At 70.4% G+C, this 55,972-nt stretch carries 55 protein-coding genes and 1 tRNA gene (2 of these 56 only partly in view); 24 read left to right on the top strand and 32 right to left on the bottom strand.

Going from position 1 to position 55,972, the window contains the following annotated elements; genetic code table 11:
* The 5 genes in view from ACW62_RS04945 to def are tightly spaced (at most 3 nt apart) and all read left to right on the top strand, a layout consistent with a single transcriptional unit that may run on beyond the window.
* Positions 1–481: the 3' end of a cysteine desulfurase gene (locus ACW62_RS04945; protein ID WP_053202955.1), read on the top strand. 785 nt of this gene lie to the left of the window's left edge; the window shows 481 of its 1,266 coding nt (coding positions 786–1,266); its start codon lies off the left edge, out of view; it ends in the stop codon at positions 479–481.
* Complete coding sequence (gene sufU, locus ACW62_RS04940; protein ID WP_053202954.1) at positions 478–939, top strand: Fe-S cluster assembly sulfur transfer protein SufU; 462 nt, start codon at positions 478–480, stop codon at positions 937–939. Before ACW62_RS04945 ends, sufU begins: the two co-directional genes overlap by 4 nt.
* On the top strand, positions 936–1,253 hold the full coding sequence (locus ACW62_RS04935) for a metal-sulfur cluster assembly factor (protein WP_053202953.1): 318 nt from the start codon (positions 936–938) through the stop codon (positions 1,251–1,253). The genes sufU and ACW62_RS04935 overlap by 4 nt, the downstream gene beginning before the upstream one ends.
* Entirely contained in the window at positions 1,250–1,885 is a 636-nt protein-coding gene (locus ACW62_RS04930) for an HAD family hydrolase (RefSeq protein ID WP_053202952.1), read from the top strand. The genes ACW62_RS04935 and ACW62_RS04930 overlap by 4 nt, the downstream gene beginning before the upstream one ends.
* A 3-nt stretch (positions 1,886–1,888) precedes the next feature.
* A complete protein-coding gene (def, locus tag ACW62_RS04925) occupies positions 1,889–2,434 on the top strand; it encodes a peptide deformylase (RefSeq protein ID WP_053202951.1) in 546 nt (181 codons plus the stop codon).
* A 21-nt stretch (positions 2,435–2,455) separates the two neighbouring features.
* On the opposite strand, the gene ACW62_RS04920 is transcribed toward def, so the two are convergent.
* A complete protein-coding gene (locus ACW62_RS04920; protein WP_053202950.1) occupies positions 2,456–2,875 on the bottom strand; it encodes an SRPBCC family protein in 420 nt (139 codons plus the stop codon).
* 132 nt (positions 2,876–3,007) lie between these two features.
* On the opposite strand from ACW62_RS04920, the gene ACW62_RS04915 reads away from it, so the two are divergent.
* Genes ACW62_RS04915 through ACW62_RS04895 form a run of 5 tightly spaced genes read left to right on the top strand, consistent with a single transcriptional unit; the run spans position 3,008 to position 6,693 of the window.
* Positions 3,008–3,376, top strand: a complete 369-nt coding sequence (locus tag ACW62_RS04915; protein WP_053202949.1) for a GntR family transcriptional regulator — start codon at positions 3,008–3,010, stop codon at positions 3,374–3,376.
* On the top strand, positions 3,373–4,251 hold the full coding sequence (locus ACW62_RS04910; RefSeq protein WP_053202948.1) for an ATP-binding cassette domain-containing protein: 879 nt from the start codon (positions 3,373–3,375) through the stop codon (positions 4,249–4,251). The genes ACW62_RS04915 and ACW62_RS04910 overlap by 4 nt, the downstream gene beginning before the upstream one ends.
* Positions 4,248–4,985, top strand: coding sequence for a hypothetical protein (locus ACW62_RS04905; protein ID WP_053202947.1), 738 nt, complete (start codon positions 4,248–4,250; stop codon positions 4,983–4,985). The genes ACW62_RS04910 and ACW62_RS04905 overlap by 4 nt, the downstream gene beginning before the upstream one ends.
* Before the next feature lie 27 nt (positions 4,986–5,012).
* Positions 5,013–5,933, top strand: coding sequence for an ABC transporter ATP-binding protein (locus tag ACW62_RS04900; RefSeq protein ID WP_053202946.1), 921 nt, complete (start codon positions 5,013–5,015; stop codon positions 5,931–5,933).
* 28 nt (positions 5,934–5,961) lie between these two features.
* A complete protein-coding gene (locus tag ACW62_RS04895) occupies positions 5,962–6,693 on the top strand; it encodes an ABC transporter permease (RefSeq protein ID WP_053202945.1) in 732 nt (243 codons plus the stop codon).
* Positions 6,694–6,697: 4 nt separating this feature from the next.
* Here ACW62_RS04895 and yczR read toward each other — a convergent pair whose 3' ends face one another.
* Complete coding sequence (yczR, locus tag ACW62_RS04890; protein ID WP_053202944.1) at positions 6,698–8,125, bottom strand: MocR-like transcription factor YczR; 1,428 nt, start codon at positions 8,123–8,125, stop codon at positions 6,698–6,700.
* 305 nt (positions 8,126–8,430) lie between these two features.
* Between yczR and ACW62_RS04880 the strand changes: the two genes are divergently transcribed.
* Positions 8,431–8,507, top strand: a tRNA-Pro gene (locus ACW62_RS04880).
* Between the two features lie 25 nt (positions 8,508–8,532).
* Here the strand turns inward: ACW62_RS04880 and ACW62_RS04875 are convergent.
* From ACW62_RS04875 to ACW62_RS04855, 8 genes are all read right to left on the bottom strand, one after another.
* Complete coding sequence (locus ACW62_RS04875; protein ID WP_053202942.1) at positions 8,533–9,771, bottom strand: tyrosine-type recombinase/integrase; 1,239 nt, start codon at positions 9,769–9,771, stop codon at positions 8,533–8,535.
* Complete coding sequence (locus ACW62_RS32920; RefSeq protein ID WP_083459229.1) at positions 9,768–9,968, bottom strand: helix-turn-helix domain-containing protein; 201 nt, start codon at positions 9,966–9,968, stop codon at positions 9,768–9,770. The genes ACW62_RS04875 and ACW62_RS32920 overlap by 4 nt, the downstream gene beginning before the upstream one ends.
* Positions 9,969–9,995: 27 nt before the next feature.
* The gene (locus ACW62_RS04870) at positions 9,996–11,420 is read right to left on the bottom strand and encodes a replication initiator (RefSeq protein ID WP_053202941.1); all 1,425 of its coding nucleotides are present in this window, start codon (positions 11,418–11,420) and stop codon (positions 9,996–9,998) included.
* Positions 11,417–12,901, bottom strand: a complete 1,485-nt coding sequence (locus ACW62_RS04865; protein ID WP_053202940.1) for an FtsK/SpoIIIE domain-containing protein — start codon at positions 12,899–12,901, stop codon at positions 11,417–11,419. Before ACW62_RS04865 ends, ACW62_RS04870 begins: the two co-directional genes overlap by 4 nt.
* Positions 12,898–13,068 carry a hypothetical protein gene (locus tag ACW62_RS33785; RefSeq protein WP_157574397.1) on the bottom strand — a complete coding sequence of 57 codons (171 nt, stop codon included), beginning with the start codon at positions 13,066–13,068 and terminating at the stop codon, positions 12,898–12,900. Before ACW62_RS33785 ends, ACW62_RS04865 begins: the two co-directional genes overlap by 4 nt.
* On the bottom strand, positions 13,065–13,229 hold the full coding sequence (locus ACW62_RS33780; protein WP_157574395.1) for a hypothetical protein: 165 nt from the start codon (positions 13,227–13,229) through the stop codon (positions 13,065–13,067). The genes ACW62_RS33785 and ACW62_RS33780 overlap by 4 nt, the downstream gene beginning before the upstream one ends.
* An 86-nt stretch (positions 13,230–13,315) precedes the next feature.
* Positions 13,316–13,840, bottom strand: coding sequence for a hypothetical protein (locus ACW62_RS04860; protein ID WP_053202939.1), 525 nt, complete (start codon positions 13,838–13,840; stop codon positions 13,316–13,318).
* A 2-nt stretch (positions 13,841–13,842) separates the two neighbouring features.
* Entirely contained in the window at positions 13,843–14,247 is a 405-nt protein-coding gene (locus ACW62_RS04855) for a hypothetical protein (RefSeq protein WP_157574393.1), read from the bottom strand.
* Positions 14,248–14,426: 179 nt separating this feature from the next.
* Here ACW62_RS04855 and ACW62_RS04850 point away from each other — a divergent pair, with 179 nt between their 5' ends.
* The 3 genes from ACW62_RS04850 to ACW62_RS04840 all read left to right on the top strand — a co-directional run bounded on the left by ACW62_RS04850 (position 14,427) and on the right by ACW62_RS04840 (position 16,651).
* Positions 14,427–14,756, top strand: a complete 330-nt coding sequence (locus ACW62_RS04850; RefSeq protein ID WP_083459228.1) for a winged helix-turn-helix domain-containing protein — start codon at positions 14,427–14,429, stop codon at positions 14,754–14,756.
* Between the two features lie 126 nt (positions 14,757–14,882).
* Positions 14,883–16,097, top strand: coding sequence for a helix-turn-helix domain-containing protein (locus ACW62_RS04845; protein WP_053202937.1), 1,215 nt, complete (start codon positions 14,883–14,885; stop codon positions 16,095–16,097).
* Positions 16,094–16,651 (top strand): flavoprotein, encoded by a 558-nt coding sequence (locus ACW62_RS04840; RefSeq protein ID WP_053202936.1) that lies wholly within the window; start codon positions 16,094–16,096, stop codon positions 16,649–16,651. Before ACW62_RS04845 ends, ACW62_RS04840 begins: the two co-directional genes overlap by 4 nt.
* A gap of 956 nt (positions 16,652–17,607) precedes the next feature.
* Here ACW62_RS04840 and ACW62_RS33775 read toward each other — a convergent pair.
* The 5 genes from ACW62_RS33775 to ACW62_RS04825 form a co-directional block, all read right to left on the bottom strand.
* Positions 17,608–18,780 (bottom strand): trypsin-like serine protease, encoded by a 1,173-nt coding sequence (locus ACW62_RS33775; RefSeq protein ID WP_157574391.1) that lies wholly within the window; start codon positions 18,778–18,780, stop codon positions 17,608–17,610.
* Positions 18,781–19,517: 737 nt separating this feature from the next.
* The gene (locus tag ACW62_RS32915; protein ID WP_083459296.1) at positions 19,518–19,799 is read right to left on the bottom strand and encodes a hypothetical protein; all 282 of its coding nucleotides are present in this window, start codon (positions 19,797–19,799) and stop codon (positions 19,518–19,520) included.
* 5 nt (positions 19,800–19,804) lie between these two features.
* Positions 19,805–20,038, bottom strand: a complete 234-nt coding sequence (locus tag ACW62_RS04835) for a hypothetical protein (RefSeq protein ID WP_053202935.1) — start codon at positions 20,036–20,038, stop codon at positions 19,805–19,807.
* Between the two features lie 129 nt (positions 20,039–20,167).
* Positions 20,168–20,485, bottom strand: coding sequence for a hypothetical protein (locus tag ACW62_RS04830; RefSeq protein WP_157574389.1), 318 nt, complete (start codon positions 20,483–20,485; stop codon positions 20,168–20,170).
* Positions 20,482–21,033, bottom strand: coding sequence for a hypothetical protein (locus ACW62_RS04825; protein ID WP_053202933.1), 552 nt, complete (start codon positions 21,031–21,033; stop codon positions 20,482–20,484). The genes ACW62_RS04830 and ACW62_RS04825 overlap by 4 nt, the downstream gene beginning before the upstream one ends.
* A 387-nt stretch (positions 21,034–21,420) precedes the next feature.
* Here ACW62_RS04825 and ACW62_RS04820 point away from each other — a divergent pair, with 387 nt between their 5' ends.
* Both ACW62_RS04820 and ACW62_RS04815 read left to right on the top strand, forming a co-directional pair.
* A complete protein-coding gene (locus ACW62_RS04820; RefSeq protein WP_240477233.1) occupies positions 21,421–21,681 on the top strand; it encodes a helix-turn-helix transcriptional regulator in 261 nt (86 codons plus the stop codon).
* Positions 21,682–21,852: 171 nt separating this feature from the next.
* Positions 21,853–22,866: a tyrosine-type recombinase/integrase gene (locus ACW62_RS04815; protein WP_205629141.1), complete on the top strand. Its 1,014-nt coding sequence runs from the start codon at positions 21,853–21,855 to the stop codon at positions 22,864–22,866.
* 221 nt (positions 22,867–23,087) lie between these two features.
* On the opposite strand, the gene ACW62_RS04810 is transcribed toward ACW62_RS04815, so the two are convergent.
* The 4 genes from ACW62_RS04810 to ACW62_RS04795 form a co-directional block, all read right to left on the bottom strand.
* A complete protein-coding gene (locus ACW62_RS04810) occupies positions 23,088–23,837 on the bottom strand; it encodes an ABC transporter ATP-binding protein (RefSeq protein WP_053202931.1) in 750 nt (249 codons plus the stop codon).
* Position 23,838: 1 nt separating this feature from the next.
* Entirely contained in the window at positions 23,839–25,800 is a 1,962-nt protein-coding gene (locus tag ACW62_RS04805; protein WP_205629140.1) for a dipeptide/oligopeptide/nickel ABC transporter permease/ATP-binding protein, read from the bottom strand.
* 1 nt (position 25,801) lies between these two features.
* A complete protein-coding gene (locus tag ACW62_RS04800; RefSeq protein ID WP_205629139.1) occupies positions 25,802–26,734 on the bottom strand; it encodes an ABC transporter permease in 933 nt (310 codons plus the stop codon).
* 68 nt (positions 26,735–26,802) lie between these two features.
* On the bottom strand, positions 26,803–28,515 hold the full coding sequence (locus tag ACW62_RS04795) for an ABC transporter substrate-binding protein (protein ID WP_157574387.1): 1,713 nt from the start codon (positions 28,513–28,515) through the stop codon (positions 26,803–26,805).
* A 123-nt stretch (positions 28,516–28,638) separates the two neighbouring features.
* On the opposite strand from ACW62_RS04795, the gene ACW62_RS04790 reads away from it, so the two are divergent.
* Positions 28,639–30,285, top strand: a complete 1,647-nt coding sequence (locus ACW62_RS04790) for a DUF885 domain-containing protein (RefSeq protein ID WP_053202929.1) — start codon at positions 28,639–28,641, stop codon at positions 30,283–30,285.
* 4 nt (positions 30,286–30,289) lie between these two features.
* Here ACW62_RS04790 and ACW62_RS04785 read toward each other — a convergent pair whose 3' ends face one another.
* The 11 genes from ACW62_RS04785 to ACW62_RS04735 form a co-directional block, all read right to left on the bottom strand.
* Positions 30,290–31,543 carry an amidase gene (locus ACW62_RS04785; protein WP_053202928.1) on the bottom strand — a complete coding sequence of 418 codons (1,254 nt, stop codon included), beginning with the start codon at positions 31,541–31,543 and terminating at the stop codon, positions 30,290–30,292.
* A complete protein-coding gene (locus ACW62_RS04780) occupies positions 31,540–32,763 on the bottom strand; it encodes a CaiB/BaiF CoA transferase family protein (RefSeq protein ID WP_053202927.1) in 1,224 nt (407 codons plus the stop codon). Before ACW62_RS04780 ends, ACW62_RS04785 begins: the two co-directional genes overlap by 4 nt.
* On the bottom strand, positions 32,747–33,988 hold the full coding sequence (locus tag ACW62_RS04775) for a methylaspartate ammonia-lyase (RefSeq protein WP_053202926.1): 1,242 nt from the start codon (positions 33,986–33,988) through the stop codon (positions 32,747–32,749). The genes ACW62_RS04780 and ACW62_RS04775 overlap by 17 nt, the downstream gene beginning before the upstream one ends.
* On the bottom strand, positions 33,988–35,955 hold the full coding sequence (locus ACW62_RS04770) for a S9 family peptidase (protein WP_083459222.1): 1,968 nt from the start codon (positions 35,953–35,955) through the stop codon (positions 33,988–33,990). Before ACW62_RS04770 ends, ACW62_RS04775 begins: the two co-directional genes overlap by 1 nt.
* 83 nt (positions 35,956–36,038) lie before the next feature.
* The gene (locus ACW62_RS04765) at positions 36,039–37,697 is read right to left on the bottom strand and encodes a PucR family transcriptional regulator (RefSeq protein WP_083459220.1); all 1,659 of its coding nucleotides are present in this window, start codon (positions 37,695–37,697) and stop codon (positions 36,039–36,041) included.
* 88 nt (positions 37,698–37,785) lie between these two features.
* Positions 37,786–38,904: an o-succinylbenzoate synthase gene (menC, locus tag ACW62_RS04760; protein WP_053202924.1), complete on the bottom strand. Its 1,119-nt coding sequence runs from the start codon at positions 38,902–38,904 to the stop codon at positions 37,786–37,788.
* 5 nt (positions 38,905–38,909) lie between these two features.
* Complete coding sequence (locus ACW62_RS04755) at positions 38,910–40,556, bottom strand: serine hydrolase domain-containing protein (RefSeq protein WP_053202923.1); 1,647 nt, start codon at positions 40,554–40,556, stop codon at positions 38,910–38,912.
* Positions 40,540–41,745 (bottom strand): diaminopropionate ammonia-lyase, encoded by a 1,206-nt coding sequence (locus ACW62_RS04750; RefSeq protein WP_053202922.1) that lies wholly within the window; start codon positions 41,743–41,745, stop codon positions 40,540–40,542. The genes ACW62_RS04755 and ACW62_RS04750 overlap by 17 nt, the downstream gene beginning before the upstream one ends.
* A gap of 1 nt (position 41,746) precedes the next feature.
* Positions 41,747–42,589, bottom strand: a complete 843-nt coding sequence (locus ACW62_RS04745) for an HpcH/HpaI aldolase/citrate lyase family protein (RefSeq protein ID WP_053202921.1) — start codon at positions 42,587–42,589, stop codon at positions 41,747–41,749.
* Positions 42,586–43,569, bottom strand: coding sequence for a MaoC family dehydratase (locus tag ACW62_RS04740; protein ID WP_053202920.1), 984 nt, complete (start codon positions 43,567–43,569; stop codon positions 42,586–42,588). The genes ACW62_RS04745 and ACW62_RS04740 overlap by 4 nt, the downstream gene beginning before the upstream one ends.
* Positions 43,566–45,041, bottom strand: a complete 1,476-nt coding sequence (locus ACW62_RS04735) for a leucyl aminopeptidase family protein (RefSeq protein ID WP_169791992.1) — start codon at positions 45,039–45,041, stop codon at positions 43,566–43,568. Before ACW62_RS04735 ends, ACW62_RS04740 begins: the two co-directional genes overlap by 4 nt.
* A 183-nt stretch (positions 45,042–45,224) precedes the next feature.
* On the opposite strand from ACW62_RS04735, the gene ACW62_RS04730 reads away from it, so the two are divergent.
* Genes ACW62_RS04730 through ACW62_RS04715 form a run of 4 tightly spaced genes read left to right on the top strand, consistent with a single transcriptional unit; the run spans position 45,225 to position 50,136 of the window.
* A complete protein-coding gene (locus ACW62_RS04730) occupies positions 45,225–46,421 on the top strand; it encodes a M20/M25/M40 family metallo-hydrolase (protein WP_205629138.1) in 1,197 nt (398 codons plus the stop codon).
* A complete protein-coding gene (locus tag ACW62_RS04725) occupies positions 46,418–47,281 on the top strand; it encodes a GNAT family N-acetyltransferase (RefSeq protein WP_083459218.1) in 864 nt (287 codons plus the stop codon). The genes ACW62_RS04730 and ACW62_RS04725 overlap by 4 nt, the downstream gene beginning before the upstream one ends.
* The gene (locus ACW62_RS04720) at positions 47,278–48,597 is read left to right on the top strand and encodes a M20/M25/M40 family metallo-hydrolase (RefSeq protein WP_053202917.1); all 1,320 of its coding nucleotides are present in this window, start codon (positions 47,278–47,280) and stop codon (positions 48,595–48,597) included. Before ACW62_RS04725 ends, ACW62_RS04720 begins: the two co-directional genes overlap by 4 nt.
* A gap of 12 nt (positions 48,598–48,609) precedes the next feature.
* On the top strand, positions 48,610–50,136 hold the full coding sequence (locus ACW62_RS04715; protein ID WP_083459216.1) for a M20 family metallopeptidase: 1,527 nt from the start codon (positions 48,610–48,612) through the stop codon (positions 50,134–50,136).
* A 347-nt stretch (positions 50,137–50,483) separates the two neighbouring features.
* On the opposite strand, the gene ACW62_RS04710 is transcribed toward ACW62_RS04715, so the two are convergent.
* Positions 50,484–51,149, bottom strand: a complete 666-nt coding sequence (locus ACW62_RS04710) for an RraA family protein (protein WP_053202916.1) — start codon at positions 51,147–51,149, stop codon at positions 50,484–50,486.
* 86 nt (positions 51,150–51,235) lie between these two features.
* Between ACW62_RS04710 and ACW62_RS04705 the strand changes: the two genes are divergently transcribed.
* From ACW62_RS04705 to ACW62_RS04695, 3 genes are all read left to right on the top strand, one after another.
* The gene (locus tag ACW62_RS04705; RefSeq protein ID WP_053202915.1) at positions 51,236–51,991 is read left to right on the top strand and encodes a FadR/GntR family transcriptional regulator; all 756 of its coding nucleotides are present in this window, start codon (positions 51,236–51,238) and stop codon (positions 51,989–51,991) included.
* An 847-nt stretch (positions 51,992–52,838) separates the two neighbouring features.
* Positions 52,839–53,807, top strand: coding sequence for an aldose 1-epimerase (locus ACW62_RS04700; protein ID WP_053202914.1), 969 nt, complete (start codon positions 52,839–52,841; stop codon positions 53,805–53,807).
* Between the two features lie 106 nt (positions 53,808–53,913).
* Positions 53,914–55,572, top strand: coding sequence for a glycoside hydrolase family protein (locus tag ACW62_RS04695; protein ID WP_157574383.1), 1,659 nt, complete (start codon positions 53,914–53,916; stop codon positions 55,570–55,572).
* Between the two features lie 103 nt (positions 55,573–55,675).
* Here the strand turns inward: ACW62_RS04695 and ACW62_RS04690 are convergent, their stop codons facing one another.
* A protein-coding gene (locus ACW62_RS04690; RefSeq protein WP_205629137.1) for an amidohydrolase/deacetylase family metallohydrolase crosses the window boundary here: on the bottom strand, positions 55,676–55,972 show its final stretch. The gene runs 954 nt beyond the window's last position; only the last 297 of its 1,251 coding nucleotides appear in the window; the start codon falls outside the window, past its right edge; it ends in the stop codon at positions 55,676–55,678.

Here is a 55,972-nt window from a genome sequence, read left to right as displayed (position 1 = left end):
CCTCGGCGGCGGCGAGATGATCGAGACCGTCGAGATGACGGGCTCCACGTTCGCTCCCATCCCGCACAAGTTCGAGGCCGGCACGCCGCCGATCGCGCAGGCCATCGGCCTGGGCGCGGCGGTCGACTACCTCACCGGCATCGGCCTGGACCGCATCCACGCGCACGAGCAGGCGCTGACGGCGTACGCGCTGGAGAAGCTCAACGCCGTCGACGGCGTCCGGATCATCGGGCCGAACTCGACCGAGTCCCGCGGCGGCACCGTCTCGTTCGTCGTCGACGGCATCCACCCGCACGACGTCGGCCAACTGCTCGACGAGCGGGGGGTCGCCGTGCGCGTCGGGCACCACTGCGCGCGGCCGGTCTGCGTCCGGTACGGAATACCCGCGACCACCCGAGCGTCGTTCTACCTGTACACCACGTTCGACGAGATCGACGCGCTCGCCGCCGGTCTCGACCAGGTGAAGAGGTTCTTCGGGTGAGCGACAGCCTGTACCAGGAGATCATCCTGGACCACTACAAGCACCCGCACGGGCGCGGCCTGCGCGAGCCGTTCGGCGGCGAGGCGCACCACGTCAACCCCACGTGCGGCGACGAGATCACCATCCGGGTCGCGCTCGACGGCTCGACCATCACCGACGTCTCGTACGACGGCCAGGGCTGCTCGATCAGCCAGGCGTCGGCGAGCGTCCTGCACGAACTGCTCACCGGCCGCACCGTCGACGACGCGTTCGCCGTCGAGCGGACGTTCGTCGAGCTGATGCAGGGCAAGGGGCAGATCGAGCCCGACGAGGACGTGCTCGGCGACGGCATCGCCTTCGCCGGCGTCGCCAAGTACCCGGCCCGGGTCAAGTGCGCGCTGCTGAGCTGGATGGCTTTCAAGGACGCGACGGCGCGGGCCATGGCCGGCCCCGTCACCGTTGAGGAGGATGCACGATGACCACCACCGTCGACCTCGAGGACCTCAGGGAGGCCCTCCGCGACGTCGTCGACCCCGAGCTGGGCATCAACGTCGTCGACCTCGGCCTGATCTACGGCGTCAGCGTCGACGAGCAGAACGTCGCCACCGTCGACATGACGCTCACCAGCGCCGCTTGCCCGCTCACCGACCTCATCGAGGAGCAGGCCAACGCCGCCGTCGACGGGCTCGTCGCCGAGCTGCGCATCAACTGGGTGTGGATGCCGCCGTGGGGGCCCGACAAGATCACCGACGAGGGGCGGGAGCAGCTGCGCGCGCTCGGCTTCAACGTATGAGCGCGCCGCGGACGGTCGTGTTCGACCTCGGGGGAGTGCTGGTCGACTGGGACCCCCGCTACCTGTACCGCACGCTGCTGCCGTCCGACGCCGAGGTGGAGCGGTTTCTCACCGAGGTCACGACGCCGGAGTGGAACACCGCGCAGGACGCCGGCCGGTCGTGGGCCGACGCGGTGGCGGAGCTGTCCGCGCGGCACCCTGAGCACGCGGAGCTGATCGCGGCCTACGACAGCCGCTGGATCGAGACCATCGGCGGGCACATCGACGGCACCGTCGACCTGCTGCGCGAGCTGCGCTCCGGTGGCTCCGTCGGGCTGTATGCCCTGACCAACTGGTCGGCGGAGAAGTTCCCGCTGGCGTTGGAACGGTTCGAGTTCCTGTCGTGGTTCGAGGGCATCGTGGTGTCCGGCGCGGAGCGGCTGGTCAAGCCGGACCCGCGGCTGTACCAGGTGCTGCTGGACCGCTACGGCCTGGACGCGGCGTCGTCGGTGTACATCGACGACAACCCGTCCAACGTCGACGCCGCCGCGGAGCTCGGCATGATCAGCCTGCACTTCACCGGCCCGGACCGGCTGCGCGACGAGCTGTCGCAGCTCGGCCTGGTCGCTTCCGATCGTTCGTCCGAGGAGTAACAGATGGCCGTCCGTCCGATCCGGCTGTTCGGCGACCCGGTGTTGCGCACCCAGGCCGAGCCGGTGGTCGACTTCGACCGCGAGCTCCAGCAGCTGGTCACCGACCTCGTCGACACCATGCAGGCCGCGCCCGGCGCCGGCCTCGCCGCCCCGCAGATCGGCGTCTCCCTGCGTGTCTTCAGCTACGACGTCGACGACGTCGTAGGTCACCTGATCAACCCGACGCTGGAGCTGTCCGAGGAGGAGCAGTTCGGCCCCGAGGGCTGCCTCTCCCTGCCCGGCCTCGAGTACGACTGCCGCCGCGCCCTCCGCGTCGTCGCGCACGGCTTCAACATGTACGGCGACCCGGTCGCCATCGAGGGCTCGGAGCGGCTGGCGCGCGCCATCCAGCACGAGACCGACCACCTCGACGGCGTCCTGTTCATCGACAAGCTGGACCGCGAGGCCCGCAAGGCCGCGATGAAGGTCATCCGCGAGGCCGACTGGGCGGGCGAGCAGGCGCCGGTCATCCGCGACTCGCCGCACGCCACCTTCGGCCGCGCCATCTGACGACGTCCCCCGCCCGGCGCGTCAGGCGGCGCTGAAGTCGTACGCCACCAGCCGGGCCAGGCAATCGTTCCAGCCCTGGGCGTGGTTCGCGCTCCCGCCGGGGTCGGTGAACCGCTCGTGCGTGACGACGACGTCCGTGCCGCCGTCCGCGCCGGCCAGGAACTCGACCGTCACCAGCGTCTCCGCGTCCTCGCCGTCCCACCGCCAGGTGTGCACGAGCCGGCCGGGCGCCTCGACGGCCGCGAACTCGCCGCTGACCGCCGTGCCTGCCGCGGCCGACGCGATGCGGAACAGCCCGCCGGGCCGCAGGTCGACGCGGCACGCCGTCGCGAACGAGGCGGGCCAATACCAGCGGGCCAGCTCGTCAGCGTCGGTCCATGCCCGCCACACTCGCGCGGGCTCGGCCGGGACGTGCCGCTTGAGCTGCAGCGTCAGGGGCATCACGACGGGTTCTCCTTCAGGCAACCGGTGAGCGCTGGAGCTCGCCAGTCAACCATCACGTTGCGTTCGTTGGTTCTGCGGTGCTACGGTTCATTAGTCAAGTAAAGAACCTAAGAACCGGAGGGGGTGCGCATGTTCGACGACCGGAGCCCGATCTACCACCAGATCGCGGAGTCCATCAAGAACGACATCCTCAGCGGCGAGTTGGGAGCTGACGAGCAGGTGATGTCCACCAACCAGTACGCGGCCTACTACCGCATCAACCCGGCAACGGCCGCCAAGGGGTTCCAACAACTGGTGGACGAAGGCGTCCTCTACAAGCGGCGGGGGATCGGCATGTTCGTCAGCGCCGACGCCCACGACGCGCTGCTGGCCCAGCGGCGCGAGCGTTTCTTCGCCGACATCGTCGAGCCGATGGTCGCCGAGGCCCGGGTCATCGGCATCCCGCTCGACGACATCGTCGCCCACATCCAGACGCTGAAGGGTCGTGAGTCGGCATGACGTTCGGCATCGACATCCAGAACCTGACCGTCCGCTACCCGGGCGTCACGGCGGTCGACGACCTCACGCTGAAGCTCGAGGGCGGCAAGATCTACGGGCTGCTCGGCCGCAACGGGTCGGGCAAGACCACGCTGCTGTCGCAGATCGCGGCGTTCCGCCGGGTCACAGAGGGCGGCATCCTCGTCGACGGCCGGGTGCCGTTCGAGAACGAGGAACTGACGCAGGAGATCTGCCTGGTCCGCGAGAGCGGCGACACCGTCGTCGAGGGCGAGAGCGTCAAGGGCATCCTGCGCCGGGGCCGGCGGTTCCGGCCACGCTGGGACGACGACTTCGCGCAGCGGCTGATCGACCTGTTCCAGGTGCCGGTGAACCGCGGCGTCACCAAGTTGTCGCGCGGGCAGCGCTCGGCGCTCGGCATCACCGCCGGCCTCGCCTCACGGGCGCCGCTGACCATGCTGGACGAGTCCTACCTCGGCCTCGACGCGCCGTCGCGGTACGCGTTCTACGACGTGCTGCTCGAGGACTACATGGAGCACCCGCGCACGATCATCCTGTCGACGCACCTCATCGAGGAGGTGTCGCGGCTGTTCGAGCAGGTCGTGATCATCGACCGCGGCCGGCTGGTCGCCCATGACGACACCGAGACGCTGCGCATGCGCGGCGCCGCGGTCGTCGGCCCGGCTGCCGCCGTCGACGACTTCACCACCGGCATGACGGTCCTCGGCGAGCAGCGGCTCGGCGGGACGAAGTCGGTCACGGTCTACGGCGAGATCCCCGCCGACGCGCGCGCCGTCGCCGCCGACTGGGGGCTGGAGCTGTCGCCCGTCGCGCTGCAGGACCTGTTCGTCCACCTCACGAAGGGAGACCCGGCATGAGCGCCGCGCTCACCTACCGCCGCGCCCGGTCCTCGTTCCTGGACCTCTCGACCGGCCTCGCCAGGGGCTTCGTACTGTTCATCGCGATCGTCGCGGTCGTCTTCCTGGCCGTCGCGGTGGTCGTCCAGCTGACCGGCGGCACCGACGACGGCCAGAGCATCTGGGAGAACTCCCAGTATGCGACGCGGTACTTCCCGCTCTCGATGGGCATCATGATCACCGCGGCCTACCTGCCGGTGGCCATCGCGTCCGGCGTCACGCGGCGCAGCTTCGGGTGGGCCGGCTCCGCCGTCGTCATCGCGATGGCGCTCGTCATGGCGCTGCTCGAGGCCGCCGGCTACCTCGTCGAGTACGGCCTCTACCGGGCCGCCGACACGACGCCGACGTTCACGACGCCGCACCTGTTCGACCACGGCTACCAGGTCTGGCTGGTCATCCCCGAGGTCTGGATCGTCGTCGCGGCCAACGTGGCCGGCGGCTGGCTGATCGGCTCGGCCTACTACAAGTGGGGCTGGTTCTGGCCGACGGTTTCGCTGCCGCTCCTGCTGCTGCCGCTGCTGGCCGTCGAGGCGATCATGTCGGTCGGCTGGGCCGGCGCGGCCATGGACGCGCTCGGCGCCGGCCGGCTGCCCGACGGCGTCGCGGTGCTCGCCGCGGTCGCCGTCCTGGCCCTGACGCTCGCGGGCATCCAGCACTTCGTCCGCACCATCGACCTCCGGCCGCAGAAGGCCTGACCCCGACTCTTCGGAGAGGACACCCCCATGGCGATCATCGAAGTGAAGAACCTGCACAAGGTCTACGGCTCCACCGTTGCCGTCGACGACGTCTCGTTCGAGGTCGAGGAGGGCGAGATCTTCGGGATCCTCGGCCCCAACGGCGCCGGCAAGACCACCACCGTCGAGTGCATCGAGGGACTGCGGCGGCCCGACGGCGGCAGCGTCAGCGTGCTGGGCCTCGACCCCGTCCGCGACCGGATGGACGTGCGCCGGGTGCTCGGCGCGCAGCTGCAGGAGAGCGAGCTGGCCGAGAAGATCACCGCCGCCGAGGCGCTGGACCTCTACGCCTCGTTCTACCCGTCGCCGGCGAACCCGGCCGAGTTGCTCGACGACCTCGGCCTCAGCGACAAGGCCGGCACCCGGTTCGAGAAGCTGTCCGGCGGGCAGAAGCAGCGGCTGTCGATCGCGCTCGCGCTGGTCGGCAACCCGCGCATCGCCGTCCTCGACGAGCTCACCACCGGCCTCGACCCGCAGGCGCGGCGCGACACCTGGCACCTGATCGAGCAGATCCGGGCCCGTGGCGTCACGATCATCCTGGTCACGCACTTCATGGACGAGGCGGAGCGGCTCTGTGACCGGCTCGCGCTGATCGACGGCGGCCGGGTGGCGGCCATCGACAGCCCGGCCGGACTGATCTCCCGGGTGTCGACGGAGCAGACCCTGCGGTTCCGCCCGTCGTCGCCGCTGGACGAGACCGTGCTCAGCGCGCTGCCAGACGTCACCGCCGTCAGCCGCGAGGGCGCCCACTTCGTCGTCAGCGGCACCGGCAACCTGCCGTACACCGTCATCACCACCCTGGCCGCGCACGACGTCGTCGCCGCCGAGCTGCGCATGGACCAGGCCAGCCTCGAGGACGCGTTCGTCGCCATGACCGGCCGGTCGTTCGAGCCCGAGCCCGTCGGCTGACGCCGTCCACGACCGAGAAGAGACCCCGATGTCCACCCTGACCAAGATCACCACCGTCGAGTCCAAGCTGTTTCTCCGCGACAGCACGTCCGCGGTCATGACCTTCGCCATGCCCATCGGCATCCTGGTCATCTTCGGCTCGATCGGCTTCACCGAGGGCGACAACGAGAACAACGTGAGCGCCGGCTTCCTGCCGGTGCTGTCGCTGGCCCTGGCCGCGGCGATGCTCGGGCTGAGCGTGCTGCCGACAGTCCTCGCGACCTACCGCGAGAAGGGGATCCTGCGCCGGCTGTCGACGACGCCGGTCCACCCGGCCAACGTGCTGACGGCGCAGCTGCTGGTCAACCTGGCTGCCGCGGTGGTTGCGGCGGTGATCGTGCTGGCGCTCGGCGCGGTCGCCTTCGACATCGGGATGCCGGACAACCCGGTCGGGTTCCTGATCGGCTTCCTGCTGATGGCGTCGTCGCTGTTCGGGCTCGGCCTGCTGGTCGCGGCACTGGCGCCGACCGGCAAGGCGGCCACCTCGATCGGCATGCTGCTGTTCTTCCCGAGCATGTTCTTCGCCGGCGTGTGGACCCCCGGCGACCTGATGCCCGAGTGGGCCCGCCCGATCCGTGACGTGTCGCCGCTGGGCGCCGGCATGGAGGCCATGCAGTCGGCGTGGGAGGGCCACTGGCCGAGCGCGACGAACCTGCTCGCGCTGATCGTGGTGACGGTGGTCGCGGGCGCGGTGTCGGCGCGGGTGTTCCGCTGGGAGTGAGCATCTACACCACGTCGGCCAGGTGGGGTGACCGCCCGGCCGGGAGCGTGGGGAGCGAGCGCGCGGTGTCCTCCAGCAGGTGGACGCCGCGCGTCAGCTCGTCCACCCGGCCCGTGTAGGGGAGGCGCAGGAACCGCTCGAACGCGCCGTCGACGCCGAACTTCGGGCCGGCGATCAGGCTGAGGCCGCGGGTCATGCCGAAGAGGGCGAGCGCCGAGCTGATCGGCGCGCCCAGGCCCACCCACAGCGACGAGCCGCCGTCCGGCACCGGCACGTCCCAGTGCGGCAGCCGCTCGCGCAGCTCCCGCACCAGCACGTCGCGGTGGTGGCGCAGCTGCTCCGTGCGTCGCTGCACCAGCGCCGCGTAGTCGTCGAACACCTCGGTGGCGACCAGCTGCTCCAGCTCCGGCGTCCCGAGGTCACCAGCCGCGCGGGCCGCGTGCAGCGCGCCCACGACGTCGTCGTCGGCCCTGATCCAGCCGATGCGCAAGCCGCCCCAGACGCTCTTGCCGAGCGAGCCGATGCTGACGGTGCGGTGGCCCTCGGCGCGCGCGGCGAACGGGACGTCGGTCCAGCCGCGGTCGATGTCGAGGTCCGCCGTCGTCTCGTCGATGACGAGGACGGTGCCCGCGCGGGCTGCATCTCTGATGACCTCGTCGCGCTGTGCCGGGGGCATGGAGGCGCCGGTCGGGTTGTGGAAGTCGGGGATCAGGTACGCCACCGCCGGCCGGACCCGCTCCAGCGCGTCGCGCAACCGGTCGCCGTCCCAGCCGTCCGCGCTGACCGGGACCGTGACCAGCCGCGCGCCACTCACCCTGAGCCCGTCCAGCGCGTGCGGGTACGTCGGCGACTCGACCAGGGCGCGGTCGGCCTGGCGCACCAGCGTGCGCGCGACCAGCGCGATGGCATGCTGCGCGCCGAGCGTGATCATCAGCTGCCCGGGGTGGGTCGGCAGGCCGCGCGCGCTGTAGTGGGCGGCGATGCGTTCGCGCAGCGGCAGGCTGCCCACGAGGTCGAAGCCGCTCTTGCCGAGGACCTCCGGGAGCCGCTCGGTGGCCCGCCGGATGATCGTCTCCAGCCCGCCGATCGCCGCCGGCGCCGCCCTCGCGAAGTCGACGACGGCCGGTTGGGGGAGCGCTCCCTGTCTGCTGTGCGCCTGCGGCAGCGCGACGACGCTGCCCGAGCCGCGCTGGCTGACGAGGTGGCCGGTCTCCCTGAGCGTCCGGTACGCGGAGACGATGGTCGTGCGGCTGCGGTCGAGCTCGTCCGCCAGCTCCCGCTCGGCCGGCAGCCGCGTCCGCGTCGCGATGCGCCCGTCGATGATCAGCAGCCGGATGCGGTCGGCCAGGGCGTGATACGCGCTCTGCCCGCCGGTCTCCCACTCGCCGAGCAGCGTCCGCAGGTCCTTCGGGCCGAGTCTCGCGCCGTTCATCAGTCCAGTGTTCCATGATTGGCATCTTGTTGGAAGGAGTGGACTGGTGTTTGGTGGAGGTAGTTGTTCGATTGGTCTTGTTCTTCGGGTGGCGGTTGATCATGGGAGCGGTTGTGGTTGTGACGATGTTGCTGCTGGCGTGGGCGCTCTCGGCCGCCCTCTGGGCCGCCCGTCACGGGGACGTCCGCCCCCAACCCGTCCGCCCCGACTACGACAGCCGCCGGCCCCGGACCTGATGTCCGGAGCGGTGCCCCGGAGGCGCTACACTGTTCATCGCTCCGCCGCCCTCGTGGCCGGGGTAGCCACGGGCTGTGGCGCAGCTTGGTAGCGCACCTGACTGGGGGTCAGGGGGTCGCAGGTTCAAATCCTGTCAGCCCGACCATGTGATCAGCCCTCGTTGACGCAGGTCAGCGGGGGTTTTCTCGTCTCGCATCACCTCCCTTCACGATCGTCAGCTTGGGTCGGCGGGGACCAGATGGGGACCACCAGGCCGAGAAGGACTCCCCGGCGGCCTTCAACGCCGAAAGGTCCGGGTGCAGGTACCGCGACGTCACGTCAGGCGACTGGTGGCCGGCGACCTTCTGCAGGACGTCGAGCGGGATGCCGGCGTCAGCCATCCACGTCAACGCGGTGTGCCGTAGCCCGTGACGGACGAGCGTCGGATGACCAAGGCGCGTCACCAGCTCGTCCCAGCGAGTCGCATCGCGCAGGGTCGCCGTCGTGATCACGCCCCCGCGGGGACCACGCAGCAGCCGATCATCAGGCTTCCGACCCTTCATCAGACGCTCCAGGGTCGGCACCAACGGTTCGGTGATCGGCACCTTCCGGCGACGCCGGCCCTTGGTGCGCTTGCGGACCAGGCCGCCCCGGCCGGGGTAACGCTGCCACTCGACCCGGATGATCCCGTTCTCCCAGTCCACATACCGCGCATCCAGGCCGGACGCCTCGCTGATCCGCATCGCCGTGGTGGCCAGGATCGTCACCATGTCGCCCCAGCACTGATGCCGCCCAGCCTTGACCACTTCGGCCACCAGCTCTTCGAGTGCGGCGACGTCGGGCAGCGCATAGTCGCGAGGATTCGGCGCCTCTTCTTCGTCGTCGCCCGTTCGTCGGCCGACGGCGGTCCGGCGCGCGCGGTCGTCGGCTGGGTTGCGGCTGATCAGCTCGTCCCGCTTGGCCTCGTTGAGCACCAGGACCAGCGGAGCGATGGTGTTCTTGATCGTAGACCGGCCGATGCCCTTGTCCTCCCACTCATCGATGACGCGGTCGATCAGCCCCGCCGTGATCATGTTCACCGGCAGGTGGCCCATCGCCGGAACCACGCGCAATCTCAGACCCGCCGAATAGCCATCGAGTGTCGAGGTCGTGTCGATCTTGCGCGCCCAGCGATCACCGATGCTGTCGACGTAGTCCTTCAACGTCTGGCCCGGATCGAGGCCGGTCGCGGCAGTGCGTGTCATGCGATCCACCCACGCGGCGGCGGCATCCTCACTATCGAACACTCTCTTGCAGCCGTCGCGCTTGCCGGTGACCGGGTCCGTCCAACGCACACGAGCCTTGTAGACCATGCCCTTCTGGCGCTCTACGGGCTCGATGTCGACGGTGAGCCGAACGCCCAGCGGCGGCAGCTTCTCCGGGGCTGTCATGATGCGACGCGCCGGCCCATGCTCGCGGCGATCCAGGCTTCCAGCTCATTCGCCGGATAGCGGTACACGCTGCCCATCTTGAGGTGGCGTGGGCCGACACCGTCGCGACGCCAGCGGCGCACCGTCGACGGGTCGACACGGAGCCGCCGCGCTGTCTCTTCAGTGGTGAGCAAGCGGCCCAGGTTCGGTCTTCTCATGGTCGGTCTCCCTGCGCTTCGGTCTGATCAGCTGGTGACGTCGTCGGCGCGGCGGATGCGGGCGAGGTTGGCCGAGCGGGTCGCGTTGGCGGCCGCCGCGGTGTCGAGGTAGCCGCGTCCGGCGTAGCGCCAGTCACCGACGACGACGGTTGTCGCCGTGGTGTCGTGCTCGGCCTGGTCGACGTCGAGGACGTCTCGGACGGCTGCGTTGGCCGGGAGTTGGGCGCGGCGCTGCCGCCAGTGCCGGCGGGCGGTGCGGAGCGCGCCGAACGTCACGGAGTAGGCGCGGCTCTTGGTGATGGGGTGGCCCCGGTAGCCGAGGGTGGCGTACCTGTCCTTCAAGCGCTCGTAGTCGTCGTGGATGGGCACGAGCTGCTGCGCGGCCTTGATCAGTCGGACGGCGTGCGGGGTCGCGCCGTGTTTGGCGGCATGGTTCGCGCTGTACAGCTTCCCGGCAACGGGCAGCCCGAAGTCCTCCGTACTCTTCGTCAAGTACTTGGCGAGGTAGGCGGCGACCTGGTGCGGGTGCGCCGGCCCGGCCTGGTTGTCGCGGCCGGCGCCGGGGGTAATGGTGCGTAGGTCGAGCTGCTTCCCCCATCGCAGCCGGAGTGTCTGCCCGCCGGGGATCGGGACGTCCTTGTGCGCGTGGGTGGCGGCGTGCCTGACGGCGTCCTCGAGCTCGGTCACCGTGAGGTCCAGCTGTGGCGGGGTGGCGGGGCCGTCGGGTCCGTCGAGGCGGATGACGACGTGGAAGTGCACGACGCCGCGCGCCTGGAACTCTACGACTCTGGTGTAGGAGACCTTGGCCGCGCTCGTGAACGCCTTCATCGTCATGCCGGCGGTGCGGGCGAGGCGGCGGCGTAGCGCCATGGTGAAGTACCGCCACAGCTGCGGTGCCCACCACTGCCAGGCGGCGTGGGCGGTGTAGTCGTAGCACTGGAAGCACAGCGGCTGACCTACCTGCGGGTCGTCGGCGTCGTGCCGCCGCACACACGACAGCGGCCGGCCGTGCGGACAGCGCGGGCGATCGCGTCGTGCCCGGCACGGCGACGTGCGGCCGTTCGTCGGTCGGGTGTGGCGGTGCACGGCCCCGAACGACGGCGCGGTGAACGTCGCGAACGTCGCCGGATGCTGCGCCACCGTCTCGGGGACGGTCTTGCCGCCGGCCAGGCCGCAGGACAGCAGGTGCCACGCGTCGCCCTTGTACTCCCTGCTGCAGGACGGGCAGACCGCGGCGCGGCGGTTGCCGCAGCGGACGTAGGTGTGCCCGTCCGGTTCGTCGTCGGAGGAGTAGGTGCGTACGACCTCACCCGTAGCCGCGTGCACAGTGGTGGAGGAGCCGGTGAGTCGGATGGGGTTGACGCACCCGCGGGCCTGTTCGCCGGCTCTGCTGCGGGACAGGGAGGCCAGCTGGAACAGCAGCTCCGTGTGACTCAGCGCGTGCGTGCTCACGCGACCGCCCCTGTGTCGTCGCCCTTGGCGTCGTCCTGGTCGTCGGTGTCGGTGACGACGGTGAAGCCGTGACGCGGCGGCGCGGCGGGGTAGTCGCGGGCCATGGCGCGGATGTCGTCGTCGGTGACCCAGGTGAACCGGATGCGGGCCGGGGTGGGGTCGCCGTCGACGAGCACGTATCCGGTGCCGGGCTGAGCCTCGGGGATCGACTCGGCGTGGGCGCCGCGTTCCCAGGCGTCCTTGCCGAGGACCATCTCGACCTCGGACGCGGTATCGAGGCGGAGGGCGACTTTGGTGGGGAACAGGTTGCGGGCGTCGACGACGGACTTGCGGGGGTCCTGGACGAACGCGAGCACGGAAACACCGGCGGCGCGGCCCTGGGACAGGACGACCTTCAGGGACTTGTTGAACTGGTGCTTGAGCTTGGTGTCGTCCTGGTAGTCCGACAGGAATGCCAGCTCGTCGATGATCAGCACCACGAACGGCTCACCCGGCGTCGGTGTGTGCTTGCGGGAGTGCCCGCGCAGCCGCTTCGAGCGTGCCCGGACCAGTTCGGCGGCCTCGGTGACGAGGTCGACCATGTCGCCGGGCTCGTCGTCGGCGGCGAACCGGGAGAACAGCCCGCGGCCCATCGCCAGCTCGATGCCGCCCTTCGGGTCCGCGCCCCACAGCTGCACCAGCCCGGACGGGACGGCCGGGGCGAGCGCACGCACGGTCGACCACAGCGCGGAGCCCTTCCCGGACCCGGTCGCGCCGACGGTCAGGACGTGGCTGTAGAGCAGCCGCAGCCGATACGGGGAGCCGTCCTCGGTGAACCCCACCTGTAGCGCCTCGAAGTCCACGTCCGATGCGTCCAGCGTCATCGCGGGAATGGGGTCGGTGAGCATGTCCCCGGTGCTGAACAACAACGTCACCGTGCCGGGCTGATCACTCCGGACGCGGACCTGAGTCACGCCGAACGCGTGCGCCAGGGCGTCGGCCCGGTCGGCGTAGTCGGCCGGTGACTGGCCGGCGAACATGCGCACGTGCACGGCGTCGGCGGCTGGGTGGGCGGTCACGCCGATCAGCTCGGGCGCCACCTGGCGGCCGAACGGGCCAGCGACGACGGTGAGGCCGCAGCCGGCGGCGACGGTGGGCCAGTGCTTGCGGTAGATCCTCCGGTACCGCCACCGGCCCCGCACCCGCGCGGCGACGCGTTCCGCGGACTCGGGGTGCGCGAGCCGCCACACCACCCAACCGACCATCGGGACCGTAAGCATGAGGACCAGGCCGCCAGCGCCGAGCATGCTGTAGGCGAGGAGCAGCACGGCCCCGGCGGCGAAGACCTGGGGGAGCTTGTGCAGCAGCATCAGTGGCGTCAGCGTCACCCAGCCCAGGCCGCGCAGCAGCCGCCGGATCAGCGAGTCGTGATCGAACAGGTTCTGCACGAAGGTCACGACGGCCTGGATGACGCTCGCGCTCAGTTCGGGCCGTGGGCTCATCGAAGCAGTCCTTCAACGGCGGTCAGGGCGGCGTGCCGGGCGTGGGCGGCGGCGTGGCAGGAGTCGCAGACGGTGTCGCCGGTACCGGGGTGGAACCACGCCTTGATGGCGGCGACCAGGCGGCCGCAGCCGGAGCACGCGACCACCACGGCTAGGGGCTGCTTCATGGGCGGTCACCGCAGCGGGTCACCGAGGCGTCACGGACGGCGTCGGACCGCTGCGCTTGGACCTCGTCCGCGCCGGCCACGAGGGCGGCAACGGTCAACAGCTGGGCGAGGACGACGCCGAGAGCGGCGAGGGGCAGTCGCCGGGTCGTAGGGTTGGACACACCAATCCCCTCCATTCGGGGTGTTGATTGGGGCCACCGGGGACGGGGTTGGTTTCCTAGGCCTGTCACCCGTCCCCGGTGGGGTCTCATCGCGAGACGGCGCGAACCTCACCGTTGACCGCGTCGCTCACGGCGGCCAGCCGCACGATCAGCGCGTCATCACTCGTGGCCGGGTACAGCGACGCCGGCAGCTGGGCGTGCACGATCGCCAGCCAGTCCGCGAGGACAGCCGCGCCGCGCTGGTCGAACGACACGTCATGTGGGGACCAGGCGACCCGGCCGCCGAGGGTGGCGACCAGGCGGACGAGGTTCTTCTCTCCGCTGGACATGACGCCGAACGCCTGCACCTCGGCCGAGGTCTTCGGGCCGTGTGCGTGCCACTCCCAGAACGCGTCGTCGTCGTCCGGGGCCGGGTGCCGGGCTTCGTACGCCTCCCACGCGGCCGCGTCCGCCAGCTGGCCGTTGACGGCCGCGGTGACGACGTCCAGCCAGCCGGGGTGCGCGTCGATGCTGCCGGCGATCCGCTCGACCAGCTGCCGCACCCACGGATGCCGGCCAGCGAGCCAGTCAGCCGCCGCGTACGCATCGGTCGGGACCTCGATGACGGTCATCGTCAGGCCGCCTTCTCGCCGCTGCCGGCGCTGGTCTTGCCGGCGTCCTTGCGCGGCGGCGTGTGCGACGCGATCCCGCCGGCCCGCCACGACTCCACCAGCTGGCCCGTCTTCGTCGCCCGCGCCGACGCCACCAGGTCACCGAACTCGATCGGTGAATAGTCCGCGATCTCCGGCTTCAACGGCGCCGGGACCGTCACCTGCGCCCGCGCCGTCAACTCCCGATCGAACGACACCGTCCGGTAATTGACCTCCACCGACCACAACGGCAGCCGCGACTCCTCATCCACCGCCTGCCGCTCCGACTGCCGACGACCCTCCGGAGTGTCCTCCCACTCATGCACCGAGTTGACGACACCGGTCGCCGTCATCTGCTGCCGCTTGCTGTCCACTGCATAGGTCGCCATGACCTCTCCTTTCGTAGCCGGGGACTCTCCCCGATCCCGCACTCGGAGGTGCGCGGGACGTCTTAAGAATGCACTATGTCGACATAGTGCGTCAAGATGGTTTGCACACCCGAGCGATAGGGTGTTGCGAACCAGATGCACTTAGTGCGGCAACAGGTGTCCGCGGATGGAGGCTGGCGATGGCGACTGGACCGGCGTTCCGGCAGCTCGCGGACGATTTGCGCGCGCGGATCGCGGCGGGGGAGTTGCCGCCGGGAAGCCAGCTGCCGTCCATGACCCAGCTGCGCGAGAAGCACAGCGTGTCCAGCACCGTCGTCCGGGACGCACTCAACGAGCTGCGCCGCGACGGACTGATCATCGGTCGCCAGGGCAAGGGCGTCTTCGTCGCTGATGACGTGAGCGGCGCGGATCGTCGACCCGACGACACCCAGGCGCGGCTCGATCGCCTTGAAGAGGCCGTTCGGACCCTGACTGAACGCGTCGACGAGCTTGCCGCTGGCCGCGAGTGACCATGGGCAGGCGTGCTTCGTTGGTTGATGCGGGCTGTCACACCACCAGCAGAACCCGCCTCGCCGGTAGGTGCCCGGACAAACTGTCCGGGTGCGTGACTGACCTGCTGACCTATCGTTGACACTATGCGTGGAGCAGGGGACACCCTCAGCATCGGAGAGCGCATCGCGTTCTTCAGAGTGCGGCGCGGCCTGACCCAATCCGTGCTCGCGAACCTCGTGGGCCGCTCGGAGGATTGGCTCAGCAAGATCGAGCGCGGTGAGCGCGAGATCCGGCGGCTCGACGTCCTCACCGAGTTGGCGCGAGCCCTACGGGTCACCCTGGCCGACCTCATCGGCCAACCGGTCCTCGTCGAGGACGACCGCGCCAATGACGACGTGCCCGCCATCCGCGATGCGCTGATGAGCCCACGCCGGCTCTCACAGTTGCTGTTCAACCAGACCGCGGTCGTGCAGATCGACCTCACGCACGCCGAGCGAATGACCGTGACGGCCTGGGAGGACTACCAGAACGGCGGACTCGGCCGAACCATCGCCGTCCTGCCCCAGCTGCTGGCGTCTGCTCAAGCGCTCGAAGCGGAGGGAACCCGAGCCGGCTGGCGGGTGTCCGCCAGAGCGCACCACCTCGCCGCCACCACACTCAGCAAGATCGGCGAAGTCGACCTTGCGTGGATCGCAGCCGAGCGAGCCATGAGCGCGGCCGGCCAGTCCGAAGACCCACTCGCACTCGCCTCCGCCGCTCGCGCCGGCACTCACGCGCTCCTGTCAGTCGGCCGCTACGACGATGCTCTTCAGGTCGGGGACGCGGCCCGCAGCTGGTTGGCGGGCACGGTCCGAGCTGGCGAGCCCGAAGCGCTCAGTCTGCTCGGCATGCTCGACCTACGCATGGCCGTGGCCGCTGCCCGTCGGCAGGACCGCCCGACAACAACTGCGCTCCTCGATCGAGCGACCCAAGCAGCGGCCCGACTGGGCCACGACGCGAACCACTGGCAGACCGCCTTCGGCCCGACCAACGTCCACGTGCATCGCGTCTCCACAGCTCTGGACCTCGGAGACGTCGCCTACGTAGCCGAGCACGGCCCGCGGATCGACCCGAGCCCGCTGCCCATCGAGCGGCAGGTCTGTCACCGCATCGACGTGGCGCGCGCCTACAGCCACCTTGCCCAGGACGACGAAGCCGTCGACGCGCTGCTGACGGCTGAGCAACAGGCGCCACAGTTCGTCCGCCACAACCCCGCCGTCCGCGAGACCGTCCGGGCGATCTACCGACGCTCACCCGTCACCATGGGTGGCCGACAGTCCGAGGTCATGCAACTCGCCGAACGCTGCCGAGCCGTATGAGCGGCCCCGTCCTCGGACTCGTCGCCTGCGCGGCCGGCGGCATCGAAGATCTCCGAACCCAGCTGATCGAGCCCATGCAGGCCGACGGCTGGACCGTCGCCGTCACCCTCACGCCAACCGCCGCAACCTGGCTACGCGCATCGGGGGAGTTCGACGAGATCCAGGAGGCCACCGGGCTGGCAGTGCGCGACCAAGCCCGCCTGCCCACCGAGGCAAGTCCCCATCCGCAAGTCGACTGCTATGCGGTCGTTCCCGCGACGGCCAACACCGTTGCCAAGCTCGCACTCGGAATAGCCGACAATCACGCACTCACGGGCGTGAGCGAGGCCATCGGCAACGGCACACCGCCGATCGTCGTTTTCCCCCGGATCAACGCCGCCCATGCGGCGCATCCGGCGTGGCGAGGTCATGTCGACACACTCCAACGCGTCGGCGTTCACCTTGTCGTCGGAGACGATGTCTGGCCCTTGCACGCTCCGCGCAGTGCACCCGGACGGCAGCTACCGTGGGCGACCATCCGCACAACCATCCTCCGAGCGGCCGCAGGCCCGTAGGCTCGGTGCATCCGCTCGTCGGCCGCTTCTTCCGCTGCGATTATCGTTCTGCGACGGTCCGATGGGCGACGTGCCGGCACGAGTCTCTCCCCGCCGAGACACATATCCACGGACCTCAGCGAGTGTGCGACGCTAGAACGGCACGAACCAGATCCATCGAACCCCACGCTTGCTGCGGTTTTGGCGTTGCGCGCCGCCCCTCGCCGGCGTGCTGCCGACCCGAGCGCATCGAGGAAGGTGCTGGCGATGAACCTACAGCCAGGCGGTGAATTCGCAGGCTAGGCGACGAGGGCGCACTAGATCCGGTTCTGGTCCAGGTCGTGCAGCGGCAGGTTGGCCAGCCGGTGTCTTTCGCGATGCGGATGCGGTCTTCAGCACAGGCGCGGCGGCGGTGGCGCAGCTCCAGCGTCAGGCATCCTTCCTCTGCCCGCGATGTGCGAAGCTGGAAGTTGACAGGCGAACTCATAGAGGCGGCGCTTCCTCGGTGACGCTAGGGTCGTGCGGCTCCTACGCACGTCGTCTTGCCTGGCAGCTCACGAGTTTCGAGAAAGGGGCACCAGCAATGAACCTCCACCCGGACGCCGACGATCGGCGCCGAGAGATTCGGCTCATGACCCAGGAGGAGAACGCGAGCCGTGCTTCGGCGGCGGCGCGCTTATGGGGGGTGCTGGTGGTGACTGCGAACAACTGCTTGGCCATACGGCAGGGCTCCGACCCGGGAGCGATTGCTGCAGTCGTTTGGCCCTACGGCTGGACAGTTGAGGCGGACGGTTTGGGCTTGGCCGTTCTCCGGGACACTAGTGGTTCAATCGTTGCAACCGAGGGTCAACGGATCGGGATCGGCGGCGGACTTGGCCCGCCGCCTCCCAATCATGACTGCGCTCGCGAAAAGACGTTCATTGCATCCCACGACATTGTCATTGCATGATGAGCGATGCGGCGCAAGGTATTAACGCTTAGTCGAGCATAATTGTGGCCTGTAAAGCCCCAGAGATCTCGACCGCCGGTGAGAATATTGCCGCGCACTGGTTTGGTTTGCCATCGCTGCCGGGGACGATAAATGCCGAAAGTTGTCCGTAAGCAACATTCCACTCCGCCGAGACCCACCCGGCGTACACTGGTCCTCCGGAGTCACCGCCTCGTGGACCCGGATCCATTTTCGCGCACGACATCCGTAAATGGCGGGTTCCGTCACTGTACCTTAGGATCTGGTTTCTGAGCGTAATAGAGCCGCAACGCTCGTCCGTTGTCGCGCCGCTAACACACACATACGTTCCCGTTGAGTCCGGCTTCGGATCGGCAGCATGGACGGGAAGTCGGACCTCAGTGCTTGCTCGTCCTAACCAGAATCCAGTGTCAGGAACTCCGCTCCTTAATGTAATGGCTGCAGCGTCAGCAGTTGCTCCCGCGAAGTGATTCTGGCTAACAAATCCAATTCTCTGATTCGGATTTCCTTGATAAACGCTCGCGTTGAGCGCGAAGCAATGCCCCGCAGTGCTCGATATCTCGTTGCCTGTGGCCCACGAAATCCAGCCAAATCCCTGGGTGCAAACGTGTTCACCTGCCCGGCCAGCGTCAGATTGGATGTCCGTCAGCGCATTCCCTGCGGTCCAGGGTGACGTGTCGATGACACGATTCGCTGACATGATCGGGCCTGAAACATCCGCACGGATCGGATACCCGGAAGCGGTGGATGCCAACTCTGCAAGTCCTGGAGCCTCGACAGACGTGGCGAGATATATTGCCGAATTCATGGGATCGGGTCCGATAATCGTAATTAGGTCCGCCAGATCCCCTGCCCAGGCCGTGTCCGTTTCCGACAGACGCTCTGCGGCCGCGAGAAGTTCAGAGTCGGTATAAGAGACTTCCATCTGCTCGATTAAGTGCCCAACGCCAGCATCATTGAAATGCTGCTGAACCGAATCCTTGTAGTCTTCGATGGCTTGAGCGTCTGCATTCGGATCGGGTTTATAGGCGACGATAAGCGCTTCGTCTTCAGCGCTCCAATGAACAGTGGCCACCTCTGCACCCTGGCCGCCTTCAGCGATCTTGGAGGAGGCAGTGAGCTCCGCAGATGCCTGAAGGGCAGTGTATTGCTCCTTTAGGTTCACTGAAGACTCGGCTGCCATTCCTTCGTTCCCTGACGCGTTCACACCGGGTACCGACTCCCGAACGGCGCTCGACGTCGTTGCGAGAGCTGTCACCACTAGTGCGGCAGGCAAGGTGGCCGTTATTGCCGCTCGTATTCGCATGAGACCCCCCAAATTGGTCCAAGCTATGAAATCGCAGGATACGTAACGGCGCAGGGTAGTTGCAAGGTGCAATCTCACCTGGCGGGCTTCCACGCATCCGACGCGTTCTCCGGTTCGTGGCCGGCCAGAGTTCGGCGACACAAGTGAACGCTCCGGGAGGACACCTGGTGACGCTGGGCGCCTTGAGGCGTGCCTAAAGGCGGGTGTGGTGAGAACTTTCTGTACTCCGTCAAGGCGGCGCGCAAGCGCGCCGCAGCACGCCCGGGCCCGCGCCGGGCGTGCGGCCTGGCGGCCGTTCCGGGCGCGGGCCCGGGCGTGTGCACGAGCTGGCCGACACCGACTCAGGCCACGCGGATATCTCACGGAGCGTCGTCCCCCTCATCGCAGCCATTCTTATGGCCTCACTCCGGGCATCAAGGGCGTCAAGATCGTTCGCCATACGGACCGGGCAGGTCGCCCTGAATCAACGAGGGGCGAACCATCTTGACGTCGCTGCGCGATGGCGCAAGCGCCACCCTTGACCCCCCTGCGCTCCGGCCAACGACCGGCAGCTATGAGGACGACGCCGCAGAGTGGGGACGGGCGCTGGGCTCGACGCGTGTGGAGCGTCGCGTCTACGAGGCTCGTTTGGTGTCGGCTCGTGAGCCGTAGCGCTCGTGGGCGGATTGACGGCTAACGCCGAGTGCGAGGCCGATGCGGGCCCAGGACCGGCCGTTCGCACGAGCTGCCTGGACGGCGGCGCGGACTCGTCGTTCCGCTACGGCGACCTCGTCTGCGGCCTCGGCGACGGCCTTGAGGTCCGCTGTGTCCTCGGCCGGCGTGGTGGCGGGGTCGAGTCCGTCGAGCCATGCGTCGGCGTCGGCGGCTCGCTGGTCCGTGTCGGGCTTGTTTGCCATATGCTTCACCGCCCCCAGGGCAAGTAGGCGTAGAACTTCGGCCGGAGAGCCATCGCGTGGATGATCACCGGATCGGTGTCCGGGTCGAGCACCACGACTTCCAGCAGGTTGCCGTCGACCCCGGCCCCGATGAGCAGAACACGGTCGCCCTGCCCAACTTCGGTGATCGCATGTCGTGCCGCGTGCACCATGTCCTCGTCGGACACGCTGTGCTTGCGGGCGCTGTCCGCGATCACCATTCCACTGTCAGGATACCCTGACGCTTGCTTGTCGTCCACGAGTGTCCTTCCTGCCACGCGAGCGGCCGGCTCTCGCCCGGCTCGTCAGTGATCGGGGGAGAGCCGGCTGCTCATGCGTGGCGCGAGCTATCAGTCACGCTGGTTACGGACCGTCCCGCCCAGCTCTGTCGCGCGTTCGGCGGCTTCGGTCAGCGCCGACGTGATCTCCGGCACGGATGCGGCTGCGAACAGATAGTCAGCAGTGGAGGCCCATGGCGTGGTGACCGTCACCTCGACGCACACCGACGCCCGCGGCTGGACGCGTTGGGCGAGGTTCACGCCGACCAGGCCGCCGTCACGGAGCCCGCCCTTCACCGACGCCAGGTACTTGCGGTGCACCGTGTGCGTGCCGGTCTCGTCGCACCACTTCACCGAGCACGCCGCATTGCGGTCGACAGGCCCGGTCACGGCTGGCGCTCCTGCTCCGCGATGTACAGATTCCGCACGTCTTCCAGCGACGAGCGCAGCTCGCTCAGTCGGTCCGCCAGCTCCGGGATGCCCGACAGCGTCTCGGCATGCTCCTCGACCAGCGTCATCGACCGGTCCAGCGTCTCCATGTGGACCTCGACCGCCAGTGAACGGCCGGCGGCCCGATCCAGGCGACCGCGGAACCCGATCACGAGCCCGCCCCAGCGGCGGTAGAGACGGTCCAGGCGCTCGATGATCTGCTCATCGGTCATGCCCGGCAAGTACGTCCGCGCGTCCGTGAGGATGGTTGGGGTCCAGCCGGCCCGCTGAACGATGGTGCCGATGCGATGCAGCTCGTCGGCCAGTTGGTGCGCATCGATCGCCGTGAGGGCGAAGTGCGCGTACTCCTCCGAGCCCTCCGGGCGGATCGTCACATCGATGGTCGGGCCCTCCTCGTCATGGAACGCGACGATCTCCCCGACGTCGGGATGCACGAACGGTGCACGGGTGATGATCTCTCGCTTCTTCGGCTTCGGTACGGTGACCATGGGTCTCCTCCTGCTTAGCTCAGGTTGGGATCAAGTCCCCGGCCCGGTGTGTCCAGCACCGGCCGGGGGCGACTACAAGGGACATGGCGCGCGGGGACCAGATGGGGACCACCGCGGGTCACCCGCATGCACGTCCTGCACGCAGGGCCTTCCTGTGGCACGCGGCGCGCAGATTGCTGACCTGGCGAAATGCAGTTGAGGGCAACTGGGGGTCAGGGGGTCGCAGGTTCAAATCCTGTCAGCCCGACGGATCGGTCCTGGTAGTTGGCGGTTCCCAGGACCTTCCTGGTAGGTGGAATTTGAACCGCCCATCGAAAACCCATCACAAACCCTGCCGCTCGGCGGCGCTTCGTCGCGTCGTGCTCGGTTGCTGCGGGTCGGCTGTCGATGCCCCTGGTCGTCAGGGTGTCGGCCACGCACCTGGCCGGCATGGACGACATGGCGGAGTCTTCGGGCCCGTGGGGCCTGGAACCACTGATCGACGTCGAGGAGCTGGCCGAGTATCTCGGTGTCCCGGTGACGACGATCTACGACTGGCGCACCCACGGGAAGGGTCCGCCCGCGTTCCGGTTCGGGAAGCGGCTCAAGTTCGCGGTCTCGGACGTGCGGACCTGGCTGGCCGCGCAGCGCGAGCCTGGGGCGGGGTGATCCGCGATGCCTAGGCCCCGTCTGCCGATCGGCACCTTTGGCGAGATCACACACCGCCGGACCGCCCGAGGACGCGTCGAGGCACGGACTCGGTATCGGGATTGGGACGGCAAGACGCGTATCGTCCAGGCCACCGCTGACACGGAGCCCGCCGCCGAACGGGCATTGAAGGTGAAGCTGTCCGAGCGGTCGCTGTTCCAGGGCTCGTTCACTGCGCTCACACCGGGCAGCGGGTTCCCCGCCCTCGTGGAGTACTGGCTCGAAGACCTCGACCTCGAGGACCGGCTGTCACCGTCCACACGCGAGCTCTACGAGCGCGACATGCGCACCCTCGTCCTGCCGACCTTCGCCGAGCTCACCCTCCGCGAGATCGGTGTCGCCCGCTGCGACCGGTTCATCAAGCAGCTCGCGAAGCAGAGCTACAGCCGCGCCAAGCACGCCCGCGTCGTCCTCCGGCTGGCGCTCGCGCTGGCGGTCCGGCACGAGATCATCCCCAGGAACCCGATGGATCACATCTCCCGCCTGCACCGCACCCCGTCTACTCCGGATGCGCTCACGGTGGCCGAGGTCGACGCCGTCCGCGCCGCAGTCCGGCACTGGGAGTCCGGACTATCGCGGTCGGGCCCTCGTCCCGACGGTCAGCTCGGGCAGATCATCGAGGTCATGCTCGGTTCGTCGGCCCGCATCGGAGAGGTGCTCGCGATCCGGCGCTGCGACGTTGACGTCGCCGGCTCGCCCCCAACGCTGCGGATCGCCGGAACGATCGTCACCCGCCGTGGCGAGCCAGCGCACCGCCAGGACCACCCGAAGACCGCCAAGTCCCGTCGGACCATGGCCCTGCCGTCCTACGCGGCCGAAGCGGTTCGCCAGCGGCTCGCGGTGATGGGGGAGCGGTCCCCGGACGCGCTGCTGTTCTGCAGCCGCAACGGAACACCACTGACCCCGAACAACGTGCGTCGCCAGCTCCGCCGCGTCATGAAGCTGGCTGAGATCGACGGCGTCACCCCGCACGCGTTCCGCCGCACGGTCGCGACCGCGGTCAACGAGGCTGCCGGCGTCAACCTGGCCGCGGAGCTCCTCGGCCACAGCGACACCAAGATCACCATCGCACACTACATCCGCCGCAACGAGATGGTGAATCCAGCCACCGCGGATATCCTCGACGAGGCCTTCCGCCGCACCTGAACGATGGCCGGAAGGGCATGGATGGCATTCACGACGTAGTCCTCCGACGACGTCTCCGAGCAGCACGGCGCGCCAGCACGCGCGGGGTGAGTGGGCAACTCCGTGGGGGGACTCGCCCACCTGGACTCACGCTTCATGCGACGCTTGAGCTGGCTCGGTGAGGAGTGGCGTCCACGATGCGCTCTTCACCGAACCTCGTGCAGCTGATCGTCGACCGTGCGTCACGCCATACTCGGGACGGCCTCCAACAGTCGCCTGGTGTAGGGGTGCGATGGGCGTTCGATGACGGCCTCCGTCGGCCCATACTCGACGAGCTGTCCGGATTTCATGACAGCGATCGAGCCTGCCATGTAGCGGACTACCGCGAGATTGTGCGAGATGAACAGGATTCCGACTCCGGTGCGGGACTGGATCTCTTTGAGCAGGTTGAGCACGGCACCCTGGACGGAGACGTCGAGGGCGGACGTGATCTCGTCGGCGATCAGGATCTGAGGATCGGCGGCGAGGGCACGCGCGATGGCAACGCGCTGGCGCTGCCCGCCGGAGAGCTGTCGCGGGAGCTTGTTGACGTCGCTCGGATCCAGGCGCACCATCTCCAGCAGTTCGGCGATGCGTCCTGATCGCGCCTGTCCACTCGGCCCGCGCAGACCCTCGGAGATCGAGGCGCCCACGCTCATCCGCGGGTTGAGAGACGCGTACGGATCCTGGAAGACGTACTGCAGGGGCCGGCTGATGAGGTCCCCGCGACTGCGCGTCGCCGGGTTGAACTCCACGTCCTTCCACGCGATCGCTCCAGAGGCCAGTGGGGCCAGCCCGACCGCCGCCTTCGCGAGGGTCGACTTGCCGGACCCGGACTCGCCGACGAGCCCGACGATGGAGTTGGCTGCCACGGCCAGGCTCACGTCGTCGACGGCTCTGACGGCGCGGCGGCCGTAACCGTACGTCACCACGACGTTGCGCAGTTCCAGCACGTCACACCTCGCCTTCGGCGGCCACGCGGCGCGCGCTCGCAGGGACGGAGGCCGGCCCGGCCATACCCTGCGGCGCCCGGCCGGCTGGGAGCAGCGGGTGCCAGCACGCGACCGCGCCGCCTCGACCCGAGTCCACGAGCTCGGGCCGGTGCTCGAGGCACTGGTCGTCCGCGTAGCCGCAACGCGGGGCGAACGCGCACCCCGCCGGCAGTTGGGCGGTGTGCGGTGGCCGGCCCGGAATGCTCGCGAGGGGCTGCGACCGGTCCGTCGACATGTCGGGGATGCTCGCGACCAGCGCGCGGGTGTACGGATGTGCCGCATCGGTGACCAGCCCGCTCACGGGCAGTTCCTCGACCACGCGGCCGGCGTACATGACGAGGACCCGAGAAGCGGTCTCGGCCACCACGGCGATGTCGTGGCTGATCAGCAGGACGGCGGCGGCCGTCTGCTCGGAGATCCGCTGAAGCAGGTTGAGCACCTCCCGCTGGACGGTCACGTCCAGCGCGGTCGTCGGCTCGTCGGCGATGATCAACGCCGGCTGGGCCATCAGGCCCATCGCGATCGACGCGCGCTGGCGCATGCCGCCGGAGAACTCCATCGGATACTGCTTCGCGCGCACCTCCGGCGAGCTGATCAACACCGCGCTGAGCCTGTCGACGGCCCGTTGCCACGCATCCCGGCGCCCGAGGCCCTCGTGGGTCTCGGCGACCTCAGCGAGCTGCCGTCCGACCTTGAGTGTCGGGTTCAACGACGACATGGGGTCTTGGAAGACCATCGCGAGCGAGGTGCCGAGCAACCGCTCGCGGTCGCGCGAGCGCATCAGCCGCAGCTCCTGGCCCTTGATCCGGTGCACGTCGGCCTCGGCGAGGCCCGGATAGGAGATGAGCCGGGCCGCCGCCATGGCCGTGAGGCTCTTGCCCGAGCCGGACTCACCGACGAGGCCGACGATCTCGCCAGGCCGGATCCGCAGGCTCACGTCGGTGACCGGGGAGAACGGCGTGGTCTCGCCGGGCATCGTGACGGTCAGTCCGTCGAGCCGCAGCACCTCGTCGCCGTCGTCCGCCGATCGCGTCGGCGCGGCGGCCTCCGGGCCCTGGCGGCGCGAGAGGCGGGACGGCATCCGCAGGTGACCATGGTGGTGGCCGCCGAGGATCTGGGTGAGGAGCTCGCCCGCGAGGACGAAGGTGAGCCCGGCGACCACGATGGTGATGCACGGCGCGAGTGCGGCCGCGGGGTTGGTGTAGATGGCCGGCAGCCCGTCGGACAGCATGCGGCCCCAGTCATACGACGGGGGCTGGACGCCGAACCCGAGGTAGGAGAGCGCCGAGATGCTGAGCAGCGCCGCTCCGACCTGGCTGGTCATGTTCACGATCAGGGGTTCGGAGATGTTGGGGATGACATGGCGGGTCAGGATCCGCCACCGCGAGACACCCAGGAGCCGCGCGGCGGAGACGTAGTCGGCGTTCGCGATGCCGCTCGCGGTGGTGTGAGTGAGCCGCGCGAACGATGGCGCGAAGGCGATCGACATCGAGAGGACGGCGCCGCGTGCGCCCACGCCGAAGATCATCGCGAGGAAGAGCGCGAGCAGCAGCCCGGGGAAGGCGACCATCAGGTTCAGGCCCGCGACCACCACGCGGCCGGCACGCTTGCCCAGCACGATCGGGACGGCGCCGATGATCAGGCCGGCCACCACACCGATGGCCACCACGAGCAGGGCGAGCACGAGGGACATCCGGGTGGCCACCAGCGTCCGGGTGAAGACGTCGCGCCCGAGGGCGTCGGTGCCGAACGGGTGTTCCGCCGACGATCCCGACTGGAGCGAACCCACGACGATCTCGTCGGCGCGGTCGCCCAGCAGCGGCGGCGCCAGGATCGCGGTGACGAGGAGGAGGAGAAGCAGCCCGGCCGTCACGATGCCGAGCGGTGACGACAGATGGTGCCGGGTGCGGCGCGACCAGGACACGTCAGCTCTCCTTGATCGTCGAACGGGGGTCGAAGGCGGCGATCGCGACGTCCACCACGAGGTTGATGAGGAGGATGCCGGCCCCGAAGAAGAGCGCCACGGCCTGGACCATCGGGTAGTCCTTCACGAGCACCGAGTCAACGAGCTCGGCGCCGATGCCTGGCCATGCGAACACGCTCTCGACGAGCACGGTGCCGGCCAGCATCGACGCGAGGATCATGCCGCACACGGTCAGCGTGGGAGTCAGCGTGTTCGGCAGTGCGTGACGCAGATACACCACGCGAGCCGGGAGGCGCTTCGCGCGGGCGGTGCGGATGTAGTCCTCACTGAGCACCCCCTGGGTCTCGGCCCGGACGATCCGCGCCAGATAGGCGCCGGGGCCCACCACCAGGGCGATGACGGGCAGGACGAACGATGCCGCACCGGTCATGCCCGCCACGGGCAGCGCTCCGAGCGAGACGGAGAAGACGAACACGAGACCGACGGAAAGCAGGTAGTCGGGGACGGAGAGCGCGAGCCCCGTCAGACCGCCGAAACCGAGGTGAACGGTGCGGCCCCGGCCGTCTCGGGTCGCGATACCGATGAGCAGGCCCACCGGTATCGCGATCACGATGCACACCACGAAGGCCGCCAGGCCCAGTTTGACGGTCGCGGGCACCAGCTGCGCCATGACCTCCCGGACCGGTGTCTGGCTGTCGAGGGAGATGCCGAGGTCGAGGTGGAGCAGGCCGCGCACGTAGTCCACGTACTGCAGCCACAGGGGGTCGTCGAGCCCTAGCTGCTCACGCGTGGCACGGATGGTCTCCGGCGATGCCCGCAGCCCCAGAGCCGCACGGACCGGATCGCCCGGCAGTGCGTGCACCATGGCGAACGCCGCGGTGACGACGACCGCCATGGAGACGACGAACCGGCCGAGCCGCCGGGTCAGGAACACCAGCCAGGGGTGCCTCGCGCGGAACGACGACCTCACTCGAGCTCCTTCCAGAACCGGGACCGCCGCACTTATCCGAGCACACGCAGTGAGGTGGGCTCCAGCACGCGGGCGACGACGTCGAACTCCACTCCGTTGCCCCAGAAGAGGTAGGGAATGACGGAGATCGGGGTGATGTCCGCCTCGTTGATGAGAGCACCCTCGCCGGTGTTCCAGTCGTCGCACCCGTCCGTGCCCGACTTCAGCTGTGCTGCGGCGATCGAACTCTCGTAGACGTCGTTGCTCATCGACCCGTAGTTGATCCCCTCCGGCGGAGTGGCACCCGAGAAGAACGGCATCAGCGTGGCCGGATTGCTCACACCGAGGCCGATGAGGGTCGCGGTCCAGGGCCCCTTGCCGCCGAAGACGACGTCGGACCGCTCGGTGAACGACTGCCCGTTGAGTGTGACGTCAACGCCGAGCTCTCCCCACTGCTGGCCGATGTACTCGGCCGTCGCGGCGGTCTCCGGGTCCTCGTTGTCGTAGACGAACAGGACGGAGAGCGGTACGCCGTCCTTGCCGCGGACTCCGTCGCCGTCGACCGCCCAGCCCGCGTCGTCGAGCATCGTGGCCGCGGCTTCGGGGTCGTGCGCCGGCATGTTCGGCGTGACCGTGTCCCCGCTGCAGATCTTCGGATCCGTCAGCAGCCCGTTGGCCCGCTCGCCCAGGCCACCGGTCGACACCTGGGCGAGTTCGTCCATGTCCAGGGCGGCGACCAGCGCACGGCGGACCTCGACGTCGGCCGTCGGCTCTCCGGGATCCTGGTTGAAGGTGAGCTCGTCATTGACGATGACGCCGCCGTCGGAGAAGAGGCCGCCGGCTTCCAGCCGCTGCATGTCCGTACCGCCCAGCTGGGCGAGGTTGACCTCGCCGCTGAGCATCAGGTTGGCCGTCGTCGTCGCACTGTCGACGACCCTGAACGTGACCGTTTCCGGCAGGCCCGGCTCGTCGGTCGAGGCGCCGTCGAGCCCCCAGGCGTAGCCGTCGCGCAGCGTGTACTCGTACTCGTTGCCGGCCAGTGCCTTCGACAGGACGAACGGTCCTGAGCCGGTGGAGGCGGCGCTCATCGAGTCGCGGTCCTGGAGGCCGGGTGCACAGACCAACGGCAGTTCCGCCAGGTTCTGGAGGAAGAACGGGGCCCCGGATTCGAGCGTGACCTCGACGGTACCGGCGGCGTTGTCGCCCGTCGCCGTGGCCGCGGCGGGTACCGCGACCCCGAGCATGGGCGAGGCGTTGGCCGCGTTGGCCACGTAGTTGATGTTGTCGGCCACGGTCTGTGCGTCCATCGGCGAGCCGTCCGAGCAGGTGACGCCGTCGCGAACGGTCAACGTGTAGGAGGTGCCCTCGCCGCTCCACGACGTGACGACGCTGGGCGCGACCTCACCGGAGTCGAGGAGTTTGACGGGGGTGTCGTAGGCGAAGACGCTCATCATGAGGTTGACGCTGTTGACGGAGCGCTGCGGGTCGAGCGAGCCTGGGTCGCTGTCGATCGCGATCGTGAGCGACTCCCCGTCGACGTACTCGCCGGACGAGCCGCTCGGAGAGTCGCCACTGCTCGTTTCGCCAGCACAACCAGCGACCGCGACAGTGGCACAGAGTGCGAGCACCGAGATGCGAACAGAACGGTTTCGGACCATTGTCGTATGTCTTCCTGTGCGGCCGACGGGGTGAGCCGGATCGGCGCCGGATGATGTGAACCACGATTGAAGCCACGACGCGGCGCCGCGTCTTGTCCGGCCCCACAATCGGGCCCGCGGTCGATGGTGGCTCGACCCAAGCGCGCTGGTGAGGCCGGTCCCTAACCTCTCACCTGACCGTATGGCCGAGCGTGCGCGGCGCGTCGAACCGACAGCGGAGGAACCGGGCTGGTGGACGTCGAGGATCTGGGCAACCGGTATCAGCAGCTTCGGTACCGCGCGGAACCGACATGGGCGCACCTCATCGGTGAGTACTCGGTGGCGCCCCTGTTCGAGGACGTCAGCGAGGAGGCCGAGGACGCCGTCCGCGCCGAGGCCGGCCGGATCGCCCGCGCTGCCGCGACGGTCGCGCGCACGCCGGACGGAACCGCCGCGTCGCTCGACGCCGCGGTCCTCGCCTGGGACGCCGCGACCAGATCCGACGTGCTCGAATGCCGGTTCGCCGAACTGGACGTCGACCCGCTCTTCGGGCCGGTCGCGGCCCTGCCGGGCAGGGTCTCGAAGCTGTCGCTCCCGTCGGCCGAGGTGGCTCGCGCCCTGCCGGAGAAGTACGGCGCGTTCGCCCGCAATCTCCGTGACCGCGTGGAGCGCCTCCGGGCCGGCCGTGCGGCCAGGCGGACTCCGGTCTCCTTCGCCGTGCGCGGGACCGTCGACGGCGTCCGGGCCTGGCTGCGCACACCGGTCGACGACGACCCGCTCCTGGCCGTCGGGGCGCTGCCGCGGCTCGTCGACCGCACTGCCCTCCGGCAGGACCTGCGTGCGGTGGTCGCCGAGGTCGTGCGCCCCGCTCTGAACGCCTACGCCGGCGCGCTGGTGGAGCAGGCCGCACCGTCCGCGCGGCCGGACGAGCGGTGTGGGCTCTGCTGGCTGGACGACGGCGACCGGACGTACGCCACCCTCGTCCGGGCGCACACCACGACCGATCTCACGCCCGAGCGCATCCACGAGATCGGGCTCGCGCAGGTCGCGGCTCTGGCCGAGGACTATGCCGTTCTCGGCCGGGAGATCTTCGGGGTGGCGGACGTGGCGTCGGTCCTCACCCGGCTACGCGAGGATCCAGCACTCCATTTCGAGAGCGGTGACGACCTCGTGCGGGCGGCCGAGCACGCCCTGGCGAGGGCCAACGATCGTGCTCGGGGCTGGTTCGGGCGGATCCCGGCGGCCACGTGCTCGGTCGAGACGGCGACGAGCGGCTCGCTCGGCCAGTACTTCCGCCCGACGAAGGACGGCTCGCGGGGCGCGAGCTTCGTCGTCAACGTCTCGGACCCTCGTGCATGGGCGCGCTACGAGGTCGAGGCCCTCGCCTACCACGAGGGCGTGCCGGGTCATCACCTCCAGATGGCGCTCGTCGCCGAGCTCGCCGACCTCCCGGAGTTCCGGCGCACCGCGGCGATCACCGGCTACACCGAGGGCTGGGGCCTCTACGCCGAACGGCTGGCCGACGAGATGGGCCTGTACAGCAGCGCGTTGGACCGGGTGGGGATGCTGTCGTTCGACTCACTGCGGGCTTGCCGTCTGGTCATCGACACCGGCATCCACGCGCTGGGCTGGAGCCGGGACCGGGCTAAGCGGTACCTGGCCGACAACTCACCGCTGAGCCCCGGCCACATCGACGCCGAGGTCGACCGCTACATCGTGACACCGGGCCAGGCCCTGGCCTACCTGATCGGCCGGCTGGAGATCGTGCGGATCCGGGCGGACGCGACCCGGCGGCAAGGGTCGCGCTTCGACCTGGCCCGCTTTCACGACGCCGTGCTCGGCGCCGGCCCACTACCGCTGACGTTGCTGGACGCACACGCCGCGGCGGCGCTTCCCTGAGTCGTCAGGACCAGACGCCGGCGGCGAGCGCGCCAGGGGGACGCCGGCCGTGCCAGTCGCTGACCGCCTGTATCGCCTCGCCGGCCGCCAGAAGTGCCCAGTCGGCGCCGCGCCGGCCGACCAGCTGTGCGCCGACCGGCAGTCCCGCCGACGACGGTGACACCGGCAGACCGAGCACCGGCAGTCCGGTGAGCGACCAGCAGCCGGTGAACCGGTTGATGCGGCGGCTGACGAGGGTGAGATCGCCCTGGTCGGCGACCGGCGCGACGAAGGGCGTGGCCGGCACCGCTACGACGTCGACGTCGTCGAGCACGCTGTCGACCTGGCCCCGCCAGGCGAAGGCGACGGCGAGCGCGTTCTCGATCTCCTCGGTCGTGACGCCGCGACCGGCCTCGATCCGCCCTCTGATGCCGGCGGAGACGCGGCTGTCGTGCCAGTAGGGCTGCAGGTGCCGGACCGCCTCGGAGTTCTGCAGCGCGGCCATCGCCTCGTGCACCCGCTCGACGTCGCGGAGCCCGGTCACGGACACGATGCGGGCGCCCTCGGCGCTCAGCAGACCGAGCAGGTCGCGGAAGCCCTCGGCGACCTCGGGTTCGAGATCGTCCAGGAAGTAGTGCTCCGGGACGCCCACGGTGAGCTCGGCCAGGCTCCGCGGCCGCGGGCGCGGTGCCGCGCCGGCCATGACGTCGAGAGCGGCCCGGACCTCGGCGGCACTGCGCGCCATAGGTCCCACGACGTCCATGCTCGGGCTCAAGGGGGTGACGCCCAGCGTCGGGACGAGACCATGGCTCGGGCGCAGCGTGGTCACCCCGCAGAACGCGGCCGGGTTGCGCAATGAGCCGCCCGTGTCGGTTCCGACCGCGACGCGCACCAGGCCCGCGGCGACCGCGACGGCCGACCCGCCACTCGATCCGCCGGGGATCCGGCCGCGGTCCCATGGATTGCGACAGGCGCCCCAGGCGTCGTTCTGAGTCGTCGCGCCGAAGCTGAGCTCCTCGAGGTTCGCCTTGGCGACGATGCGAGCGCCGGCGGCCCGCAGTCGACGCACCACCTCCGCGTCCTCCGTCGCCGCAGGCGGATGCGGGCCGCTGAGCCCGTCGGTGCGCACGGTTCCGGAGACGTCCATGTTGTCCTTCACCGCGACCGTCCATCCGGCCACCGGACTCGACCCCTCGGCGGAGCCGTCGTCATCGATCAGCTGGACGAAGGCGTGCAGCTCGGCAGCGAGGGCCGCCACCGAAGCCGGTGCGCCGGTCACGTGGTCCGGCCCGGCTCGGCCGTCGCGGCGCCGAAGGCACCCCGCTCGGCATAGTCGGCCAGCTCGGCGGCGCTCAGCCCGAGCTCGTCCCCGAGCACCTGCTCACGGTGCTCACCAAGACTCGGCGCACGGCCGGGCGTCGGCGATGGCCACCAGGCGCGCCCCGCGGTGCGGACGTGCCGCACCGTCCCATAGCTCGGGTGGTCCGTCGCGACGACCAGCCCGCGGTCCGCGGTCTGCTGGTCCTCGAAGGCCTCGCGCAAGCCGTTGACCGGCCCGCATGGCACCCCGACGGCGCTCAGCAGGCTGACCCAGTGGTCGGTACGCTGCCGGCGCAGGGCGGCGTCCAGCACCGCGTCCAGCTCCGCGTGGTGGGCTCGGCGATCCGCGAGCGTCGCGAAGCGCGCATCGGCAGCGAGTTCCGGAACGCCCAGGACCTCGGTCAGGCGCTGGAAGAACTTCGGTTTGACGCAGGCGATCATCAGCCAGCCGTCGGCGGTCGGGTAGGCGCCGAACGGGACGACGGAAGGATGCGCCGACCGGGCCTTGCGGTGGGTCTCGTGTTCACGCGTGAGGTACCAGGTCGCGGGGTAGGACAGCATGGCCATCGCGGTGTCGAAGAGGCTGACGTCGCACTCGCCGCCCACGCCGTCTCGCCGCGCGGCGTGCACCCCTGCCAGCAGCGACATCGCGGCGACGAGTCCGCCGCAGTAGTCGACCAGTGACAGTCCGCTCTTGGTCGGCGGGCCGTTGGGATCGCCGGTGAGCGCCATCCAGGCGGCCCGTCCCTGGACCACGTAGTCGTAGGCCGGCTCCGCCCGCCGCGATCCGGTCATCCCGTAGCCGGAGAGCGAGCAGACGACGAGCCGCGGGTTCAGGTGCCGCAGGTCGGCGTAGCGGAGGCCGAGTTTGTCCGGCACGTCCCCGCGGAGGTTGAACATGAGCGCATCGGCGTCCTGGACGAGCCGATGCAGCACCTCCGTCCCGGCGGGGACGGAGAGGTCGAGGCAGACGCTGCGCTTGTTCCGGTTGAAGCTCTGGAAGAAGAGGCTGTCGTTGCCCTCCGCGAACGGTGGGACGTGACGTCCGATGTCGCCGTCCGTGCGGGCGTCCTCCACCTTGACGACGTCGGCGCCGAGCTCGGCGAGGTGCAGCGATCCGAACGGGCCGGCGCCATACTGCTCGACGGCGATGATCCTGATGTCACTGAGACCGGTCACGTCCACTCCTGTGCTCGATGATCGCGAGGGTGCGAGCCATCTCGTTCCTGGTCACCATCACGGCCTCGTCGACGCCCATGCCGGGCCGGGCCAATAGCAGGTCCGCGCCCGCGCCCATGGCGACGTGGGTGGCGACGCGGGCCGACAGGTCGGTCTCGGTGCACGACCCGCCGCAGTAGGCGGCTACGCCGGCGGCGTGGCAGGCGAGGACGGATCTCACGGTGTCGTCGATGCTGCCGACGTCGGGCATCTTGATCTGGATCATGTCCGCGGCGTCGGCGTCGAGAAAGGCCAGCACGTCCTCGTGGGTGTTGCACCACTCGTCGGCGACGAGCTGGACGCGCGCGCCCGAGCCGGCCAGCAGCGTGCGGAGGCTGCGGAGGACGTCGATCTGCGCCTCCCGCGACCGAGCCCGCACCGGCTGCTCGATGCGCAGTGCGAGCGGCGCGCACCGGTCGGCCAGCTCGGCGAGGAAGCCGGCCACCTGCGCCGTCGAGGAGAAGACGTCGCCGAGCGTGCCGTAGCAGTCGAGGTGGATCACTGGCTCGTAGGCGGTGTCGAGGCGCCGCGCCACGACCCGGTCGCGCACCCAGCCGGCATAGTCCAGCAGCAACCGGCCACCGGGTCCGACCAACTGGTCGGCGTTGTTGATCAGCCCGTGCGGCAGGCTCTCGACACCCCGGAGCACCATGCGGTCGATCGCCGCGTGCCGATCCTCACCACACTGGGCGAGAATCGGGACCGGGCCGATCGGAGCGGTGTTGCCGTACTCGGCGGCGACCACCTCTGCCATGGTGCGTCGAGTGGCGTGAGCCGCGCCCTCGAGCAGAGCCTGGCTGACGCCGTACGCGATCGAGCGGGGCAGCCCGAGCGTCCCGACCAGGGCCGACGTCGCCCGGAAGGAGTCCAGGGTCGCGCCTCGCAAGAGGTCGTCGAGGACCGGCAGCCAACGATCGCGGGCCGCTGTCGCCCGCAGGACCGGCTCCCGACCCGAACCGCCGGCGTACTGTACGGAGACGCCGGCCCCGGCGACCACGTGGTCGTCGTCGAGGACGAGCAGGACCTGGAGCGATTCGCTGGGCTGGCGGATCGAGCGGTAGCCGGGCGTGAGCACCGCGCCGTCGTAGAAGTAGCCGTCGCGCGTCGCACCGGCCGCGATGGCGGCCTGATCGTCGTTGCTGTAGGTGCCGGCGCCGGGCGCCGCCACGATCTCGGAGATGCGCATCAGCCGGCGTACCTCGTCACCCAGTCGACGACCCGGGCGTTGTAGTCGTGCCGGAACCGGGGCGGGCTGTCGAACAGCATGGTGTGCGACGCCCGCGGGTAGATCACGATCTCGGTGTCGACGCCGAGTTCGCGCAGCGCCGTGTGCCACTGCCGGGCCTGGTCCAGCGGGCACCGGACGTCCGTCCCGCCGTGCAGGAGCAGCGTGGGCGTGCGGACGTCGGCGACGCGGGTGATGGGGGACATGGCCGCGTAGTCGTCGGCGTTCGCCCAGAACGCACCGCCCCACTCGGTGGTCGAGAGCGCGCGGCGATTGTCAGCGGTGCCCGCGGCGCTGCGCAGGTCGCTGAACACGCCGCCACCGACGGCCGCGGCGAACCGGTCGGTCCGGCTGGTGAGGTAGCAGGTCAGGTAGCCGCCGTAGCTGAAGCCGGTCACCGCCAGGCGTGCGTCGTCGACGAGTCCTTCGGCGACCAGCTCGTCGATCGGCTCGAGGAAGTCCGCGGCGTCGGACGTGCCCCACCGGCCGGACACGGCCTGCGCGAAGGCCTCGCCGAAGCCGTCGCTCCCGCGCGGGTTGAGCAGCAGCACGGTCCAGCCGCGCGCGACGAGCTCGTGGTGGTAGAGATGCACGCTCTCGGCAGCACCGTTCCAGGCGTTGTGCGGGCCTCCGTGGATGTCGACCAGCAGCGGTTGTGGCCCGGAGGCGTCCGGATCGCGCATCAGCCACGCGGCGACGATCGTCCCGTCGGAGATGCGGAACGTGCGCTCACGGCGCTGGGCCAGGCGCAGCTCGCCGAGCTGTTCGCGGTGGTGGGTCAGCTGGATCGTCTTACCGGACTCGATGTCGAGCACGAAGACGTCGCCGAATGTCTCGGCGTTGCTGGCGAGGAAGGCGACCAGCCTGCCCGCGACGCTGAGGCTCGAGACGTTGCGGCCGGTCTCCGCGAGCAGCGGCGTCACCGTGCCGCCGGCCTCGGGCATGGAGCAAGGCACGACGTAGCCGCCGTCTCGCACGCAGAACACGACGGTGCCGCTGTCCGCCACGACTCGGGGTGTCGAGCCGGGGTAGCCCGGCGCGCCGTACATGACCTGCCGGTCCAGGTGCTCGGTGAGGTGCCGGATCGTGCCGTCGCGGAGGTCGACGAGGAGCAGGCCGGTGAACCGGCCGGGCCCTTCCGGATGGCCGCAGATCAGCAGCCGGGTCCCGTCGCCGGTCCAGGCGAGCGGTCCCGCACTACCTCCCGCCGGGCCCGCCGGCCGGGGCACCCGCTCCGGGTCGTCCAGGTCGACGACATAGGCGGCGGACTCCCGGGTGAGATCGGCGTCCGTGCCCATGGCGGCGGAGAAGGCGATCCGGGTGCCGTCCGGCGACCAGGCGGCTCCGACGGCGTTCCAGTCGCCGTCGGTGATCTGCTCACACCGGCCGCTGCCGACGTCGACGACGTGGACGTGCCGCCGGGGAGAACCGACCACGCCGTCGCCGTCGGCGAAGTAGTCGAGGCGGCGGCTCACGACCGGGGCGCCCCACGCCCAGGCCGCCGCCTCGTCATCGGGATCGGCGACGGCGGTGAACAGCAGCCGCGAGCCGTCGGGGCTGAATGCCGGAGCGCCGGCTCCGCCGGCTCGGTGGGTGAGCTCCCGTGGCTCGAGCGTCTCGACGTCCAGCAGCCAGACCTGCGGCGCCGCGCCGGTCGTGCGGAGGAACGCGATCAGGCGGCCGTCCGGTGACCACGCGGGGGAGGAGTCGCCGCCGGGCGGGGTCAGCCGGCGCGGTTCCCCGCCGCCGGTCGGCACCAGCCACAACGATCGCTCGGTACGGTCGGCGCCGAGGTCATCGGTGCGGACGACGTAGGCGACCGCGCTGCCGTCAGGGCTGATCGCCGGCTGCTCCGGGACGCTGATCCGTCCGATGTCGTCGACAGTCAGGTAGCGCTCCACACCGGTCCTCTCTTCGGGGGCTCTCATCGTGGCAACCGCCGGTCGGGGCGCGCTGGTGTCGTGACACCAAATCGCGGGCGCGGGTCCGCGGTGCGCCACAACGCGGCCGGTCAGGAGCGCATGAACAGACGGAACTGGAGCATCAGCGACAACCGCTCGTCGCGGTCGTCGAGGTTCATCCCCGAGATCTCGCTGACCCGCCGCAGGCGGTAGCGGAACGTGTTCGGGTGGACGTGCAGGGACGCCGCCGCGGCGATGTTGTCGCCGAAGTGGTCCAGCCACGCCCGCAGCGTCGGGACCAGGCCGGACCCGTGGCGGGCGTCATGCTCGACGAGCCGGGCGAACGGACTGCTGAGGCTCATGCCGCGTGCCGACACCAGGTCGGTCATCTCCATCATGAGCAGTTCGAAGGCGTGCTCGACCGTCGAGCACACCCGGTCGCCGCCGGGCGAGCTGCGGGCCAGCCGCAGGGCACGGTCGGCGTCTTCGCGCGCCCGGGACAGGCGTGCGGCGTCGGGGGCCATACCGCTGACACCGATGACCGCGGCGGACTGCCGCCCGACCCGGGCCAGGAAGTCCTTCGCCATCCGCTGGCCGCGGTCGGTCTCCGGGTCGGGGCCGGCACCGGCGGGGAGCGGCACGATGCCGTAGACGACGTCCCCGACCAGCGCGGCGGAGGCGCCCCGCTGGCAGGTGCCGAGATACATGTCGAACGCGTCGCCGAGCCGCAGCAACTCGGCGGCCCGGTCGGCATGCAGGCGACCGGGTTCGTCCTCGCGGTCGGGGAGCGCGACCGCGAGCACGAGCATCGGCCGGCGGGGCAGGCCCAGCCGCGCCGCGACCTCCTCGGCCTCCGGCCCGCCGGCGAGGACCTGCGCGGTCAGATCCGACCGCATCCGGCGCTCCACGTTCGCGTTCGCGCGGTGACTCAGCAGGTGCACGGCGACGGTGCCCTGCAGGTCGCGGAAGTGCTGCATCCGGTCGTCCGACAGCGGCCCGGGGACCGCGGCCCACACCGAGCCGAGGATCTCGTCGCCGGCCCGGATACCGAGGACGACGCGGGGCATCGACCACCCGCCGTAGCCGCTCTCGGGTGGTTCGACGAACAGCGGCTCCTGGGTGCGGTAGAGCTGGCGGAAGATCCCCCGCTCCTGGAGGTCCTGCGTCGCCCACGGCGTCACCTGCCGGTTGAGGATCGCGCCGACCCGGGACGGGTCGGCCTCCTCCTGGCGGATCGAGAAGGCGAGCACCCTGGAGTCGCGGTCCTCGACGGTCACCGGTGCGTCGAGGATCTCCGCGATCGCGTTCGCGAGCGCGAACAGGTCACCGGTCGGCACGCCACCGAGCGGCGCGGCGCTGATCGGGCTGGACGCCCCGCTGACCAACGGCGCGAGCGTGGCGGCGAGCTGCATCCACGATCGCTCGTCGCCGAGCGTCAGGACCGGCGCGCCGAGGGCCCCCTGGGACAGCGACGCGAGCACCTTCTCGCGGACGACGAGGGCGCCACCGTCGCGCCGTGCGAGCTGCTCGAGCAGCCCGGTGAGCTGCTCACCCGGCTGGACCCCGACGGCGAGCACGAGTGGACGTCGCGGCCAGGCCAGCTGGTCGGCCGGATCGTAGATCACCAGGCCGTCCACGACGCGGCCGAGGTCCTGGCCGTCGAACGCCGGCCGCAGCAGGGTGTGGCCGGCATCCTCCAGGATGCGGGCCAGCGTCGTCGAGGGTCCGTCCGATGCGGCGGACCACTCCGGGTGATCCGGGTGGCTCACAGCGACGATGGTACGGGGACGTGGACGCCGGCGTCTGTGTCCCCGCACCAAGGAGAGGTCCGGTCTGGTGTGACCGCACCAGTGTGGATCATCCGAGCGGCAACCACTCGGTGCGGACGGTCACCGACTCGAGGATCTCCGGGTCGGGCTCGACGCCCAGGCCCGGGCCGGTCGGCACCGGCATGAAGCCGTCGTGGAGTTCCAGCGGCGGCGTGATGTCCTGCCGGTAGAACCGGGACGACGCCGACACGTCGCCGGGGAGGAGCATGCCGGGAAGCGCGGCGAGTGCGGCGTTGGCGGCCCGGCCGAGACCGGTCTCGACCATGCCGCCGCACCAGACCGGCACGTCGTGAGCGCGGCAGACGTCGTGCACGCGCCGGGCCTCGAGGTAGCCGCCGACCCGGCCGGCCTTGATGTTGACGACGCGGCACGCGCCGAGCCGGATCGCGTCCGCGGCGGCCCGGGCGGAGGTGATCGACTCGTCCAAGCAGATCGGAGTCCGCAGGTGGCGCGCGAGCTCGGCGTGACCCAGCACGTCCTCCTCGGCCATCGGCTGCTCGATCAGCAGCAGTCCGAAGTCGTCGAGCTTGCGCAGCTGGTCGACGTCGGCCAGCGTGTACGCCGTGTTCGCGTCGACCTGCAGCGCGACGTCGCCGAACGCATCCCTGATCGCGGCGACGGCGGAGACGTCCCAGCCCGGCTCGATCTTGAGCTTGATCCGCCGGTAGCCGTCGGCCAGGTACGTTCCGACCGCGGTGACCAGCTCGTCGAGCGTGTCCATGATGCCCACCGAGACACCTGCCGGAACCGACGTGGCGACGGCCCCGAGCGCGCGGCTGAGCGGCACCCCCAGACCCCGCAGCTCGGCGTCCCAGACGGCCATCTCGAGCGCCGCCTTGCTCATCCGGTGGCCGCGGAAGCGGGCCAGCGCGGGCGCGACGAGGTTCACGTCGACGTGGGGCAGGTCGCTGAGCGCCGGCACGAGGAACTCGCGCAGTGTCGTCATCGCCGCCTCGACGTACTCGGAGGCGTAGAGCGGGTGCGGCGCGGCGACGCACTCGCCCCAGCCCTCGGCCTCGGACGTGACGGCGCGCAGGATCAGGACGTCCTTGGTCGTCTGGGTGCCGAAGGAGGTCCGGAACGGCGCCACCAGGGGCAGCCTGAGTCGCCGCAGCTCGATGCCTTCCAGCGTGGCCGTCGTAATCATCGGTGTCACCTCTGTTCGGGTCGGGTCAACGGGATCTCGGCGTACGCGACGCCTGCCTCGCCGGCCGTCAGCACCTCGCCGGTCGCGGACAGGTAGCGGTCCGGGCCGACGGCGATGAGCTGGAGCGTGATCGGGTCCGCGAGCGACCCCCCGCGGGGCAGGTCGATGACCGCGTGGTCACCGTCCTGGCGCAGGCGGTACGGCGCGATCGGGACGTCCGCGATCCGGGAGGTGTAGTCGCCGAGGAGGTGCGAGGGGAGCGTCGAGGCCCCGAGCTCGGGGACGACGGTCCGGTACCGGACATCGCCGGTGCCGGCGTCGAGCAGGTAGCGGACATGCCCGGCGGCGTCGCGGAGGAAGATCAGACGCCTGCGACCTCCCGAGTCCTTGTCGGGCACGGTCCCGGTCAGTTCGCCGTCGAGATCCACGACGGTCTCCTCGGGCTCGACCTGCAGGAGCCCGCCGTCGCGGACGACCAGCTCGACGATGTCACCGAGGCGGCCGACGTACCTGCCGGCCAGCTCGTCCACATGAGGCGACCGGGTCGGCGCGGCCGCGGGCGGCGGTGCCGGCGCGGGCGCTGCCACCGCCGAGCGGCCGCCGGCAGCCAGCCGCCGGACGATGTCGGCGGCCAGCTCGTTCTGGAGGTCGTGGTCGACGGAGTTGGTGAGCACCGCCCCGCCGATCCCGGCGTCCGGCAGCCAGAACACCTGGCAGAGGAAGCCGAAGCCCGCCCCGCCGTGATGCAGCACCCGCACCCCGGGCGCCCAGCGGTCGACGTAGAGGCCCAGCCCGTAGCCCTGGGTCTGCAGGTCGGTCAGCCGGGGGAAGTCGAGGTGCTGCCGGATCAGCTCGGGCCGGAGCAGGTCCTCGCCGTCCCGCAACTGGAACCGCAGGTAGCCCAGGACGTCGTCGACGCTCGTGTAGAGGCCGCCGGACGGCACCATCGGCACGCGCCGGGGGAGTTCGCGGCCCGCCCGGGCGAACGTCCGGGAGTGGCCGAAGGCCCGGTCCGCGTCGGCGTCGAAGACGTCGAAGTCGAACGTCGACCGGGTGAGCCCGAGCGGGTCGAAGAGCCGCCGGCGCATGAAGTCGGGGAACGTCTCCGCGCCGGCCCTCGACACGATGTGGCCGGCGAGGTCGATCCCGAGGTTGGAGTACTCGTGGTGGTGCCCCACCGGGAACCGCAGGTAGGTCTGCGGGATGGTCGCGAGATGCTCCTCGAACGTGGCGTCGCCGACCTCGTAGTTGGACCCGACGGAGGCCTCGTGGGTGAAGCCGGCGGTGTGGGTCAGCAGGTGGCGCAGGGTGATGCGGCGCTCGGGATGGTCCTCGAAGTCGCTGCGCACGGTGAACTCCGGCAGGTGGCGCAGGATCGGCTCGTCGAGGTCGACCAGGCCCTCCTGGACGGCCAGGAGCACACCGGTCGCGGTGTAGAGCTTCGACGTCGACTGGACGCTGAACATGGTGTGTACGCCGACGGCGCGCGCCGGCGGCCGGGCAGCGTCGGCGTGCGTGCTGCCGAAGGCCGCGGACCACAGCACGCCGTCGGCGTCGCACAGCCCGATGGCGACGCCGGGGATCTCCCGCGCCGTCGCCTCCCCGGGCACGACATCGGTGAGGTACGCGATGAGCTCATCGATCTGTGGCATGGTCCGGCTCCCGATCGTCGTCTCCGTGCATGGTTGCCGTCCCGGCGAGGATCGCGTCGTACCCGGCCGGATCGGTGACTCCTTCGGTGTCGAACAGGACGACCGTGGAGCTGGGCCGCAGGAGTGAGCCCGCGCGTGAGTCGAGCCGCAGCCGCCGGAGGCCGGCCAGGCTCGCCGCCCCGCTCTCGCTGGTCGCGATGCCGACGGCAGCGAGGTCGCGAATGGCCACGGTCGCCTCGAGGTCGGAGACCCGAGTCGCCGCACGGACTCCGTGCTGGAGCATCGGCCACGCCGCGAGCGAGACCTCGCCGCAGTTGAGGCCCGCCATCGTCGACTCGTGCGGGCCCGGGACGGTCACGCGCTCGCGGGCGGCCAGCGACTGCCACAGGCAGTCGGCCGCGGCCGGCTCGACCGTGACGACACTGCACGAACCGCTCGCCAGGCTGCGGACCGCGGCAGAGGCGAATGCGCCGACGCCCACGGGCGCGAGGGCGACGTCGATCGAGGCCTCGGGGCCCAGCGCCGCGGCGAGCTGGTGGAGCGCCTCGGCGAAGATCGTCGAGTAGCCGAGGACCACGGCCTCGGGGACCCGGGTGTAGCCGGGCCACGAGGTGTCCGACACGAGCAGCTCGCGGCGGCCGTCGGCCCGCACCCGCGCCGCCTCCTCGGCGGCGCGGCGCACGGCGTCGTCGTACGTGCCGGCGACCACCTCGATCTCGGCGCCCTCACCGCGGATCGCGTCGACTCGCGACCCGGCCATGTCAGCGGGCACGAAGATCCGGCTCCCGAGCCCGAGCAGGCGGGCCACGTACGCGACGGCCCGGCCGTGGTTGCCGTCCGTGGCGGTCGAGAGCACGACGGTGGTGCTGAGGGCGCCCGCTGCCTCCGTGAGGGCGTCGAACGTCGGGAACACCGGCCGGTCCAGGAGGTCGGCGATCACCATGCTGACGGCCCAGCTCGCGCCGACGACCTTGAACGACGGCAGGCCCAGGCGCTGCACCTCGTGCTTGACGAACACGTGCCCGACGCCGACCTGGTCGGCGATCGTCGGCGCGGGGACGAGCGGGGACTCGGCGAATCCCGGAATGGACCGATGGAATCGCTCCACCACGGCCGGAGGTCGTTCCGTCCAGCCCTCGAGGGCCGACCACGCCGGGTTCCACAGGACGTCGCTCTCGAAATGGGCCATGTCAGTCGCTGTCCTCCGCTGTCTCGTGGGCCGCCGCACCAGCACCGGCGACGGCCAGGATCCGGCGCGCGCGCTCGACGACGGGGGCGTCGACCATCAGGCCGGACGTGGCCACCGCGCCGTGCGCGGCACTGCCGGCGGACGCGACCACGCCATGCGCCCAGGCCACCTCCTCCGGGGTCGGCGCGAACGCCGAGCGGATCGGCTCGACCTGCATCGGGTGGATCGCGAGCTTCCCGGCGAAGCCCTCGCGGCGCGCCCGTCCTGCGTCGGCGAACGCAGCGGCGGGGTCTCGCAGCGCCCTGGTCACTCCGTCCACCGGTGCGGCTCGTCCAGCTGCCCTGGACGCCAGCAGGAGCCGGCACCTGGCGTGCGTCACGACGTCGGACTCCTCGTCGCAGCCGAGGTCGACCGCGAGGTCGACGGTCCCGAGGAGGAGCCGCTCCACCCGATCGGCGGTGACGATCTCAGCGACTCGCTCGACACCCGCGGCGGACTCGATGAGGGGCGCCACCGGCACCGTGAGCACCTCGCGCACGGCCTCCAGGTCCGTTGCGGACTCGACCTTGGGCACGACGACGCCCTGGAGGCCCGCGCAACGGGCCAGGCCGAGCACGTCATCGCGATGCCATGACGAGCCGGACGGGTTCACCCGCACCCAGGCCGATCCGCCTGCGGAGAGCCAGCCCACGACGTGGTCGCGAGCCGCCTCCTTGGCGGCCGGCAGAACGGCGTCCTCCAGGTCGCAGATGACCTGGTCGGCGGCGCTCGCGGCCGCCTTCGCGAAGCGGTCCGGTCGATCGCCCGGCACGAAGAGCCACGCCGGGCCACGGCCGGCGCTCATGCGACCAACGCGGCGAAGGTCCAGTCGAGCACGGCGCCGCGGCCGGCCACTGACGTCTGAGTGTTGAGCACGGCGATCGCGCTGCCATCGCGGTACGGCGTGAGGCCCTGCACCGTGACCCGGCTGTGCACCGTGTCGCCCTCGTACACCGGCGCGACGTGGTCGCACGCGAACCACTCGGTGACGGTCGCGAGCCCCGGGACCGCGCGACACGTCTGGCCGAGAGCGAGCCCGATCGTGTGCCCTCCGTACACCAGACGACGGCCGCCGGCCAGCTCCGCGTCGTGGTGCACCGCCGCGACGTTCACGGTGAGGCGGGCCAGCTCCGGCGCGCTCGAGACGACGTCGCCGGCAGCGAGATCGCGGACCTCGCCCACGACGAGGCGCTCGTCGCCGGCGGCCGCCCGCAGCGGCCCGAGCGACCAGCCCGCGAGCCACTCGGGCGCGGAGGCCGCGGCCGGCACCGGCGGCACGGTGAACAGCCCGCCGGCGTCGTCCGAGCGATCCCCTGCCGCCTCGGCGCCGGGGCGGCAGGGGAGGAGCGCACAGCGGTCGAAGCCGAGGACGACGCGCCCCGTCTGGTCCCGGCTGAGGATGCGCAGCACCACCTTGCCCCGCTCCGGCCGGTCCGCCCGGGACCGGACCCGGCGGGTGGCGACCACCTCGGCGGACGTCACCAGCGTGTCGCCGAGGTAGGGCGTCGCCCGCAGCCGGAGTCCTCGGTAGAAGAGGTTCGCGACCACCTGGCGGGTCACGACGCTCGACTGGCCGATCGCGACGTCCCACACCACCCCGGGATGCGCGAGGCCCGCACGTCCGGTGACCGACTCGGCAAGGGAGTCGTCGAGGCAGAGCGGCAGCCGGTCGCCGAGGATCGCCCGGTGCTGTGCCTGGAGACCGGCGTCCAGCGTGACGGCCGGGCCGGTGAACACGTCGCCGGCGGAGAGATCGTCGAAGTAGGGACCGTCCACGACGCTCACGCGGCGCCCTCACCGGCCGCGGCGCCGCTGGAGCGGGCGGCCAGGAACCGGGTGAGCAGCCGGACCCCGCGGCCGTTGGCACCGGCCGCCCAGCGGTGGTCGGCGGCCGGGTGCATCACCGTGAGCCCGAGGTCCACGTGCGCCCACGCCACGCCGGACGCGAACGGCTCGAGGTAGAGCGCGGCGGTGATGGCGCCGTACGGCTGGGTCGCGTCCGGGTCGAAGTTCCGCGCGTCCGCCACATCGGAGGCCAGGCCGTCCCGATACGGCTCCCACCGTGGCATCGCCCAGCCCGGCTCGCCCGACGCGCTCCCGGCCGCCAGGACCAGCGCCAGCAGGGCGTCGTCGGTGCCGAACCCGGCCCAGATCTGCGGGCCGAGGCCCGAGCTCGAGGTCAGGGTGGCCAGGTCGACGATCGCGGCGGGGCCTGCCTCGGCCGCGTACGCGAGGGCGTCGGCGAGCACGAGCCGCCCCTCGCAGTCGGCGTCGGTCACCTCGACCGTCCGGCCGCCGCGATGACGCAGGACGTCCCCGATCCGGGTCGCGGCCGGACCCGGCATGTTCTCGGCGCACGCCAGATAGCCGCGCACCGGCGCGTCGGAGTGCAGGCCGGCGAGCGCGACGAAGGCGCCGAGGACGGCGGCGGCGCCGGACATGTCCGCCTTCATGGTCAGCATGCCCCGGGACGGCTTGAGAGAGATGCCGCCCGCGTCGAAGGTGATGCCCTTGCCGACGAGCGCCGTGTGCGGGCCCGCTTCGTCGCCGCGGCGCAACTCGACCAGGACCGGCGGGGACGCGCTGCCGCGCCCGACCCCCAGCAGCCCGCCGAACCCGTCCCGCTCCAGCATGTCCTGGTCGTGGACTCGCACCTCGAACCCGAGAGCCTGGCCGAGTTCTCGACAGACGGCCGCAAGCCGCTCCGGGACGAGCTGGCCCGGTGGCGCGTTGACCAGGTCGCGAACGAGGTTGGCGGCCGCGCCGAGCACGACGCCCTCGCGCACGGCCTCGTCAGCGCCCCAGTGCCGGACCGGTACCGGATCGAGCCGGGCGAGCAGGTCGGCGACCGTCCAATCGATCTGGTACCGGTACGTGCCGAGGACCCAGCCCTCTGCCGCCGCAGTGGCGCAGCGCGGGTCGTCGTCCCAGCAGCCGACCGCGTTGAGCACCGTCGCAGCGGACCCGCAGCGCCGGGATGCCGCCATCGCGGCCTCTCGCACGTGGTGGAAGGGCAGCTCCGGCCGCGGATCGCCGACGACCACGTAGACGAGGTCGGGGCCGTCGACGACGGGGACCCGGGCGACCTCACCGGGTTCGGTCAGGTCGACGCGACGTCCGATCTCGCGCACGTCGGCCTCGACGCCGGCATCGGCGAGGAAGCGGGCCAGTGGGGACGGCACCTCTCCGCCGCGGCCGGTGGGTACGACGACCGTCCCGGCCGACAGCGCCGGAGCGTCCGCGCCCTGCTTGGTCACCTGGTCCTCCCGATGCATCGCCACCAACGTGTTCCGTGCCGTAGCAGGACGCTAGCCGGACGAGGACGGCTGCCGTCGGTGTCGGACACCTAGGTCGCAGCCGCCTTTTGATGTCGGGCCACAAGAGCCACCGCCGACCCGGCTGAGACCCTGACGGCCGCAGATCAAGCGCCGGAGGGACCCATGAACGCACCGCCATCCGCCGGCCCCGTGACCGCCGGGGGCTGCGCGGTGAACGATGTCCACCCCCGCATCGCCGCCGCCCACGACCGGATGGCCGAGGTCGTGGCGGCCTCGGCTCAGCTGGTCAGCGTCGAGTCACCGTCGGCCGACCTCGCCGCCGTCGCGCGCAGTGCCGACCGCGTCGCGGAAGTCGGCGCGGCCATCCTCGGCGTTCGTCCGGAGCGGATCGAGTCGGCCGGGTGTGCGCACCTGCGCTGGCGGTGGGGAGACGGCCCACGCCGGGTGCTCGTGCTCGGCCACCACGACACCGTCTGGCCGCTGGGCACGATCGACACCATCCCCTTCGAAGCCGGCGACCGGATCCGCGGGCCCGGTTGCCTGGACATGAAGGTCGGGCTCGCGCTGGCGTTCCACGCGATCGCCGGCCTCGACGATCCGTCCGGCGTCACCGTCCTGGTCACCGGCGACGAAGAACTCGGCTCCCCGACCTCCCGCGAGCTGATCGAGGCCGAGGCCGAAGGATGCGCGGCGGTGCTGGTGCTCGAGGCCGGCGACGACTCCGGCGCTCTGAAGACCGAGCGCAAGGGACGAGCCCACTACGTCCTGACGTTCACCGGCCGCGCCGCGCACGCGGGCCTGGAGCCGCACCTCGGTGCCAACGCCCTGATCGCGCTCGGCAGCGCCGTCGGCAGGGTCGCCGCGTTGGCGGACGACACCGAGGGGACGAGCGTCGCTCCGACCGGCGCGGAGGCGGGAACGGCTGACAACACGGTGCCCGAGCTGGCCACGCTGAGGATCGACGTCCGCGCTCGGACGGTCGCGGAGCTGGTGCGGGTCGACACCGCGATCCGGGGCCTCGTGCCAGCCGATCCCGGGGTCGCTATCGACGTGGCCGGGGGCATCGACCGCCCGCCGCTCGAGGCCACGATGACCGCCGGGCTGTTCCGGCGCGCGAGCGCGCTGGCGGAGGGCCTGGGCATGGCTGCGCTCACCGGCGCCGCCGTGGGCGGCGGCTCGGACGGCAACCTGACGGCAGCCGCCGGGGTGCCGACCCTCGACGGTCTCGGAGCGGTGGGCGGGGGAGCGCACGCCCGCCACGAGTGGGTCGACACGGCGCTGCTCGGCGACCGTCTCGCACTGCTGACGGCGCTGATCGAGGACGTCCTCACGTCGACCGGCGCCGAGGACCTTCCATGACTTTGGACCGTCCGCGGCGCTCGCTGGCCACCCCGCCCGGTCCCGGCGTCACCGTCCGGGAGGCGACCGGAGTCGCCGAGTTCGAGGCGGTCAGTGCCCTGCTCAGCCGGGTCTGGAATCGCTCGCCCGGCTCCTCCCAGGTCACGGTATCGCTGCTGCGCGCTCTCAGCATGACCGGCAATTACGTCGGTGCGGCCTTCGTGGAGGGCCGGATGGCCGGCGCCGCCGTCGCGTTCTTCGCACCGGACGACGGGTCGCTGCACAGCCACATCGCCGGTGTTGACGCCGAGTGTCGCGCACGCGACGTCGGGTTCCTGCTCAAGTGCCACCAGCGCACCTGGGCGCTGGGGCGCGGCATCCGTTCGGTCACGTGGACGTTCGATCCGCTGGTCCGTCGCAACGCCTACTTCAACCTGGTGAAGCTCGGCGCTCGAGCGACGGCCTACCTTCCCGACTTCTACGGGCCCATGCACGACGGGCTCAATCGGGGCGAGGAGAGCGACCGGCTGCTGGTCGAATGGGACCTCCTCTCACCCGCCGCGGTGGCCGCGGCGGACGCACGATGGTCGCGGCCATCGGTGGGGGAGCACCCGGCGCTGATCGAGGTCGGCGAGGGCTCACTCCACGTGGTGCCGTGGACCGGCGGTGCGGCGTTCGTCCCCGTACCGGAGGACATCGAGCAGGTGCGGATCGAGGATCCCCGGCTCGCGCAGGCCTGGCGTCACCGCGTCCGCGACGTGCTGGCCGGTGCCATGGATCGCGGTGCTGAGATCACCGGCTTCGACCGGCAACGCGGCTACGTGATCGCCCCCACGCCCACCCCCGCCCCGCCGGCGGGCACAACGTCAGGAGCACGATGACCGTCCACCCCGACGTCGTCACCATCTGTTCCGAGCTCATCGCCATCGACACCAGCAACTACGGGAGCCGGGGCAGCAACGGCGAACTGGACGCCGCACGGTACGTCGTCGGACTGCTGCGCGCGGCGGGCTACGATCCCGAGCTCATCGTCTCCGAACCGAACCGGGCCAATGTGGTCCTGAGAGTCGCCGGCACCGATCGCTCGCAGCCCGGCCTGCTCGTGCACGGGCACCTCGACGTCGTCCCGGCCGAGCCCGGCGGGTGGACCGTGGCACCGTTCGAGGGCCGGGTGGCAGACGGCTACGTCTGGGGCCGCGGAGCGACCGACATGAAGGACATGGTCGCGATGATGCTCGCCACCTTGATGCGGTGGGCATCCCGAGGAATCGCTCCCCGGCGAGACGTGGTCTTCGCCTTCGTCGCGGACGAGGAGGAGGACGGTGCCCTCGGTGCCGAGTGGCTGGTGCGGAACCGTCCGGAGCTCTTCGACGGGGTCGCGGCGGCCATCGGTGAGACGGGTGGGCAGGCCGTACCGGTGGAAGCGCCCGACGGCCAGGTGCGGCGGTTCTATCCCATCGCCGTGGCCGAGCGCGGGTCCCTGCATCTGCGCGTTCGTGCGAGCGGGACGGCCGGTCACGGCTCGCGTCCCAACCCCGACAATCCCGCCGCCCACCTCGTGACCGGGCTTGCGCGGCTCACCGAGCACCGCTGGCCCATGACGCTGACGCCACCGATACGGCGACTGCTCGAGATCGCCACGCAGACACTCGGCCTCGACGCCGATCTCTCGTCCGCGCAGGGGGTCGAGGCCGTGGTGGACCGCATCGGGCCGCTGCGTGACGTCGTCGAGCCGTCGCTGTACCCCTCGACCGCCGTGACCGTGCTCGAGGCCGGCTACAAGTACAACGTCGTGCCCGGTGAGGCCCACGCCGAGATCGACGTGCGCTCGGTGCCAGGCGGTGAGGCGGATCAGCTCGCCACGATCGATACGCTCCTCGGACCGGCGGTCACCAGGTCGTTCCTGTCGTATCGCCCCGCGATCGAAGCGGAGTGGGACAACCTGTGGTTCGACGCCATGGCGGCGGCGGTCCGGCGGCACGACCCGGATGCCGTGGTCGTCCCCTTCTGCATGGCCGGCGGCACCGATGCCAAACCCTTCGCGGAGCTCGGGATGGCGGGCTTCGGGTTCTCGCCGCTGGGCCTGGACCCGGACGGCCGGACCCCGGCGGGCATGCACGGCGTCGACGAACGCGTGCCGGTCGCGGCCCTGGTCCAGGGCCTGGAGATGCTGGACGAGTTCCTCCGGACGGTGTGAGGAGACGAGCGCATGAGTCGTTCGGCGGCCATCGATCGCGCCGCGCGCTACCTCGACTCGGGCGGCCTTCTCGCCGACCTGCGCCGTCGGGTGGCCGTCCGGACCGTGAGCTCGGAGCCGCAGAGCGGGCCTGCCCTCCACGACTACCTGACCCGGGAGATCGCGCCGCAGCTCGCCCGGCTCGGTTGCGTCGTACGCATCGTCGACAACCCGGTGGAGGGCGCAGCGCCCTTCCTCCTGGCCCATCGCCATGAGGACGACGCGCTCCCGACGGTACTGACGTACGGTCACGGCGACGTGGTCGTGACCGACGAGGCCGAATGGGGTGCTGGTCTCCGGCCGTGGCAGGTCGTCGTGCGAGGTGACCGCTGGTACGGCCGCGGCACCGCCGACAACAAGGGCCAGCACACGATCAATCTGGCCGCCCTCGAACAGGTGCTGGCCGCGCGCGAAGGCCGATTGGGGTTCAACCTGAAGGTCCTGCTCGACATGGCGGAAGAGATCGGCTCGCCGGGTCTGGCCGAGATCTGCGCCGGCCTCGGTGACGAGCTGAGCGCCGACGTGCTGATCGCCTCGGACGGCATGCGGGTCGCTGCCGGACGGCCCACGATCTTCCTCGGCTCCCGCGGCGAGGTCGACTTCACCCTCCGCGTGCACCTGCGCGATGAGCCTTATCACTCCGGCAACTGGGGCGGCCTGCTCCGCAACCCCGCAACGGTCCTGGCGACCGCCGTCGCCGCCTTGGTCGACGGCCGCGGCCGCGTGCTGCCGGCAGGGCTGCGACCTCCCGCCTTGCCTGATTCCCTCCGGCGGGCCCTCGCAGGCATCTGCGTCGACGGCGGTCCCGGGAGCCCGGAAATCGACATGGACTGGGGCGGGCCCGAGCTGACTCCGGTCGAACGTGTCTTCGGCTGGAACACCTTGGAGGTGCTGGCGCTCGGCGCAGGCACCCCCGAAGCGCCGACCAGCGCGATCCCCGGCCGAGCCGTCGCTCATTGCCAGCTGAGGTTCGTGGTCGGCACCGACTGGTCCAATGTCGAGAACGTCCTGCGGGAGCACCTGGACGGCCACGGACTCACCATGGTCGATGTCGATGTCGGCCAAGGCGTCGCCGCGACCCGCGTCGACCCGGACAACGCTTGGGTGCGGTGGACCGAAGCCTCTCTGCGAGAGACGACCGGCGCCGAGCCGGCCATCCTGCCGAATCTGGGCGGGACCTTGCCGAACGCCGCCTTCGCCGACACTCTCGGCATCCCCACCATCTGGGTACCCCACTCCTATCCGGGCTGTGCGCAGCACGCTCCCGACGAGCATCTACTCACGCCGCTCGCGCACGAGGCACTCCAGATCATGGCCGGGGTGTTCTGGGATCTCGGAGACCTGGGCGCGCACGGCAACGCCTGGCGTGAACGGCTGGAGCGCCAGTGGGGTTCGAAGGACATGCGCGACGACAGAACCGCGTGCACCTCTGCTGTCGGATGCGTAAGCCCTGGGCGACCGCATAGTCGACCTCCGGCGCAAGCTCCATCGGCATCCTGAGATCGGTCTCGACCCTCTCAGTCACCCATATGTGGGTGCTGGACGAGATCGCTGACCTCGGCGGACGATCAAGCGAATTTGAACCCCCACCAACATCTCCGCTGGTGAGGGGCGGATTTGATGTGTCCGAGGGGGGACTCGCCCACCTGGACTCACCCTGCACGCGACTCTCGTACTGGCCCGTTGACGTCCCCGGGGCTCGCCGATTCGGCCGAGGGGCACATGGCGGTCGCCCGGTCCAGCGCGGTGGGTCGCGCAAGAGGGCACTCGATGTCGCCGGCCACTCGGGTGACTGCCGCGATTCTGTCCGTCTGTTCGTGTCCTCCCGGTTGGCCCGCGCCCGCCGTTCAGAGCACGCGGTACGTGGCGAACGCCTCGACCACCGACATTCCGTCCTCGATCGCTTTGCGCACGACGTTCTCTGTGCTCGCCTTCTCCAGCGCGCGCTCGATCACCTCGGCCTCGACGTCGGCGGGGACGACCACGACGCCGTCGACATCGCCGACGACGAGGTCGCCGGGCGCGATCCACACGCCGCCGATCTCGATCGGCACGCGGTAGTCGATCACCTTGAGGCGGACCGACGAGTCCTGCGCGTACGCGCCGCGGCTGAACACGGGCCAGCGCTGGTCCAGCACCTTTGTCGTGTCGCGGTGATATCCGTCGACGACGGCACCGGCCGCGCCCCGGGTGCGGGCGGCCACCGTGAGCAGCTCGCCCCAGTAGGCGCACCTCACGGTGCCGCCGCAACTCAGATACACCTCGTCCCGTTCGAGTCCGTCCAGCGCCTCCGCGAGCAGGCCGAACGGTTCGCGCTGCGGTCCGTGGACGTCGGCGTTCAGGACGGGCATCGCGCGGCCGGCGAGCTCCATGCCACGCTCCAGCGGGCGCACGCCGGCAGGCAACACCTGGTGAGTGCGGCCCAGCGAGTCCAGGACGTCGCCGACGACCGAGGCGTTGAGGCGGGTCCGCACCAAAGACAGGATGTCGACGCCTGAACCCGTGGCTTCCATGACGTCTCCGTTTCTAGACCCATTTGTAGGATGAATGGGATCGTAGGATGAATGTTGCGATATCGTCAAAGGTGGAGGTAGTCGCCTTGACCGAACGGCTCAGCAAGTCCGTCGCGGACGACCTGCTCGCCCGGATCGCCCGTGGTGAGTACGGCCCCGGCGACACCCTGCCCTCGGAGCAGCAACTCGGCGCGACGTATGGCGTCGGGCGCAACACGGTCCGGGAGGCCATGCAGACGCTGCGGGTCCTCGGGATCGTGGAGGTGCGGCCGCGTCTGGGGGCGCGCGTCATCGACACCGGGGCGCCGAACGCGCTCGCGACGGCCGCGATCTCGCACCTCTTGCGCGGCGAGACCGCCGACCACCTCTACGACGTCCGGCTGATCCTGGAGCCGGCGGCCGCGGCGAGAGCGGCCACGAACCGCACGGACGACGACCTGCTGGCCATCAAGCGGGCGCTGGGCCATTTCAAGGTCGCGTTCGAGCTCGGCGAGAACATCTGGGAGGCCGACATCGAGTTCCACGAGGCCGTCGCCCAGGCCAGCGCCAACCCGGTCCTCGCCCGCCTGCTCGCGCCGATGTCCATGCTCCTGGGCGGCGCCAGAAAGGCCACCGGCATGGTGCCCGAGGCGGCGGAGCAGGCCCTGCACCAGCACGCCGAGATCGCCGCCGCCATCGAGGACCGCTCGGCCGGGCGCGCCCGGAGCGCCATGGAGAAGCACATCCGCTCAGCCATCTGGGCGCTCGGAGCGGCCAGGGAACACCACCAGCTCGCCAGCGACCAACCCGGGGATGAGCCCGGTCACCATGGCCATCGAGGCCTGGCACCCTCACCGCGGTAATGCCGCGAACCCTCCACCCGAGTGTCATGGGGAGCGAGATCCCATTCAGGTCGACCGGCGGGGCGGGCTGCATGGCTTTCGCTGATGAAGCCGGGGCATGGGCTGGATGCTCAGCGATCCGCTGCGCGTGCTGAGCGGGTGCGCTGCGACGCGAGAACGGTCCGCTTCTACGAGTACTGCTTATTCGAATCAGCACGGCCGCCAAGCTCCCGCTGCGGCGGTGTCTGGAGCGGCCAGTGCGACCCCGTGAGCGGGCGGCGCCCACTGGGGCGAGGCAGGACGCGGTGGGTATATGACCAGCTCAGTCCGCATTCCTGGTCGCCTGCGGCGAACAGGGTGCGGCGATTGAGCCGATCCGTGACAACGTCCAGATCGGCTCGCAGCGGCGGCCCCTCAAGGTGGGCGTTGACAAATGCTTATACGGATGATCTGATGGCCTGACGGTCCACCGTGGTCTGGCTCGCTTGGTGGGTCTTGCGGTCGAACGCTCAGTCCGGAGTCGCCGAGCTGACGAACTCAGTGTCGGTGATCCATGTGGGTTTCCTGGTTGTGTCCGTTGTCGGGCTGGATCTGTTCAGGAAGGGGTTCGAGCGTTCGGCTGGCCGACCACCCGTCGGATTCGCCGTCGCAAGGGTCCTGATAGTGCGGCTGCCGACGACGCGGCCGCGGCGTCCATGGAAGGCGGCGCCTGGTCGAGCAGCCCGCGAGCGAGAGTGCGGCGCCGACACGACGCGGGCGCTAGCTGTGGACGTAGCAGGGCCGACGTGATGGTCAGCGGCCCGGCTGCAGCTCATCCCTGGCACAGACATCGTCCTAAGTGGCGAGATGAGGCGTGTGAGGAGCAGCGATGGCCAACTCGGACCGGGAGCCGATCGTGCTCTCGAGCACACAGATCGCGGTGACCATCGACCCGGAACGAGGGGCGGACATCGTCTCGGTGGTGGACGTCGCGACCGAGGTGGACGTGATGTTCCGCGCACCTTGGAACGCTCCGGGAGCAGGCGTGGCGGCAGTCGACTCCGAAGCCAGATGGCTGGCGGGTTACCGAGGCGGTTGGCAGGTGCTGTGTCCCAACGCCGGGTCGGAGCGGCAGGCCCATGACACCACCTGGGGCTTTCACGGTGAGGCTGCCCTGGTGCCCTGGCGGGTTCGTGAGCGCAGCGAGTCCCGTGTGCGGCTGGACGTCGAACTCTTCACGGCGCCGCTGCTGCTGGCCCGCGAGGTGGCGGTCGAGGGCCGCCGGCTGCACCTGACCGAGACCTTGACGAACCTCTCCACGGTCGAGCTCGAGGTGATGTGGGTGCATCACCCTGCATTCGGACCGCCACTCGTCGGACCCGGGTGCGTGATCCGGAGCGGGGCCAGGACGCTCATCTCCGACGAGCGACTACCCGGCACCGTCCTGCCGGCGGACCGGATCCTCGCGTGGCCTCCGGAGGTGCCGATCGACACGATCGAGTCCGCCGATCCGGCACGTGAGGTGAACGGTTGTCTCACGGACTTCGACGAGGGCTGGTTCAGCCTGTTCAACGGCCAGGTCGGGCTCGGTGTCGAAGTCCGCTGGGACGCGGAGACCTTCCCGCATGCGTGGATCTGGCAGGAGCTACACGCCACGAGCGGCTTTCCCTGGTACCGCCGCGCCGATGTCATCGCCATCGAGCCGGGCACGACGATTCCGGGCTCAGGCCGCATCTCGAACCGGCCGCGAGGCCGCGGAATCCAGCTGCGGGCTGGGGAGAGACGAGAGATCCGCCTGGTCCTCAGCCTGTTCGACGACGAACGGGACCCACGACGGCCCGGCCCGGCGACGGTCTGACCGGCGGCTCACCGATGCCGTGAGCCGGCGCGGGCCGGACCGAAACGCGCTTTCTGACGGCTTCAACGATCGCTCACCTTCACCTGCGAACGAAAGGGGCACGACCATGGCAGACGAGACGAGGGCAGGGGTACCTCGGCGCACCCTGCTGCGCTACGGGACGGCGGCCGCGACCGCGCCGTTCCTCGCGGCGGGCGCGGCTAATGTGGCAGTCGCCGATGACCGGCCACGGCCGCGCACCGTCCGGGTATCGGACTTCGGTTACGACCCGGCGGACTCGACCGCCTTCCTGCAGGCGGCACTGGACTCCGGCGCGAAGGTCGTCATCGTCGACAAGGTGTCCGGCGACTGGACGACCGGCCCGCTGTTCGTCCGCGCCAACAACATCGAGGTGCGGTTCGAACGAGGTGTCGTGCTCCGGGCGAAGCCCGGCGCGTTCCCGAACGTCGACGATGCGCTGGTGACGGTCGAAAACCGGAAGGGCGTCAAACTCATCGGCTATGGCGCGACGTTCGTCATGAACAAGCCGGAGTACACCACGGGCGAGTGGCGCATGACGGTGAACCTACTGAGTGTTCGGGATTTCCTCATCGAGGGCCTGCTGCTCAAGGACAGCGGCGGTGACGGCATCTACGTTGGCGTATCGCCCCTTCCCGGTGCGCGGAACCGCTGCGAGGATGTGACGGTTCGAAACGTCGTATGCGACAACCATCGGCGCAACGCCATGAGCGTGATCTCCGTCGACGGGTTGCTCGTCGAGGGCTCCGCATTCCTCAACAGCAACGGCACGTCGCCAGAGGGCGGCGTCGACCTGGAACCGAACTACTGGAACCAGCAGCTGACCGGGATCGTGTTCAGGGACTGCGTGTTCGCCGGCTGTGACCAGAACAACTTCGTGTTCGTACCCGTCACGTTGACCTCCGACTCGATCCCGGTGGACGTGCGCCTGGAGAACTGCTTCCTCGGACCGACCGCCGGCGACAACGCGATCCTGGCTGTCAACGTCGCCGGCACGAACGACCCCGGCGGCGAGCTCATCTTCGACGACTGCCTCTTCACCACCGGCCCGGCGTCCGGGACCATCGGCATCTGGAATCACCCGGCCGACGGCACCAGCATCGAGTTCGACCAGACCGTCTGGTGGAGCTGGGACACGACTTCGCCCTACTTCACCTACCCGTTCTACTTCCGGAACACGCCTGACGCGGCGGGCGCCGACCCGGCGCCGGAGTACGGCGGCGTCAGCTGGCGCGACAGCGTCCTCATCACCAACCTCAACCGGCCCTTCCTCGGAGTGGTCGAACTACCGGGAAGCCAGGGCCTGGCCGACCTCAACGGCGACCTGACGGTGGTCAATGCCTATGGCGCGACGCAGGACCTCGGCGTCAACCCGCATGACCTGGACCTCGACGTCCGCGCCCTCACGACACATCCGGCGACAGAGGTCAGCGTGTCGACGCGGTCCCGGTCCAACTCCGGCCGGGGCGGCAGCACCCACCGGGTCCGGTTCAGCCGCGTGACGGACGACCTGTCCATGACCCTCGCGGTCGCGTTCGAGATGTCCGGCACGGCACGGAACCGAGACGACTACGACGGCCTGTCGGGGCACGTGATCATCCCGGCCGGGTCGAGGTCGGTCGACCTCCCGATCCGGACCCGGCGCTCGGACGACGCCGGCACGCGAACAGCCGTGTTCCGCCTCAAGGAGAGCCCTGCGTACACCATCGGCGAGGACGCCGAGGTGAGCATCGCGATCCGTCAGTAGCGAGCCGACGCTGCCGTGACCATGCGCGGCAGCGCTCGACACGTCGGGGGCCGGCCGCCGCGTCAGCGCGGCGACCGGCCCCCGAGCCGCGTCCGGGCATGGGTCACGGGCGTGGAATCTGGTTCCTGACGTGGGACGGGTGCACCAGGCTTCTGGTCAGCAGGGCCCGTGCGGCGGCGTCCAGCTCGCCGAGTGCCCGCTCTTGCTCGCTGGACAGCGGGAGCGTCGCGGGCGGGGGATCGGGCCAGCACGGCGGGAGGAGCCGGCCGGCGCGGTAGGTGGACTCGTTGTAGAGCCGTTGCGTCGACGGCCGGACCTCTCCGTACACGTCGCCGAGCGGTTCTGGCGTGGTCTCGACCCGGAACAGCGCGAGGTCGGCCGGCTTGCCCACCTCGATCGT

It is taken from the genome of Jiangella muralis, assembly GCF_001270745.1.
Lineage (GTDB): Bacteria > Actinomycetota > Actinomycetes > Jiangellales > Jiangellaceae > Jiangella > Jiangella muralis.
Note: the sequence above shows the minus strand (reverse complement) of the source record. Positions and strands in the feature narration are given on the sequence as shown.

What these genes read in the sequence shown, in the direction of transcription:
- ACW62_RS04745 (WP_053202921.1), bottom strand. Translation starts at nt 42,589, where the DNA reads ATGAGCGCCGGCCGTGGCCCGGCGTGGCTCTTCGTGCCGGGCGATCGA.
- ACW62_RS33785 (WP_157574397.1), bottom strand. Translation starts at nt 13,068, where the DNA reads ATGAAGCAGCCCCTAGCCGTGGTGGTCGCGTGCTCCGGCTGCGGCCGC.
- ACW62_RS04720 (WP_053202917.1), top strand. Translation starts at nt 47,278, where the DNA reads ATGACCGTCCACCCCGACGTCGTCACCATCTGTTCCGAGCTCATCGCC.
- ACW62_RS04730 (WP_205629138.1), top strand. Translation starts at nt 45,225, where the DNA reads ATGAACGCACCGCCATCCGCCGGCCCCGTGACCGCCGGGGGCTGCGCG.
- ACW62_RS04695 (WP_157574383.1), top strand. Translation starts at nt 53,914, where the DNA reads ATGGCAGACGAGACGAGGGCAGGGGTACCTCGGCGCACCCTGCTGCGC.
- ACW62_RS04875 (WP_053202942.1), bottom strand. Translation starts at nt 9,771, where the DNA reads ATGACAGCCCCGGAGAAGCTGCCGCCGCTGGGCGTTCGGCTCACCGTC.
- ACW62_RS04860 (WP_053202939.1), bottom strand. Translation starts at nt 13,840, where the DNA reads ATGACCGTCATCGAGGTCCCGACCGATGCGTACGCGGCGGCTGACTGG.
- ACW62_RS33775 (WP_157574391.1), bottom strand. Translation starts at nt 18,780, where the DNA reads ATGGCAGCCGAGTCTTCAGTGAACCTAAAGGAGCAATACACTGCCCTT.
- ACW62_RS04905 (WP_053202947.1), top strand. Translation starts at nt 4,248, where the DNA reads ATGAGCGCCGCGCTCACCTACCGCCGCGCCCGGTCCTCGTTCCTGGAC.
- ACW62_RS04930 (WP_053202952.1), top strand. Translation starts at nt 1,250, where the DNA reads ATGAGCGCGCCGCGGACGGTCGTGTTCGACCTCGGGGGAGTGCTGGTC.
- ACW62_RS04850 (WP_083459228.1), top strand. Translation starts at nt 14,427, where the DNA reads ATGGCGACTGGACCGGCGTTCCGGCAGCTCGCGGACGATTTGCGCGCG.
- ACW62_RS04840 (WP_053202936.1), top strand. Translation starts at nt 16,094, where the DNA reads ATGAGCGGCCCCGTCCTCGGACTCGTCGCCTGCGCGGCCGGCGGCATC.
- ACW62_RS04865 (WP_053202940.1), bottom strand. Translation starts at nt 12,901, where the DNA reads ATGAGCCCACGGCCCGAACTGAGCGCGAGCGTCATCCAGGCCGTCGTG.
- menC (WP_053202924.1), bottom strand. Translation starts at nt 38,904, where the DNA reads ATGATTACGACGGCCACGCTGGAAGGCATCGAGCTGCGGCGACTCAGG.
- ACW62_RS04725 (WP_083459218.1), top strand. Translation starts at nt 46,418, where the DNA reads ATGACTTTGGACCGTCCGCGGCGCTCGCTGGCCACCCCGCCCGGTCCC.
- ACW62_RS04935 (WP_053202953.1), top strand. Translation starts at nt 936, where the DNA reads ATGACCACCACCGTCGACCTCGAGGACCTCAGGGAGGCCCTCCGCGAC.
- ACW62_RS04710 (WP_053202916.1), bottom strand. Translation starts at nt 51,149, where the DNA reads ATGGAAGCCACGGGTTCAGGCGTCGACATCCTGTCTTTGGTGCGGACC.
- ACW62_RS04700 (WP_053202914.1), top strand. Translation starts at nt 52,839, where the DNA reads ATGGCCAACTCGGACCGGGAGCCGATCGTGCTCTCGAGCACACAGATC.
- def (WP_053202951.1), top strand. Translation starts at nt 1,889, where the DNA reads ATGGCCGTCCGTCCGATCCGGCTGTTCGGCGACCCGGTGTTGCGCACC.
- ACW62_RS04910 (WP_053202948.1), top strand. Translation starts at nt 3,373, where the DNA reads ATGACGTTCGGCATCGACATCCAGAACCTGACCGTCCGCTACCCGGGC.
- ACW62_RS04715 (WP_083459216.1), top strand. Translation starts at nt 48,610, where the DNA reads ATGAGTCGTTCGGCGGCCATCGATCGCGCCGCGCGCTACCTCGACTCG.
- yczR (WP_053202944.1), bottom strand. Translation starts at nt 8,125, where the DNA reads ATGAACGGCGCGAGACTCGGCCCGAAGGACCTGCGGACGCTGCTCGGC.
- ACW62_RS04920 (WP_053202950.1), bottom strand. Translation starts at nt 2,875, where the DNA reads ATGCCCCTGACGCTGCAGCTCAAGCGGCACGTCCCGGCCGAGCCCGCG.
- ACW62_RS04915 (WP_053202949.1), top strand. Translation starts at nt 3,008, where the DNA reads ATGTTCGACGACCGGAGCCCGATCTACCACCAGATCGCGGAGTCCATC.
- ACW62_RS04825 (WP_053202933.1), bottom strand. Translation starts at nt 21,033, where the DNA reads ATGGTCACCGTACCGAAGCCGAAGAAGCGAGAGATCATCACCCGTGCA.
- ACW62_RS04845 (WP_053202937.1), top strand. Translation starts at nt 14,883, where the DNA reads ATGCGTGGAGCAGGGGACACCCTCAGCATCGGAGAGCGCATCGCGTTC.
- ACW62_RS04900 (WP_053202946.1), top strand. Translation starts at nt 5,013, where the DNA reads ATGGCGATCATCGAAGTGAAGAACCTGCACAAGGTCTACGGCTCCACC.
- ACW62_RS32915 (WP_083459296.1), bottom strand. Translation starts at nt 19,799, where the DNA reads ATGGCAAACAAGCCCGACACGGACCAGCGAGCCGCCGACGCCGACGCA.
- ACW62_RS04835 (WP_053202935.1), bottom strand. Translation starts at nt 20,038, where the DNA reads ATGGTGATCGCGGACAGCGCCCGCAAGCACAGCGTGTCCGACGAGGAC.
- ACW62_RS04775 (WP_053202926.1), bottom strand. Translation starts at nt 33,988, where the DNA reads ATGCGCATCTCCGAGATCGTGGCGGCGCCCGGCGCCGGCACCTACAGC.
- ACW62_RS04755 (WP_053202923.1), bottom strand. Translation starts at nt 40,556, where the DNA reads ATGCCACAGATCGATGAGCTCATCGCGTACCTCACCGATGTCGTGCCC.
- ACW62_RS04750 (WP_053202922.1), bottom strand. Translation starts at nt 41,745, where the DNA reads ATGGCCCATTTCGAGAGCGACGTCCTGTGGAACCCGGCGTGGTCGGCC.
- ACW62_RS04855 (WP_157574393.1), bottom strand. Translation starts at nt 14,247, where the DNA reads ATGGCGACCTATGCAGTGGACAGCAAGCGGCAGCAGATGACGGCGACC.
- ACW62_RS32920 (WP_083459229.1), bottom strand. Translation starts at nt 9,968, where the DNA reads ATGAGAAGACCGAACCTGGGCCGCTTGCTCACCACTGAAGAGACAGCG.
- ACW62_RS04820 (WP_240477233.1), top strand. Translation starts at nt 21,421, where the DNA reads ATGCCCCTGGTCGTCAGGGTGTCGGCCACGCACCTGGCCGGCATGGAC.
- ACW62_RS04895 (WP_053202945.1), top strand. Translation starts at nt 5,962, where the DNA reads ATGTCCACCCTGACCAAGATCACCACCGTCGAGTCCAAGCTGTTTCTC.
- ACW62_RS04770 (WP_083459222.1), bottom strand. Translation starts at nt 35,955, where the DNA reads ATGAGAGCCCCCGAAGAGAGGACCGGTGTGGAGCGCTACCTGACTGTC.